Annotated in this window: 49 protein-coding genes and 1 tRNA gene (1 of these 50 running past the window's edge); 16 read left to right on the top strand and 34 right to left on the bottom strand. The window is 58.2% G+C overall.

The annotated features are described in order from the left end of the window. Both prmC and grxD read left to right on the top strand, forming a co-directional pair. A protein-coding gene (prmC, locus tag R6254_RS14990) for a peptide chain release factor N(5)-glutamine methyltransferase (RefSeq protein WP_318407965.1) crosses the window boundary here: on the top strand, positions 1-484 show its 3' portion. 380 nt of this gene lie to the left of the window's left edge; 484 of the gene's 864 nt are visible here — the last part of the coding sequence; the start codon falls outside the window, past its left edge; its stop codon occupies positions 482-484. Between the two features lie 105 nt (positions 485-589). After that, entirely contained in the window at positions 590-910 is a 321-nt protein-coding gene (gene grxD, locus R6254_RS14985) for a Grx4 family monothiol glutaredoxin (protein ID WP_318407963.1), read from the top strand. A gap of 54 nt (positions 911-964) precedes the next feature. Here grxD and R6254_RS14980 read toward each other — a convergent pair whose 3' ends face one another. The 15 genes from R6254_RS14980 to R6254_RS14910 form a co-directional block, all read right to left on the bottom strand. Then, on the bottom strand, positions 965-1,243 hold the full coding sequence (locus R6254_RS14980) for a hypothetical protein (RefSeq protein ID WP_318407962.1): 279 nt from the start codon (positions 1,241-1,243) through the stop codon (positions 965-967). Between the two features lie 53 nt (positions 1,244-1,296). Beyond that, positions 1,297-1,503, bottom strand: coding sequence for a DNA gyrase inhibitor YacG (locus tag R6254_RS14975; RefSeq protein ID WP_318407960.1), 207 nt, complete (start codon positions 1,501-1,503; stop codon positions 1,297-1,299). A gap of 39 nt (positions 1,504-1,542) precedes the next feature. Then, a complete protein-coding gene (gene zapD, locus R6254_RS14970) occupies positions 1,543-2,298 on the bottom strand; it encodes a cell division protein ZapD (RefSeq protein ID WP_318407958.1) in 756 nt (251 codons plus the stop codon). A 38-nt stretch (positions 2,299-2,336) separates the two neighbouring features. Next, positions 2,337-2,936 (bottom strand): dephospho-CoA kinase, encoded by a 600-nt coding sequence (gene coaE / locus R6254_RS14965; protein WP_318407957.1) that lies wholly within the window; start codon positions 2,934-2,936, stop codon positions 2,337-2,339. 4 nt (positions 2,937-2,940) lie between these two features. Beyond that, the gene (locus tag R6254_RS14960; protein WP_318407956.1) at positions 2,941-3,801 is read right to left on the bottom strand and encodes a prepilin peptidase; all 861 of its coding nucleotides are present in this window, start codon (positions 3,799-3,801) and stop codon (positions 2,941-2,943) included. Next, positions 3,801-5,018 (bottom strand): type II secretion system F family protein, encoded by a 1,218-nt coding sequence (locus R6254_RS14955; protein WP_318407954.1) that lies wholly within the window; start codon positions 5,016-5,018, stop codon positions 3,801-3,803. Before R6254_RS14955 ends, R6254_RS14960 begins: the two co-directional genes overlap by 1 nt. A gap of 88 nt (positions 5,019-5,106) precedes the next feature. Further along, positions 5,107-6,843, bottom strand: a complete 1,737-nt coding sequence (gene pilB / locus R6254_RS14950; RefSeq protein ID WP_318407953.1) for a type IV-A pilus assembly ATPase PilB — start codon at positions 6,841-6,843, stop codon at positions 5,107-5,109. Between the two features lie 617 nt (positions 6,844-7,460). Next, positions 7,461-8,309 (bottom strand): DUF7281 domain-containing protein, encoded by an 849-nt coding sequence (locus R6254_RS14945; protein ID WP_318407952.1) that lies wholly within the window; start codon positions 8,307-8,309, stop codon positions 7,461-7,463. Then, positions 8,309-9,541: a hypothetical protein gene (locus tag R6254_RS14940; RefSeq protein ID WP_318407950.1), complete on the bottom strand. Its 1,233-nt coding sequence runs from the start codon at positions 9,539-9,541 to the stop codon at positions 8,309-8,311. The genes R6254_RS14945 and R6254_RS14940 overlap by 1 nt, the downstream gene beginning before the upstream one ends. Beyond that, positions 9,538-10,197 (bottom strand): hypothetical protein, encoded by a 660-nt coding sequence (locus tag R6254_RS14935; protein ID WP_318407949.1) that lies wholly within the window; start codon positions 10,195-10,197, stop codon positions 9,538-9,540. The genes R6254_RS14940 and R6254_RS14935 overlap by 4 nt, the downstream gene beginning before the upstream one ends. Beyond that, the gene (locus R6254_RS14930) at positions 10,194-13,883 is read right to left on the bottom strand and encodes an ATP-binding protein (RefSeq protein WP_318407948.1); all 3,690 of its coding nucleotides are present in this window, start codon (positions 13,881-13,883) and stop codon (positions 10,194-10,196) included. Before R6254_RS14930 ends, R6254_RS14935 begins: the two co-directional genes overlap by 4 nt. Positions 13,884-14,482: 599 nt before the next feature. After that, positions 14,483-15,763, bottom strand: a complete 1,281-nt coding sequence (locus R6254_RS14925; protein WP_318407946.1) for a type II toxin-antitoxin system HipA family toxin — start codon at positions 15,761-15,763, stop codon at positions 14,483-14,485. A 25-nt stretch (positions 15,764-15,788) separates the two neighbouring features. Further along, positions 15,789-16,103, bottom strand: coding sequence for a helix-turn-helix domain-containing protein (locus tag R6254_RS14920; RefSeq protein WP_318407945.1), 315 nt, complete (start codon positions 16,101-16,103; stop codon positions 15,789-15,791). Between the two features lie 398 nt (positions 16,104-16,501). Beyond that, the gene (locus R6254_RS14915; RefSeq protein ID WP_318407944.1) at positions 16,502-18,508 is read right to left on the bottom strand and encodes a hypothetical protein; all 2,007 of its coding nucleotides are present in this window, start codon (positions 18,506-18,508) and stop codon (positions 16,502-16,504) included. 712 nt (positions 18,509-19,220) lie between these two features. Continuing rightward, positions 19,221-20,117: a helix-turn-helix transcriptional regulator gene (locus R6254_RS14910; RefSeq protein WP_318407943.1), complete on the bottom strand. Its 897-nt coding sequence runs from the start codon at positions 20,115-20,117 to the stop codon at positions 19,221-19,223. 91 nt (positions 20,118-20,208) lie between these two features. Here R6254_RS14910 and R6254_RS14905 point away from each other — a divergent pair, with 91 nt between their 5' ends. Next, a complete protein-coding gene (locus R6254_RS14905) occupies positions 20,209-22,842 on the top strand; it encodes a PD-(D/E)XK nuclease family protein (protein ID WP_318407942.1) in 2,634 nt (877 codons plus the stop codon). Next, positions 22,839-26,033 (top strand): UvrD-helicase domain-containing protein, encoded by a 3,195-nt coding sequence (locus R6254_RS14900; protein WP_318407940.1) that lies wholly within the window; start codon positions 22,839-22,841, stop codon positions 26,031-26,033. Before R6254_RS14905 ends, R6254_RS14900 begins: the two co-directional genes overlap by 4 nt. Positions 26,034-26,525: 492 nt before the next feature. Here R6254_RS14900 and R6254_RS14895 read toward each other — a convergent pair whose 3' ends face one another. Genes R6254_RS14895 through R6254_RS14875 form a run of 5 tightly spaced genes read right to left on the bottom strand, consistent with a single transcriptional unit; the run spans position 26,526 to position 28,967 of the window. Further along, on the bottom strand, positions 26,526-26,993 hold the full coding sequence (locus R6254_RS14895) for a ubiquitination-like system serine protease family protein (protein ID WP_318407939.1): 468 nt from the start codon (positions 26,991-26,993) through the stop codon (positions 26,526-26,528). Beyond that, a complete protein-coding gene (locus R6254_RS14890; RefSeq protein ID WP_318407937.1) occupies positions 26,990-28,192 on the bottom strand; it encodes a ThiF family adenylyltransferase in 1,203 nt (400 codons plus the stop codon). The genes R6254_RS14895 and R6254_RS14890 overlap by 4 nt, the downstream gene beginning before the upstream one ends. Then, positions 28,167-28,430 carry a multiubiquitin domain-containing protein gene (locus tag R6254_RS14885; RefSeq protein WP_318407936.1) on the bottom strand — a complete coding sequence of 88 codons (264 nt, stop codon included), beginning with the start codon at positions 28,428-28,430 and terminating at the stop codon, positions 28,167-28,169. The genes R6254_RS14890 and R6254_RS14885 overlap by 26 nt, the downstream gene beginning before the upstream one ends. Before the next feature lie 34 nt (positions 28,431-28,464). Beyond that, positions 28,465-28,782 (bottom strand): hypothetical protein, encoded by a 318-nt coding sequence (locus tag R6254_RS14880; protein WP_318407934.1) that lies wholly within the window; start codon positions 28,780-28,782, stop codon positions 28,465-28,467. A gap of 8 nt (positions 28,783-28,790) precedes the next feature. After that, on the bottom strand, positions 28,791-28,967 hold the full coding sequence (locus tag R6254_RS14875) for a hypothetical protein (RefSeq protein WP_318407932.1): 177 nt from the start codon (positions 28,965-28,967) through the stop codon (positions 28,791-28,793). A gap of 102 nt (positions 28,968-29,069) precedes the next feature. On the opposite strand from R6254_RS14875, the gene R6254_RS14870 reads away from it, so the two are divergent. From R6254_RS14870 to mcrC, 3 genes are all read left to right on the top strand, one after another. Beyond that, positions 29,070-29,993, top strand: coding sequence for a WYL domain-containing transcriptional regulator (locus R6254_RS14870; RefSeq protein ID WP_318407930.1), 924 nt, complete (start codon positions 29,070-29,072; stop codon positions 29,991-29,993). A 292-nt stretch (positions 29,994-30,285) separates the two neighbouring features. Continuing rightward, on the top strand, positions 30,286-32,112 hold the full coding sequence (locus R6254_RS14865) for an AAA family ATPase (protein WP_318407928.1): 1,827 nt from the start codon (positions 30,286-30,288) through the stop codon (positions 32,110-32,112). A gap of 4 nt (positions 32,113-32,116) precedes the next feature. After that, positions 32,117-33,187: a 5-methylcytosine-specific restriction endonuclease system specificity protein McrC gene (gene mcrC / locus R6254_RS14860; protein WP_318407926.1), complete on the top strand. Its 1,071-nt coding sequence runs from the start codon at positions 32,117-32,119 to the stop codon at positions 33,185-33,187. A 534-nt stretch (positions 33,188-33,721) separates the two neighbouring features. Here mcrC and R6254_RS14855 read toward each other — a convergent pair. Genes R6254_RS14855 through R6254_RS14845 form a run of 3 tightly spaced genes read right to left on the bottom strand, consistent with a single transcriptional unit; the run spans position 33,722 to position 35,119 of the window. Then, positions 33,722-34,042 carry a hypothetical protein gene (locus tag R6254_RS14855; RefSeq protein WP_318407924.1) on the bottom strand — a complete coding sequence of 107 codons (321 nt, stop codon included), beginning with the start codon at positions 34,040-34,042 and terminating at the stop codon, positions 33,722-33,724. Beyond that, on the bottom strand, positions 34,035-34,523 hold the full coding sequence (locus R6254_RS14850; protein WP_318407923.1) for an HAD domain-containing protein: 489 nt from the start codon (positions 34,521-34,523) through the stop codon (positions 34,035-34,037). Before R6254_RS14850 ends, R6254_RS14855 begins: the two co-directional genes overlap by 8 nt. 14 nt (positions 34,524-34,537) lie before the next feature. Then, on the bottom strand, positions 34,538-35,119 hold the full coding sequence (locus R6254_RS14845; protein WP_318407922.1) for a hypothetical protein: 582 nt from the start codon (positions 35,117-35,119) through the stop codon (positions 34,538-34,540). 130 nt (positions 35,120-35,249) lie between these two features. Between R6254_RS14845 and R6254_RS14840 the strand changes: the two genes are divergently transcribed. After that, positions 35,250-35,825, top strand: a complete 576-nt coding sequence (locus tag R6254_RS14840; protein WP_318407921.1) for a hypothetical protein — start codon at positions 35,250-35,252, stop codon at positions 35,823-35,825. 191 nt (positions 35,826-36,016) lie between these two features. On the opposite strand, the gene R6254_RS14835 is transcribed toward R6254_RS14840, so the two are convergent. Beyond that, on the bottom strand, positions 36,017-36,376 hold the full coding sequence (locus tag R6254_RS14835) for a helix-turn-helix transcriptional regulator (RefSeq protein WP_318407920.1): 360 nt from the start codon (positions 36,374-36,376) through the stop codon (positions 36,017-36,019). 483 nt (positions 36,377-36,859) lie between these two features. Here R6254_RS14835 and R6254_RS14830 point away from each other — a divergent pair, with 483 nt between their 5' ends. Then, positions 36,860-37,948, top strand: coding sequence for a replication initiation protein (locus R6254_RS14830; protein WP_318407919.1), 1,089 nt, complete (start codon positions 36,860-36,862; stop codon positions 37,946-37,948). A 283-nt stretch (positions 37,949-38,231) separates the two neighbouring features. Here R6254_RS14830 and R6254_RS14825 read toward each other — a convergent pair whose 3' ends face one another. From R6254_RS14825 to R6254_RS14790, 8 genes are all read right to left on the bottom strand, one after another. After that, positions 38,232-39,575, bottom strand: a complete 1,344-nt coding sequence (locus R6254_RS14825; protein ID WP_318407917.1) for a type II toxin-antitoxin system HipA family toxin — start codon at positions 39,573-39,575, stop codon at positions 38,232-38,234. 46 nt (positions 39,576-39,621) lie between these two features. Further along, complete coding sequence (locus R6254_RS14820; RefSeq protein WP_318407916.1) at positions 39,622-39,963, bottom strand: helix-turn-helix domain-containing protein; 342 nt, start codon at positions 39,961-39,963, stop codon at positions 39,622-39,624. A 316-nt stretch (positions 39,964-40,279) separates the two neighbouring features. Next, positions 40,280-43,687 (bottom strand): DEAD/DEAH box helicase family protein, encoded by a 3,408-nt coding sequence (locus R6254_RS14815; RefSeq protein WP_318407914.1) that lies wholly within the window; start codon positions 43,685-43,687, stop codon positions 40,280-40,282. After that, entirely contained in the window at positions 43,688-44,800 is a 1,113-nt protein-coding gene (locus R6254_RS14810) for a restriction endonuclease subunit S (protein ID WP_318407912.1), read from the bottom strand. Beyond that, complete coding sequence (locus R6254_RS14805; protein WP_318407911.1) at positions 44,797-46,347, bottom strand: class I SAM-dependent DNA methyltransferase; 1,551 nt, start codon at positions 46,345-46,347, stop codon at positions 44,797-44,799. The genes R6254_RS14810 and R6254_RS14805 overlap by 4 nt, the downstream gene beginning before the upstream one ends. 416 nt (positions 46,348-46,763) lie before the next feature. Then, positions 46,764-48,305 carry a site-specific integrase gene (locus R6254_RS14800; RefSeq protein WP_318407909.1) on the bottom strand — a complete coding sequence of 514 codons (1,542 nt, stop codon included), beginning with the start codon at positions 48,303-48,305 and terminating at the stop codon, positions 46,764-46,766. A 303-nt stretch (positions 48,306-48,608) separates the two neighbouring features. After that, positions 48,609-48,685: transfer RNA gene (locus tag R6254_RS14795), tRNA-Pro, on the bottom strand. An 18-nt stretch (positions 48,686-48,703) separates the two neighbouring features. Further along, a complete protein-coding gene (locus tag R6254_RS14790; RefSeq protein ID WP_318407908.1) occupies positions 48,704-49,687 on the bottom strand; it encodes a polyprenyl synthetase family protein in 984 nt (327 codons plus the stop codon). Between the two features lie 162 nt (positions 49,688-49,849). Here R6254_RS14790 and rplU point away from each other — a divergent pair, with 162 nt between their 5' ends. The 4 genes from rplU (at position 49,850) to proB (ending at position 52,877) form a co-directional block, all read left to right on the top strand. Beyond that, positions 49,850-50,161 (top strand): 50S ribosomal protein L21, encoded by a 312-nt coding sequence (rplU, locus tag R6254_RS14785; protein WP_011481797.1) that lies wholly within the window; start codon positions 49,850-49,852, stop codon positions 50,159-50,161. Positions 50,162-50,188: 27 nt separating this feature from the next. Next, positions 50,189-50,446 carry a 50S ribosomal protein L27 gene (rpmA, locus tag R6254_RS14780; protein WP_318407905.1) on the top strand — a complete coding sequence of 86 codons (258 nt, stop codon included), beginning with the start codon at positions 50,189-50,191 and terminating at the stop codon, positions 50,444-50,446. A 120-nt stretch (positions 50,447-50,566) separates the two neighbouring features. Further along, the gene (cgtA, locus tag R6254_RS14775) at positions 50,567-51,652 is read left to right on the top strand and encodes an Obg family GTPase CgtA (RefSeq protein ID WP_318407903.1); all 1,086 of its coding nucleotides are present in this window, start codon (positions 50,567-50,569) and stop codon (positions 51,650-51,652) included. Positions 51,653-51,740: 88 nt separating this feature from the next. After that, positions 51,741-52,877 carry a glutamate 5-kinase gene (proB, locus tag R6254_RS14770; protein ID WP_318407901.1) on the top strand — a complete coding sequence of 379 codons (1,137 nt, stop codon included), beginning with the start codon at positions 51,741-51,743 and terminating at the stop codon, positions 52,875-52,877. Here the strand turns inward: proB and R6254_RS14765 are convergent. Next, a complete protein-coding gene (locus R6254_RS14765) occupies positions 52,867-53,361 on the bottom strand; it encodes a CNP1-like family protein (RefSeq protein ID WP_318407899.1) in 495 nt (164 codons plus the stop codon). The genes proB and R6254_RS14765 overlap by 11 nt on opposite strands. Then, on the bottom strand, positions 53,351-54,025 hold the full coding sequence (locus R6254_RS14760) for an RNA pyrophosphohydrolase (protein ID WP_318407897.1): 675 nt from the start codon (positions 54,023-54,025) through the stop codon (positions 53,351-53,353). The genes R6254_RS14765 and R6254_RS14760 overlap by 11 nt, the downstream gene beginning before the upstream one ends. Before the next feature lie 103 nt (positions 54,026-54,128). Here R6254_RS14760 and R6254_RS14755 point away from each other — a divergent pair, with 103 nt between their 5' ends. From R6254_RS14755 to R6254_RS14745, 3 genes are all read left to right on the top strand, one after another. Beyond that, the gene (locus R6254_RS14755; RefSeq protein WP_318407896.1) at positions 54,129-55,871 is read left to right on the top strand and encodes a proline--tRNA ligase; all 1,743 of its coding nucleotides are present in this window, start codon (positions 54,129-54,131) and stop codon (positions 55,869-55,871) included. Then, positions 55,868-56,515 (top strand): lytic transglycosylase domain-containing protein, encoded by a 648-nt coding sequence (locus R6254_RS14750; RefSeq protein WP_318407895.1) that lies wholly within the window; start codon positions 55,868-55,870, stop codon positions 56,513-56,515. Before R6254_RS14755 ends, R6254_RS14750 begins: the two co-directional genes overlap by 4 nt. A 185-nt stretch (positions 56,516-56,700) precedes the next feature. Then, entirely contained in the window at positions 56,701-57,468 is a 768-nt protein-coding gene (locus tag R6254_RS14745; RefSeq protein ID WP_318407893.1) for an MHYT domain-containing protein, read from the top strand. Positions 57,469-57,671: the final 203 nt, after the last annotated feature.

Genomic DNA, 57,671 nt, shown 5'->3' with positions numbered 1-57,671 from the left:
TGCCCTGGCCCTGAAAAAAAGCCTGCCGGACCTGGATGTCACGGCGGTGGATGCTAGCGCGGCGGCCCTGGCCGTGGCCCGCGCCAACGCCAGCCAGCACCAGTTGGCCATCCATTTCATCGAAGGTAGCTGGCTTGACAAGGTGGACGGCCACTTTCACCTGATCGCCAGCAACCCGCCTTATGTCGCGGACGCCGATCCGCATTTGCCGGCCTTGGCCCATGAGCCGTTACAGGCGTTGACGGCCGGACCTGACGGCCTGAGCGACCTCCGTCAAATCATTGCGCAAGCCACCGCCCACCTGCTGCCGCAAGCCTGGCTGCTGCTGGAGCATGGTTACGACCAGGCCGAGGCCGTGTGTGCCCTGTTGACGCAACACGGCTTCACCGAGGTGCAAAACCGGACCGACCTGGCGGGCATTAACCGTTGTTCGGGCGGTCGCTGGACTGGCCACGCCGGCAGCCCGCCACAAACAGCGGGATAATCAAGCACTGATTTCCCGCTTTTGACTTCCATTTATTGATTGACTGTTGGCAGGCGCAGGCCGGTGTGGAACCGGTGGCCGCATGCCCCTTCCAAAGGATTTGAAATGAACGATACCCAGCAACGCATAGACCAGATCGTCAAAGCCAATGACGTGGTGCTTTTCATGAAAGGCACGGCGCAGTTCCCGCAGTGCGGCTTTTCGGGCCGCGCGATCCAGGTGCTCAAGGCTTGTGGCGTGAGCAAACCCGCGACCGTGAACGTGCTGGAAGACGAAGAAATCCGCCACGGCATCAAGGAATACAGCAACTGGCCGACGATTCCCCAGCTGTATGTGAAAGGTGAATTTGTAGGCGGTTCGGACATCATGATGGAGATGTACCAGAACGGCGAGCTGCAACAGGTGTTAGGCAGCAGCGCCGCCTAAGCCTGGTCGGCACCGGCCGCCTGACCGCGGTTGTTCACTCTCCTACGCGCTGATTCAGTCCGTATAACCTTCGCAGGCCCCGGCATTCACGCGGCCCTTGCATTCACGCTTGAGCCGCGTAGACCGTTCCTTCTTGGTTTCCTGCGAGCCGGGAATGAACTTGGCGGTTTTGCCTTGTCCGGCCAACTTGGTTTTGGCCGGTTTTTTGCCCGCTTTGACCTGGACGGGCGGGTTCAACACCTCTAGCGCCTGGGCGCGCGCTTCAGCGCCCCCTGCCAACAACAGGGTTGCCGCGAGCATCGCCATGAGCGGCTGGAGCATCATGCTTTTCATTGTCATCCCCTCCCTTTATCAAGGCGGTTGAACACCGCATGTGGCACGCCAAGCTACTGCAGTCTGGCATCCCCAAACACCTCATCATCCGGCGGTGCATCGGCCGGCATGCGAAAGTCCTCGCTGGCCCAGGCGCCCAAATCAATGTTTTTGCAGCGTTCACAGCAAAAAGGACGGAAACGGTTGCTGGGTGCGTAAACACTGGGACCCTTGCAGGTGGGGCACACCACGATTTTGGATTTTGGCGGTTCTGAAGTCATCATCGAAACTCAAGCTTACAACAAGCCTGCGGGCCTGGCTCAGGAGCAGAGCGTCAGCTCGAAGGCCGCGTCATCCGTGGAAGAATGCAGCCGGTCGTCACTCTCATGGCGCATCAGGCGGACGGAAACCATCAGGCGGTTGCCGCTGATTTCGGGAATCAGCCCCAAGGCCGGGTTGATGCGCAAACGCAGCAACTGGAAAGTACGCCCTTGCGGCAGGGTTTGCTGGTACTGCCCGCCAGTGGCCACCACTTTTTGCGGCGAGCCGGAATCGCGCAGCAATTTAAGCAACATACGAATCGACTCGGCCAGCGGCACCAGGGTGGCGATCCAGCGCTGCAAATCCTTTTGGCGCGTGGACACGTCCAGGTGTTGCCAGGCGAAATACGCGGGCAAATCGAATTCGCAGGTTCCGCCGGGAATACCGATGCGGCTGCGAATACTCATCAGCCAGTCGTTTTCCGTCAGTGACTGGCCGGCTTTTCCGGGCAGGGTGTTCAGGGCCGAAAAACAGCCGTCCAGCTGGGCGGTGACCTCGTCGAGCACCGCTTCGGAAATCGCCGGGTTGCCGCGGTAACCGTTGAGCACATGTTTTTGCTTGTCGAGGTCCTTGAGCACATCGGTCTTCAGATCCGCGCGGGCCGCCACATCCATCACCTCAAAAATGGTCGTGATGGCGTAGTGGTGGTCGGTGGGGTGCTCCCGCGCAGCCAGTTCACCCAGGCGGTGAAACAAATGCTCGAGGCGCAAATAGGTACGAATGCGTTCGTTGAAGGGATACTCGTAAAGAATCACTGCGATATATCTTTTTCAGCGGGTTATTTGTTCGTCCATCATAGCCCGAAGCGCTGCGCCAATTGCCGCACCAGCAGCGCCAAGGCCGGCAAGGACATGGACACATCGTTGTAAATACAGACATCGGCGGCCGCCAAGCGCTGCTGGCGGCTGGCCTGGCCGGCCATGACCTGCGCCACCACCTCGCGCGTCCAGCCGTTGCGCGCCATCACGCGGCTGATTTGTGTTTCCTCGCTGCAGTCCACCACCAATACCTGGTCCAGTTGCGGCCGCCAGCGGCCGGACTCGACCAGCAAAGGCACATCAAAAACAATGCAGACACTGTCCGCCTGTGCCGCCTGGCGAGCGGTTTCGGCGCCGACCAGCGGATGGACAATGGCCTCCAAACTGGCCTTGGCCCCGGCATCGCTGAAAACCAACTGGCGCATTTTGTGGCGGTCCATGGCGCCCTCAGTCGTGATAAAACCGGCACCAAACTGTTTTGCGATCAGGGCTATGGCGACCCCGCCCGGCGCCGTGCTCTGGCGCGCAATGGCATCGGAATCGATCACGACAGCACCGCCCTCTGCCAGCATCTTGGCAACCGTGCTTTTGCCGCTGCCAATCCCACCTGTCAAACCCACATGCAGCGCCGCCATAGTCTTACAAGCCGATAAAACGCAGGATGGACTGGGGACCAAACACCATGGCCGTCAGCCCGGCGCCAGCCAAAAAGGGTCCAAAAGGCACATAACCCCCTTCACGCAAACCGCTGGAAAACTTCATGGCGATGCCCACTATCGCACCTATCACCGACGCCATCAGAATCATGGGCACCAGGGCCGACCAGCCGAACCAGGCGCCCAAAGCGGCAAACAGTTTGAAATCGCCATAACCCATGCCCTCCTTGCCGGTCACCAGCTTGAAGGCCCAATACACCAGCCACAGCGACAGATAACCGGCCACAGCACCCCACAAAGCCTGGCTCAGGCTCACTTCAGGATTCCAGCCCAGGGCCGCAACAATCAGCCCCGCCCATAACAGCGGCAAGGTGATGTCGTCCGGCAGCAAGGTTGTATCCCAGTCAATCAGCGCGAGGGTCACCAAAGCCGCCGCAAAACCGCTCCAGGCCAGCCCCGTGAACGTCAGGCCCCAGCGCCAGGCACAAAAGAAAAACAAGGCGCCGGTCACGGCTTCCACCATTGGGTAACGCATGCCGAATTGGGCGCCGCAAACAGAACATTTCCCCTTGAGGAAAAGATAACTCAGGATGGGGATGTTTTCATACCAGCGGATCACGTGCCCGCAACTCGAACAGCGCGACCGGGGCAGCAGCAAATTGAATTTTTCAGTGCTCTCCGGAATTTTGCCGGCCATCTCGGCATATTCCAGCGCCCACTGCCGCTCCATCATTTTCGGCAAGCGATAAATAACGACGTTTAAAAAACTGCCGATCAGCAGTCCCAAAATGCCGGCCAAAGCGGCATCCAGGCCCGAAGGCCATCCAGCAACCAGGCCCGACATCAGACCACTTGGCCCAGCTTGAAAATCGGCAGGTACATGGACACCACGATACCGCCAATCAGTGTGCCCAGAAACACGATGATGATGGGCTCCATCAGGCTGGACAAGCCGGCAACCATTTCATCCACCTCGGCTTCATAAAAATCCGCGGCCTTGCCCAGCATATGGTCCACCGAGCCCGACTCTTCTCCAATCGCGCACATCTGCAACACCATGGTCGGAAACAGGTTGGCATTGCCCATGGCCGCCGTCAGGCTGGTGCCGGTCGAGACCTCCTGCTGGATTTTGAGGGTGGCGTCGGCGTACAGCGAATTACCGGAGGCGCCACCTACAGAATCCAGCGCTTCCACCAAGGGCACCCCCGCCGCAAACATGGTGGACAACGTACGCGTCCAGCGGGCAATACAGGACTTTTCAATCAAGGCGCCAAACACCGGCACTTTCAGCAAAAGCCGATCCATGAAACGCTGCATTTTTTCATTGCGCCGCCAAGCCTGCAGGAAAAAATAAAGGCCTCCGCCAATGCCCCCAAAAATCAGCCACCAATACGCGACAAAAAATTCGCTGATAGCCATCACAAACAACGTAGGCGCCGGCAGATCGGCGCCGAAAGAAGTAAACACCTCTTTGAACGCCGGAATCACAAAAATCATGATCACGGCCACCACGACAAACGCCACCACCACCACCGAGGTCGGGTACATCAAAGCCGACTTGATCTTCGACTTGATAGCCTCGGTTTTTTCCATGTACACCGCGAGCCGATCCAGCAGTTGCTCCAGAATACCGGCGGCCTCGCCCGCTTCCACCAGATTGCAATACAGCGCATTGAAGTACAAGGGGTATTTACGGAAGGCCGCACTCAGGGATGTGCCGGTTTCCACATCGGTGCGCACGTCGTTGAGCAGCTTGGTCACGCTCGCATTGGCATTGCCACGTCCGACAATGTCAAAAGACTGCAAAAGCGGCACGCCGGCTTTCATCATGGTGGCCAGCTGACGGGTAAAGATGGCAATGTCCCTGGGTTTGATGGACTTGCCAGAACGCATGCGGCGTTTCTTGATTTTGGTCAGGAGCACGCCCTGCCGACGCAAGGACGCCTTGACCTGGTTCTCACCCACTGCGCGGGTTTCGCCCCGCACCTGCTTGCCGTTGCGATCCTTGCCTTCCCATTCGAAGACAAACTCCTTGATGTCTCGGGATGTTGCAGTTGCCATGTTGCCTTCTTCTTGCTAATACGAACGGAATGCTGGGGCCTTGAAACGGTCTGCGGCGCGAGGGAGCAGACTTGCGAACGGCAACGGCTCAAGCATTGGTGCAGCCCAACACTTCTTCCAGCGAAGTCATGCCGATCTTAACTTTTTGCAAACCCGCGCCGCGCAGGCTTTTGACACCTTCGTGTTCTGCCTGCTCGGCGATTTCCAGGGCGCTGCCGTCGCGCAGGATGATTCTCTGAATTTCATCCGTGATGGGCATCACCTGATAAATACCGACCCGGCCTTTGTAGCCGTTGTTGCACATGGAGCAGCCCACCGGACGGTAAGGCGTCCAGGAACCATCGACGTCTTCTTCCTTGAAGCCGGCGTCCAGCAAGGTCTCGCGCGGAATGTCCGCAGGCGCTTTGCAGTTGGGGCACAGGCGCCGCGCCAGGCGCTGGGCCGTGATCAGGATCACGCTGGACGCGATGTTGAAGGGTGCAATCCCCATGTTGCGCAGCCGTGTGAGGGTCGCTGGCGCATCATTGGTATGCAGGGTGGACAGGACCAGGTGGCCGGTTTGCGCGGCCTTGATGGAAATTTCCGCCGTCTCCAGGTCGCGGATCTCGCCGACCATGATGATGTCGGGATCCTGGCGCAAAAACGCTTTCAAAGCCACTGAAAAAGTCAGCCCGGCCTTCTCGTTCATGCTGACCTGGTTCACGCCGGGCAAGTTGATTTCCGCCGGGTCTTCAGCGGTCGAGATGTTGACCCCCGGCTTGTTCAGAATGTTCAGGCAGGTGTACAGCGACACGGTTTTTCCGGAGCCCGTGGGCCCGGTCACCAACACCATGCCGTAGGGACGCTGAACCGCGGTAAGCAGGCGCTCCTTTTCAATCGGCTCGTAACCCAACGCGTCAATACCAAGCTTGGCACTGCTGGGATCCAGGATACGAATCACGATTTTTTCACCGAACATCGTGGGCAAGGTGCTGACCCGGAAATCGATCACGCGGTCAGGCCCGATCTTCAGCTTCATCTTGCCGTCTTGCGGGACCCTTTTCTCCGAGATGTCCATCTTGGAAATGACTTTGATGCGTGATGCCAGCTTTTCCTTGATAGCCACGGGCGGCGATGCAATTTCACGCAATTCGCCATCGATGCGAAAGCGGACCCGGTAGGTCTGCTCATAGGGCTCGAAATGTAAATCCGAAGCCCGCATGCTGAAGGCATCGAGCAGCATCTTGTGCAGGAACTTGACGACAGGCGCATCTTCGACTTCCGACACACCGGTGTCGTTGGTATCGACACTGGCCGCATCCGCACTGGCCTCGTCGAATTCGAAATCATCACCGATGATGCTGTCCATGGCCTCGGCCGCCGTGGCGGCAGACGCCTCCACCATCTTGGACAACTTGTCGTATTCGGCAATGATCCAGTCCACGCCCATTTGCGTGGAAAACTTGATCTTTTCCGCAGCCTCCTGATCGGATGGGTCCGCGGTGGCAACAATCAGGCGGTTGTTGCGTTTGCTCAAGACCACGATGCGGTAGGCCTGACAGATCTTGGCATCCAGCAAACCCTTGGGCAGCCGCTGGATGTCTATCGCGTCCAGATCGAGGAGGGGCGCCGCAAACGCGGTGGACATGGTGTGTGCCAGATCCGACGGCGACACGGCACCGGACCCCGTGAGTTCAGCGATAAAACTGGTGCGGCCACTTTGGGCCTTGCGAAAAATATCTTCTGCAGCTTTCTGGCCTAGCTTGCCGGCCACCACCAAAGCCCTGCCCAAGCCGGGCAAAGCCAGCGAGGCGGGCGCGTTAACTACGGTATCAACAGCTGCCATGTCCTGCGAATCTCCCTCAAATGAGCATCATCGCCGATAGCGCAAGTGGTGTAAATCGAAAAGCACTTTGCGCCCCGTCCGGTGTTGGAACGAAGACAAAAGACAGTAGAAACGGGAGGGGGAAAGGAGCTAGAGATGGTCGGGGTGAGAGGATTCGAACCTCCGGCCTCTACGTCCCGAATGCCCCTAGAGTGGCAAAACGAGTCTTTTTGGTCGGTTAAAACCTATAAGAATCAACATCTTAGCAGAGACTCAGAGAATTCCAAAGAGGTTCAAAGAAGCTCGTCGAAGTGCTCATTGGAGCAGTTTTGGAGCAGAAATACGCCCCCGTCCAATTGCCGCGGGAGGACATGGGCGCGTGGCTCCAGCCGTCGCGCCAAAAACCTGACCTCCAGTCACTGGGAACAATAGGCCGCACCAAAGGCACCAAATGCCTGCTTCACTTCAGGAACTGCGGCAATCCGCAGGCTGACCCTGACGCGTGGCTGCATCCGTATCAGGCTAGTTTGACGGAGCTTTCCGCCATCTTGGAAGATGGATGGTTTGGTCAGTGTCTCGTCACAGGGGAACGCCCCCTGTTCTTGGTCAGCTGCCTAAGGCCCATATCCACCAGCAGTTCACACCACAAAATTCCCACCACCGTCAGCGCGAAACATTCGCTCTTGAGTCACCGCACTCCGCAGACGCTTCATCAACTGCCAGAGAACTATGATGTCTGCGTGCACCGCCTCGTCAAGCACCTTTCCAAAGGAGGCGACTTGACTGTCAAACAATTGACGACCACGGGGGGTGTTGGCAGCCTGCTGCAGCCACGCCTGCGAAGGCAGGACGACGCGCTCAAGCCGGCCTACCGGTAGCGAGTTCGCCATCACCAACCCTGCTGGGTCAAAGTCAAAGAACCCCCAAATCAGCTCCTGGCGACACTTGATGACTTCTGCAGCGTCCTTGTTCGGCAGCTCTACATCACCCCGGTAGATGGCGAGTACATCCAGTCCGTGACGGTCAATCCAGGCGTAGGATTCCAGTGCGCGAAAGGTCTCGAGGTTCTCGACCACCAGGAGGCGCTGACATACAACCCGCTGGGCATGCTCCGGTGTCAGGACGATGTATGAACCCTCCGGTGAATACAGAACGTGTCCGTCAAGCACACAGCGGCCAAGACACTTGACGGCCACCGATTTCGAGTGTGGCGCGACGCTGAGGCTCTTCTCAGACATCCCACCATATACGGCGGAGTCCGCCCGCGTGGCATAAGGTCCCATGGCTACGACAGGCAGGTTGTGAGCGCGCAACAAGCGCTCCGCCGTCTCGTAATGGCCACCTCGATACTCGACCAGGCTCCCAATTGAGACGCCCAAGCTGTAGTGGTCGCAGAAGAACCGCGCGGCGTCTCCGGCACGTCTGGATGGAGGGCGCTCGCTCACAAGACGCTGCAAGAAGGTCACCTGAACCGTCGAGAAAGACATCAGACCACCAGCGTTAATGCGCAGCGCACTTCGATGTCATGGAACTGCTCGTTGATGGGAAACGGGTCCAGGTCAACGTTTTGCAAGAACTCGACCTGGAAGCCGCTTCCCTTGAGCTGCAGGCATGCAAACATCAGCCACGCCTCGTCGGTCACGTCGGTCAGCTCCGTGCGGTGATGTTTCCAGGAAAGGAGTGAGAGCGGCCCGGTAGCCGATGCCGCGTGAATTGCGAGCTCTCGCAGCGCGACCTGCTGCGGGTCGACCACTTCTTGCACCTCGGTGTCGTCTTCCAGAAGGAGTTGCGGGCCGGGGTTTGTTTCTGCCGTACTCACCGTCGGCTTGTTCGGCATCTTGGCTACGGCAGCGAGCAGCCCCTCCCTGGTTGCCGGCTCCATGTCGGTGGCGTCCGGTTGCGGCCGTAGCTCGAGGCCGTCTGGCCTGAATAGCGCAACGTCCGTCTTCTCGTCAACCGCTAGCTCCCATCCGTCGGAAGTTTTGTTCCTTGCCAGCCACAAGGCGAAGCGTGACAGGCGCTTCAGGCGCACCTCCATCAGCTTCGCCTCGAACAGGCGTTTGCTAATGACGGCCTGTGCATCCTTGATTTGCGACGTCCACTGCAGACGCCGCGCCGCCAGCCGGCGAATGACGAGTTGCCGTACCTGGGGCAATCCGGCAGCGATGGCTTCATCGGCGACTAAGTCGACGAAAACGTCGATGGCCTCGACGTCCTGCAGAAACAGCTTCACCTGTTGAGCGTAATACCTGTTTTGCCGAAGCTTGGAACTCAGGTCATCGACATTGCCGTATTGGGTCGAAATGAGAGAATGCAGCAGGGTCAGGTTGTGCTCAATGGAGTAGGCCATTTCGACAATTGATTCGTCCAGCGCTGCGTGCAGACGACCAACATCCCTGGTCGCTCCGACCAGCTTCAGTCGGCGCAGCTCTCTCCACTGTTCCCGGGCTTGTTGCATGGTTCCAGAAACGCGCCGCAGGGCCTGGAACGCCTGATAACTTGAGAAGTAGTCGGCCATGAACTCCCGCAGACGCGGGTTCAGCCGGTAGCTGTCCTCGTCGTAGGGCTTCAGAACGCTCAGGCCAAAAAGTGCCTCAATGCCGGCATTGCGCTGTTTTTCACCGCCGGAGACTGACCCCTCGAACGCTTCTGCGACCAAGTCGGCGTGCTTCGAAAGTGCTCCCAGGAGACGCTGGACTTGGTCGCCACGCTCACTCACTTGCCAGGCTCCTCGCCAGCATTGGCTTCGTCGACCAGGTCGTCTTGAACCTCTTCGCGGTCGTCGACCTCCGTGTCCGGTACCACCTTGTTCTCATCGAGGAACTGCAGCACGGCATAGAGCTGCTCAATCTTCCCGGTCACCTGGTACGCGCCCGTGTCCTTGTTGGCCAGCACCACGTATCCGTCGCGGGCGAGATGGTCCAGCAGCCGTCTGAGATTCTCGTGGTTGGTGTTGCGCATCGCCGCGTTGGTGATGACGCTCAGCAGCCCCTTCAGCTGTGTCTCCAGCATACTGGATTGAGACACCGCGGCCTCCAGTTGGTACAGCACGATGTACTCCCCCGGGCTCAGTTGCACCCGCCCGGCATCCGCCTGTCGAATAAAGTCCAATAGCAGCACGGCCGGACCGTACTCATCCCGAAATTTGAGCAGCTCGTTCTTGACTTGCGTGATTTCCTTCGGTCCTATGTAATCGTGCGCGAGAAAGAAGGCGCCCTCATCGCCCAGGCGCGCCAGTCGCATGCCGAGGCTCAACAGCCATGCGTCAACGTCTTCGCGCTCAGAGGCGTCGTCGAGCAGTTGGAACTCAGTCCGATACCTGACCGGACAGATGTATTCCCCCGCCAGAAGCAGCTTTAGTACCTTTGCGTTCATGGCAGTACCTCCTGGGTGGCAGATTGCGGCGCCATGGAGCTCACTTGCGCGCCCAGCGGGCTGTACTCACGAACACGCCCCCGGTCCTCGAACAGGTAGCGCTGCGAGAACATGGCTTGCTGGGCGGGGCCAAGTTCCGGCGATGCCGTTACTACGTCGATTCGGTTGTCTTGCAGCATACGCATCAGCGCCAGGAAGTTCTTCGGGTCGAATTTTCCGACCTCGTCGGTGACCCACGGCACATGGACAGGTTCTGCGCCACGAATAGTGTTCAAAAGTGCCGTCATCAGGGTGATAAGGATGAGTGACGTGAGGCCCTCAGAGGAGATGTTCTCCAGTTCGCTCGCGCGCTTGAACTCCTTACGTTGGCCATTGTCGGTGACACTCCCATTTAGCGTGATGTGGGACGACAAGTTGACCTCGACGCTGCCGTCTATGCTGAGGACGCTGACGAAGTCGCCCAAAGCCCGCGCAGTTTCGTCGGGTGGAAGCTCCCGCGTGAAGTCCTTTCCAAACTCGTTCGCGTGTTGGCGCACGATGTCGTCCATGCGTGCCAGCTTCTTGTAGAAGCCGAGATTCTCGAAGTTGGTGATGATGTCAAGGCGTAGGTCCTTGATGCGCTCGAAGCACCGAACTTCGGTTAGCCCATCCTGCAGCCTGCGGTTGAAGGCGGCAACCTCCTTCTCGAAGGATTGAATCGCCTTCTGGAAGGCCCCAATGTTAGCCAAAAGCGTCTTCAGCGTGATGTTGACGTCATTGGCAATCTGCGGACCAATGAGCTTGTAGCAGGTGCACAGTTCAGCGGCGCGAGCGATGCCGCTGCCCTCCGAGAGACGCAGCAGGCTGGCCTCGACCAGCTCTCTCACGGCGTTGTCCTTGGCCGTCAGGGCCTGGCGCAGGGTCGAGAACTGCTGCTTGATGTTCGCTTCTACTTTGTCAAGCATGGCCTGGTCGGCTCGAACCAGGCCCCGCAATTCCTTCGCGGCCGTTTTGGTGTCAATGACCGATTGCCCGGTAGCCTGGTAGTCACCAAACTCGTCATCCAGGCCCATGAGGACCTCGAGCTCGTCGTCGACTTCGGCCAAGCGTTTGTTCTTGGCGCTCAGCGCCGCCTCGTATTCCGTGGTCGCCTTCTGCGCTCTCGCATCGAACTCGGTGAGCTCCGCCGCACACAGGCGCGAGGCCTCCTGGGTTTGCTGAGCGGTCTTCTTCAGGGCACCCACGCGCGAAGAACCGCCGGCGGCAACCCAATCACGCCAGCGATTCACCATCGGCGCCCTCTCCTCGCGGTCCACGACCTCCTGGGTAACCCTGGCGGCCTCCGACTTGAGGGCATCCAGGCGCTTGACGTCCACGCCAGCAGAGGTGAGGTGTTCAGCGAGTTGTGCGGCGAAGCCTTCCAGCGTTGCCTTCAGCTCGGTGCCGAGCCGGGCGATGCTCGCATTGATGGCTGCGATGGCCTCATCTTGCAGCCGCTTGGCCTCAGCGCGCTGGATGTCGTTGGCCTTCTTGATGCCGCCCAGTTCGTCTGCAAGTTGCACCTGCAGGTTGCGTTGCTGCAGCTTTATTGCGTCGATATCAACCTTCAAGCGGGCGAGCTCTGAAGCCGCCTGTGTGACAGCGTCACGCTTCTCGGTCTGGACCCTGAGCTTGGCTGTGGCCAAGGTCGTCTTGAGTGTTTCGGTCTGTCCGCCTAGTACGCCGAGCCCAGCCTGCGCGATGCCCATGGCCTGTTCGGCCTCCTTGAGGGCTTGCCCCTTGCCCGTCAACGAGTCCTGCACGCTGAGCAAATGTGCCTGCGCGCCCCCCTCACGCGCCACGGCCGCCTCTACGGCCTTCTTTGCGAGCGCGTCATCAACCCAATCCGGCGACGCGATAACGCCCGTGCTGAGCTGCCAGCCGTAAATCGTCTGAGCCGCATCCTCTACCGCGGCAGGGTTGAGGTCGTCTCGCTCGAGCAGCGCCGGATTGATGACCTTGGCCAGCGTACGCTTCCAGGCGTCGTCTCCATGCCCGCGCAGCGCCGCAAGGAGCGTTCCTGGGTTGGGGGTCAGCAGCAGGCGAACGCCCTCGAGCGAGGCTGTTGCCGACGCGCACTCCGCCTTTGCGTCTCTGATGGCCTGTTCCTGGTCGGAGAAGGCCTGCCTTGCGGCCAGCACGGCCGCCTCCGCTCGCGAATGCTCCTGGTCGGCCTTGCCCTTGGCCTCGAGATGCGCGCTTAGCCAGTCGTTCGCCTGCTCCGCGTCCTTCAGTGCCGCCTCCGACGCAGCCGGGGAACCCTTGCGCAGTTCCCACATGCCCCGCTGCTCAACGAGAGGTTCTAGCGTTTCTTCGAGTTGCTGCCGCCTCTCTGCTTGCAGGACGCCCGCTTCTTTTTTTGACGCATCTTCAGCCACAAAAATCTGCGCAAGGGTGTACTCGAGTCGGTCCCGGTGAGGTTGCTTTTCTTGCTCGAGCGCGAGGCTTCGTTCGGTCGTTTTGGTGCGAACCTCATGCGCCATGGCGGCGTACTTGGCAGTCGCTTCCGCATGCGCCGATTCAGCCGCGGCCACTTGCTTGTCGATTGTCTGCCTGTTCAATCGCAGACTGGGCAAGTCCTGGACCTGAGTTTCCCAGTGCGCCGCGCGCTGGTCCTCAAAGTAACTCGCTTGAGTTGCCTGTTCATCGTAGTCACTCTTCGCAGTGCTTGCCGCCGTCCCTGCCCGCGAAGCTGCGTGCGCCAATGTGGCGCGCTCCAGCGCTAGAGCTTCCACGGTCTGCACCCTGGCTGCGACCATGACCTCGATTGCCTTGGAAAGCTCGGTCCGCTCCGCCACGCGAGCAGTGCGGACCGCTGCCACGTCTGCGCGACGAGCCCGGAACCGCGCCTCTGCCGCGCGATGGTCCTTCAAATCGTCTTCCAGTTCCGCAATGCGCGGAGCCAGCTTAAATGCATCAGCGCAGGCGTCACGGTTCTTCAGCCAGCGCTCAATGGGGCCCTTGCCCTGCTTGAATGTCAACTTGGCGCGCTCGGAACCGTGCCCCAGGTCTTGCTGGACCAAGCCAATAGCGACCTGGACGATATCTGCGAAGTTGATGTGTTTCTTGACCATCGCCGCCACGAGGCGGTCCAGGTTGTCCAGCTGTTTAGGTCCGAACGACCACTCGAGGCTGTAGCGTCGCAGCCGTTCCTTCTCCTTGGACGTGGCGGGCGTTCTGAGAATGACCGCCCGGTACTCGGAGGTCGACAGTTTGCTGGTGGTCTGGATGCCGAACGCGGTTGCTTTTAACTGGGTTTCGTCGTCATCCAAGAAGCGTCCGTCGTCGACGAACAATTCCTTGCGGAACCCACAGCGATAAAGCCGATAAACGGGGACGTCTGGGTCATCGTTCCGTCGGCGAATCACCACCAACCGGATATCGTCTTCGCTGTCCGAGCCGCGCTGGTACTCGAAGGCAACGGCGCTGGCGTCCGTGGGGAGAACGAAGCGCACCATGGGCTCTTGACCTTGGCCCGTCGACACGATTTGGCTCGGCAAGTGCCCGAAGAACAGCGGCAGGATGCGTAGCGTCGTTGTCTTGCCAACGCCGTTGTCCCCTAGAACGGCAGCGCCTCCCCGCGGGTCGATAGCGGTGATGCGGCCACTAGGCACGTGCATATTTGTGCCGGCGTTGACAAGCACCATGCGGCGCAGTTGGTATTTCATCGTCCGTCCCTACGTGTCACTTCTGCTATTTTGTGTTCGTCAAGCACGCTCGCATGTTTATTCAAGAGTGAAGGTTCATTTGAAGGTCGCCGAGCACTGATTTAGCTTATGCGGCATCGCCTTGACTGCTTGAAAAAATTGCCATCTTAGAGCTAATTGCACTGGCTGCCAGCGCCCGGGTGGACGTCCTACCTGAGTTGAGAACGGCTACTCCGAACTATGGGCAACACCAGTGCTATTTGGACTGTAGGGCCCGAAGCGGACGTTTAACCTTCGCCATAGCGGATGCTACATCCCTCAAAAGAAAGGGCTATGGTGAACTACCCTCCCTACCTGGTGGGCCCTCAGATGGTTATCCGGCGCTCTGTCGGCGGAACCCCATCAAAGCGGACAGTCGAGTTGGACTTCATGGAAAGACTGCTGGCGTCGGGCAACCGCTGCAATTCGGTGACGAAGGGGATGGTGGCGACTGGCAGCAAGAGACCTGAAAGCGGAAGTTCCTCAAACTCACCTCGACGGCAGAAACGGGCCCGAAGCCGACCTACGGCCCGAGCAGACGCGGAAATTGGAAAACGTATGGCTTGGCCATTCCTGGGTCATCAGACCGCAAAAACGGAGCTCATCATCTTGACCTCAACACTGGAGAGTTCAAGCTTTGCGGCCCGGTCTTTCCATGTGGCCACGACTTTAGTGACCTCATCAACGATAGCCTGTGCGGCGGCCGCGCTGAGGCGGTAGTAGCCTGCCGTGGCCACCAAGGTCTGGAGGGTGGGCGCCGCGGACTTACCGTCCCACGTCAGCGAGTGGTCGCTCTTGGCGGGGTTGGGGTTTATGTCGAAAGCGGGGGAAAGCCGCCAGCCCGTGGGCGTCAGAAAAAAACCATGGTTGCGCAGATGGTCGTCCCGGTTTCCCACCAAGAGATTGAAGACAGCGCGCCTGAACAATTGGTGCATGTCCTCGGTCAATCCTGCACCGCCGTAGGTCTCAATCGCCTCGAGAATGTGAAGGTAGCTTCCCCCCTCCTGGCCATCGCGGCGCTCGAGCAAGGTCATCGCCGATGCATACATCCGGCGCCCTTGGTCGCCGCCCGGCATGGTGGCCTGGCGGTCGAATCGGCTGACGCAGTAGGTGTAGTACCGGTCGCTCAAGAGCACTCGAGTGGCCTTGGGCATCACGATGCCAGCATCGTGAGCCAGGAGGTAGGCCAGGTATTCCCAGCTTCCCCAATCGTACTGGTCGTTGTGCCCAGGAAACTTGGCCAGCCAGAGCGTGCCGTCCTGCAGGGTAAAGGTGGCCTTGGGTCGCGCGCCCCCCAGCGACGAGCCGGGGGCGATGAGCATGGCCAACCACTTTTCGTACTCGGGCATTGCCTCAGGGCGGGGGCCGTCGAGCTTCCTGGCGACCTCGGCCAGCTCACGCAGGTCGGTCGCGGGGGGCGCTGGCATTTGGCTGTTATCGAGGAACGGCTCTTTAGGGCCACGCCGGAATCGAAGGGCACCGGCTCGGGTGAAGTCATTCACGCCGAGCATGTAGAACAGGTCGTTCGTTTTCACCATGAGCCGCTTTTCTTTTTCGGCGGCATTTGCCTCGCGTCGTTCCATCAGCACCCGGCCCCAGCGGTCCGGTGCGCAGTCAGAAAAAACGCCAAACCCCTTGCCGTCCGCAGAGTGCTGCTCGCCTGCGTACAGCGGCAGCCGTGGGTCTATCGGCACGGCCGCTGGGGCCTCAAGCCATGCCTGCGTGTACTCAAAGGAGGGAGCGAGGTCGACCCGTTCGGCAGCGGGAAACAAGTTCCCGATGTGCATGGCTGGGCTGAGCTCCGGGGCGTCCAGGTGAACCTCCAGCCCGGGGCGGTTCGCGCGTGCGTTTTTCGTAGCCATCGGGTTCCTTCAGGGTTCTTTAGGGTCACGGGCCGTTCACGCGTCCCCGGGTGCGCAGGGAAGCTGAATCCTGCAACTTCCTGCCCAGGATGTCATCGCTCGCCACATTGTTGACGTCGCCCTCCAGGCCCAACACGCGCAGCGCCTTCAGGTACGTTCCGAGCGCGACCGCAGGGTCGCCAGCCTCTAGCCGCGCCAAGGTGTTGCGAGAGATGCCCACGCGTTCGGCGAAGAGCGTCGCCGGGAGGTCGCGCCGGCAACGGGCGAGCTCGATACGTTGGCCGAGGCCTGTGGCGAGCTTCGTCAAGGACAGCGAGAGGGGGTGTTGAGTGCGTGGCATAAGTGCTCCATACTTACAACAAAAGTGGTGTTTTCTGTTCATTGTATAGAGAGTCGTGTTTTTCTGCTCAACCCACGAGATTCATATCTTGAGCGATTATCGGGTGATTGCTCAAGATATGAGACGTACATTGACTGCATCGAGGCAGATGTCCTGTCGTAGCCGTCTGTAGCCCTGCGAAACGCGTCACTGGCCGCCGCTTGCATTTCAAGGTTGACCACCACCCAGAAACTTCTTTGACCAACGGTGCTCTGCTATACCAAGATGACCACGGTCGGTACTCGACGACAAAAAAGTAGACACCCAGAAATCTGGATGTCTTCTTGATGGGATTTCGAAATTAACTTAGTCGATTTTTTGCGGGCTAAGAATTATTTCTCATGAAAGCCACCAACCCATTACAAACCTTTGGCATTTCTCACCCCATTGAGGTAGTCGGCATATTTCGTGAATGCCATGTCTTTTTTCAGATGGGCATAGTTTTTCATAATGACGTCAATCGTGTCATTCAGAAGCAAAGAAACCGTGGCGAAATCATTCGGATGTGTATTGAGCCAATCCGTCGCTACCAAGTGGCGGAATGCGTGTGGGGAAATCCCTCCGCATTCCGGAATAAGGCGGCGTGTAAGCATCAAAACATGTCTATTCATTGACTCAAAGCGCTTTCCGTTACGGCATAGAAAGAAGAATCCAGGGTCCGTTTTTTCCTTCAAAAGGCGTGGACGAAAATCACGGACATAGTCGTCGAACATCGACTGAAGCCAAGTTGGGACTGCGACATCGTACGTATCCCGACCAACACGACTCTTATTCTTGAACATGTCTCCAGGAATTCTGATTCGCCAGGCGCCAGTTGGGTCCATGTACACATTTCCAGAATTATCTGTTTTGTACGTGAGGGAAATAATATTCTTCGCACGCAGTGGATTCGAGGTCAGAAACCCAAGCAAAAGTTCATTACGGCGATGGAGCGCTTCTTGCACTCCATGGTTGCTCCGGTTTGCTTCCAAGCGGAGCCTATTCATCGCATTCATCACCGGCTCCAGCGCACATTGGTGCCCGAAGAAATACTGAAGCGGTGCCGCTGTATCCCGAGACTGCCCTGTAGAGTCTGATTTCCACGCCGACGCTAATTTTGCTGTCTCCGCACACATTTCATCCCAGGTCCATCCGTCAAGCACGTGTTTTGGTAAGGTCAGTGCAAATTCTGGCTGTTGAGTCAAATATCCATGGACGCAATGGACCATCGCACTGACGCAACTGGAAAATATCCGTTGTGTACCATGTTTCAAACCGTCCGAACGGACCGTGATGAATTCTAGGAAACGCTCAACCGCATCTGGCACGGCCAGCCATGCCAGATTCTGAGCATCGTCATCGTTCAGGCCGTATCCGTTGCGTGCTGGGTCTAGGCGCAGGAAACCGATGAAGCGTGACAATATATTCCACCAAAAATCAGCGGTTGCAGAAACCATATTGCCTTGAGCGTTCAGAATCGATGGCGAGGATGTTGCCTTATCGCTTGGGGCCAACGTCCAGCGCCCTTTGGCGTGTCGATTCAATCCCCTAGGTGCGCCCGCAGCCGTTTTATAGCGAAATAATTTTGACCACTGAGCCAATAACAAGGGAGTTACTTCGGAAGGTTGGAGGCAGTACTTTTCCTTCGTAATCTTGCTGAGACGGACGCGAAAACTGTCAGATGGCACGTAGGTTCGACCTTTGATGTCGGTCAACGCCAAGTTAACTAGTTCTCCATTCGGAATCGACAAAAACGTTTCGAGTTTTTTGAGATTTCCCAATGACCGTACGCTCGGATGCGCGCCGCGCATCCACCGCAGCATGGCCGAGGTAGAGGTACTTGATGCTTTTGCTGCTGCCTTGGGCTTCAGGCCGCGGGCTTGCAGGGCCTCACGCAGTCTTTGATGAAAAGGGGTTGCGACGGCCGCCGGCGTTTTGGAAGACCGAAGTTCTCGGCCGCGTACTGGTATATCCGCGGACATACCGAACTGTTCGAAGGAAGTCCTCCAAGTGTTGAGTAGTCCCCGCCGGTCGCTTATCGTACGCGCGGAAATATCGACCAGAGATTTCAGGTAACGTGCCGTGGCAGAAGTGAAATCCGTAGTCAGCTCCGAGCCGACGGTAGATGTCTCGTGTTTGCCCAGGAAGCTCAGGAAACTTTTGAGCGTCGAACGGTGATTTCGAACGATTTGTTCGATATTTTTAGAGGTTGAATCAGTAATGAGTGATGTGCAATGGTATTGAATCAGCTGTGCATATGTGGTGGACATGGAAGAGTTTTGACGTCCCCATTCGACTTTTTGATTGAGCCAATTTCCGTTAGGTGATTCCGTTATCGAATAACGGATGTTCTGTAGGCGATTGATTTCAAAGGAATAATTTGACATTCACAGACTTACGGTTTTGAAGACCGTGGGCCTGATGTCAGTTATTTTCAAATCGAACGTTGAGGTCTAGAGAGTTAGTGGTCTCTCATATAGGTATGCGAATCAAATGGCCCGACTCGTCGTTCACCTATGCAATCAGGCTGGGCGAGATGTCGGTGCTGTACAGCTCCTCCAAGCGATTCGACCTTGGGTGGCCTAAAGCGAGGGTTGACTTGGTTGTCGTTCACTGCAGGAGTTGACGGGTCAAGGTCTGGAGTTGCTCAACCTCGCCAGTGGTCAGCTTTCCGAAGGAGATGAGCAACCGCGGTCTCGATGGCTAGAGACCTTGAACCTCGTTGTGGCGCTAGCAGCCATCACGCTCATGCGCAGGAGCCGGTCGTCCAAGGCGTCTGAGAGGGCGAGCCAATGCGGAATGACTTTTCTGATAAATCAACCAGCATTGACCTTGCCGGTATAGTCATTCCGCCGGGTTCACAGGGAAGGGCAACCTCTCCCGCCCCTGCCCCTGCCCCTGCCCCTGCCCCTGCCCCTGCCCGTCACCCTACTCCTTGGCAGAGACATTTCTATAAAGCGGTCACAGGCGGCCCAATGCCTTGGGGCTGTGCTGCTTTAGCCGACGCTTGCAGCGCGCACAACGATTTGGTTTGAGGTCGAGGACACCTGCCAGCAATGTCGACGGCCCAAGGTTTAGCCGTCGCCCTGCCTCTAGCCGTCAGGCACTGGACTTGGGGAGAAACTTCATCACGGCCGCCCTGTTGCGCAAGACAATCTGCTGTAACTGTGGGTTGTTGCCGGCGACTTCGAGCAGCCCCAGCCTCTTGAGCGCGTAGAACAGAACGGCCTGCCGACACTCAAGAACTAGTTCTCCGTCGGTCATGCCGTAGTCGAGCTCAATGACGCGACGCGTCGCCTTTGGAAGACGCGAGTTTGGCGCCAGCACAAGACTCACCACTTGATGCCAGGCCGCATCGTCCGCGCCGTCGGTACCGGGCTCCTCCGCAACCTCGACCTCCAGCATTCGTGCCATCACAAAGTCGCGGAACTCGTGACGCATGTGGCAGAACGCGCGAACGTGCCAGCGGAAGCCATCGAACGCGACCCCATGCGGTGAGAGGATGCGTTCCGCGGGCTCAGCCTTGGCCATCGACTGGTAGACGACCTTCAGGCAAACGCCGTGGCGAATCGCAGTGAGCACCGCGACCACAACCGTCGGGTCGAGGTGTCGAGCTGGGGAAGGCACGGTGACCGTGGGAGGCGCCCACCCCAGGAAGCTGAGCTCTGCCGGCAATATGCCCGCAGTGCGAGCCAAGAGCTCGTTGAGATACCGGTGAGGCTCGTTGATGGGATAGAGTGGCTTGAAATCAGACCCAACCAGGTAGCCGCGCGTCTTGAGGTCGTAGGCGGCGTTTTCGGGTGCGCGCTCTAGGTACTTCTTGATATCAAGGGTCGCCTGCGGCACCGAGATTCCGAAGAACGAGGTGAGGTCGCGCCTATTGATTCGGCCCTCCCAGCGCAATCGGAAGTCCAGGAATTCCAGGCGGCGGTCTTGGCTCCAGCGCGGAGCGGGCTTGCCCAAGCCGCCGTCGGCAGGGGGCGTTTCTGCGCTCATGACCTCACTGTAGCAAAAGACTAGTTTTTATTCGAATAGTTTTTACGCTAACATGATTTTTATTCGGTCAGGCAAGACTTGGAGGCATCGAATGAGGATGAACGTCAATTTTGGATTGCGGCTGGATGAGCGGCAGGGCCCCTCAAGCCACGACTACTTCATGGCGCCGGTCGTCGGCCGCCAGGGCTTTCTTGGATTGTTGGAGACCTACCTTGGCCTCTCCGGCCCGGAGACGCCCCATGCCGAGCGCGTCGCCGCGTACCTTGGCTTCCTGAGCCAGGCTGAGGTGGACGGCAAGAGGCGCTTCTATTCGAAGTCGTTGGAGGCCGACAGTGTAGGCTCGGCAGCCCGGCTCCTCGAGTGGCGCGATGAGTGGTACCTCGGAGGCTGGGACGGAACCGCGCTTCCAAATTCGCCGCGCAAGTTGCAGGACCTGGCCGCAGTGGAAACACTCGCCGCAGGCGAACTGGCGCCAGGTGAGGGCGAGCGCCTCGTCGCGGTAGCCAACGCCCTGCGCGCCGGCAACCGCATTCCTGTGGCTAGCGTGCAGCTCGTAGACGACCTGAACCTCTTCCCCGCTGCCTGGCAGGCCGTCCTTGCACTCATGGAGGTCCGACCCGCGCCGGAACTTACCCCCGCTGCTCCTGGGGACCTCGGGCGTCTTCAGAAGCACGTCTTGGCAGCAGTCGACGCCGGCCGCGCTGGTGACAAGTTGGTGCTCGAGGGCGACGGCTCCGTCGAGGTCGTGCAGGCGCGCTCGTGCGAAATGGCCGAGCACTGGCTGAGCGCAATCTGCCGCGCCAAGCCAGCGGACCGCCTCATCCTGTGCGAAGACGGCGGCGACGCTCTGGACGCAACGCTCATGGCCACAGGCGTGCCAGCGTGTGGGTTCGGCGCTTCCAGCGACCTGCGGCCGGCACTGCAGGCAATGGGCCTCGCACTCGAGACCTGCTGGACGCCCATCGGCGTGCCGCGCCTCGTCGAATTCCTGGTGCATCCCATTGGCCCCTTCACGGCGAAGGCTCGGCGACCTCTTGCCAGGGCTCTCGCCGCTCAACCTGGCATCGGAAGCGAAAGCTGGGTCGCGACGAAGGAGTCGCTGAAGGAATTGGAGAACGCGAAGGAGGTCCTTGGGGATGTGGCCTTCTGGTTTGAGGGTGAGCGTTGGGACCGTGGAGCCGGCGCGCCAATTGCCACGCTGGGCGCTCGAGCTGACCGGGTCTACCAGGAACTCAAGCGTCTCGCCGGCGCCGCGGATGCTGACAAGCTGGGTGTGGGGCCAGCGATTCACCAGTGCAAAGCGGTGCTCGCCAGCCTGGAGGAATTCCAGCGGCAGGGTGTGGCCACGTTGACTCCGCGCGAAATCGAGCAGCTACTAAGCCAGGCGACGCCGAGCGGCGCCATTAACCCCTATGCGGATTCGCAAGCCGGCTGCTTGAAGTCCGCCGTGGTTGCCGCGGTGTGTTCGCCCGAAGAGGCGGACGAGGTCTTCTGGTGGATGCCGTCGACGCCCGTGCTGCCCGCACCTCATCCGTGGTCTGCGCAGGAACTGGCAGGGCTCGCTGCGGCAGGAGTGCGGCTGCGCGACCCGGCCGCTGAACTGGTTGCGCTCTCGCGCCAGTGGCTGCGCCCACTCTTCGCCGCAAGGTATCGGTTCGTGCTCGTGTTGCCTCCACCCGGTCAGGAGGAGCATCCGGCTTGGCAGCTCATCAAGCAAATCGTCCCTGTGGTCAAAGTCGTCAGCATCGACGAAGCACTTCCTGATGCCCACACGAAAGACGAGCTGGCTGGCGCCGTCAAGGCGGTGGAATTGTTTACAGCGGAGCGCTACATCGAGTTGGGAATCCCTCTCGAGAGCCGGCGCGAGAAACACGCCTTCACGAATCTGAACGACTTTTTCCACAACCCCGCGTTGGCCGTGCTGAAGGATGTGGCGACCCTACGTACCGGAACCGTGCTCGAAGCATCCGACGGCAGCAGGCTCCGCGGAACGCTTGCGCACCGAGTGGTCGAGAAGCTCTTCCAGCAGGACGGTGCCCTGACTTGGACGTCCGAGCAAGCACTAGCCTGGTTCGACGCAATGATTGACCCGCTGCTTGAGGCGGAAGCTGCACCTCTTCTGGTGCTGGGCGCATCTGTCGAGCTCCACCGGTTCAAACGGATGTGCCGCCGTGCAGCATGCGTCCTGCTCGCCCACCTGCAGAAGGCCGGTGTGACCAAGGTGCAGACCGAGCTCGAACTCGAGGGAACCTTCGCCGGCGAGCCTTTCACTGCGAAGATGGACATGCTGGCGCATCTGCCGAATGGGCAGACCGCGCTGCTCGACCTCAAGCTCAGTTGGGCGAGCGGCTACCGCAAGATTTTGGCCGAGGGGCGCCACCTGCAGCTCGCGCTCTACGCCGGCGTCGTTCGCGAAAACCTCGGAGCACTGCCGGCCACCGTTGGCTACTTCATCTTCGAAAGTGCAGACCTGCTGGTCACGCAAGGCAACATCTTCAGCACCGCGGAGGTGAGGGCGCCGGCCGCATCGCTTCTTGAGCTGCTCGAGATGGCCGTGGCCACCTGGAAGTGGCGGCAAGGCCAATGGGCTGAGGGCAAGGTCGAGTGGGTCGACGGGCGCTTCGGGAAGCTCAAGACGCTCGGTGGCCCAGAAGGCACGTTGCCACTCGAGGAAGTGGGTCGCTACGACAGCGACCATCTCGCACTGTTGGGAGGTTGGGAATGAATCCAGTTGAATTCGTCAGCGCTGGCGCTGGAAGCGGAAAGACCTACCGGCTCACGCAAATCGTGTCGGACGCACTGGCCGACTGCAGCGCACGTCCACAGGGCATCCTGGCCACCACCTTCACCATCAAAGCCGCGGCCGAGCTCCGCGAGCGGGCGCGCGCGAAGCTTCTGGAGAGTGGTCGCGTCGACCTCGCCTCAGCCGTGGGCCAGGCCCGCATCGGCACGGTGAACAGCGTTTGCGGAGAACTACTTTCCCGGTTCTGCTTCGAGGTGGGTATGTCGCCCGACCAGGTCGTCCTGAACAAGCCCCAAGCCGACCAGTTGCTGATGGCGACGCTCGCCGGCACCCTGGACGATGCCGACCGCGCCGAGCTGATGGTGCTCAACCGGCACTTCGCCTTCAAGGACCACGAATGGGCGAAGCCCGTTTCCGCCATCGTTGATGCCGCACGAGAGAATGTGATTTCTGGTGATGCGCTGCGCGCGATGGGCCAGGCCAACGCGGACGCCATGCTGGCGAACTGGCCGGCCCCTGTGGAGGGCGTGGACTACGAGAAGGCCGTCGTGGCCGCGCTGGGTGTGGCGGCCGACGCCATTCAGGTGCGCATCAATGAGCTGTTGGCGGCCAACAAGACCCCCTTCAAGTACATGGTGACTGACATCGACGACCTGCGCAGTCGCCAGCGGCAGTTTGAGTCAGGGGATTGGTCCTGGCAGACCTGGGCAAGTACCGCCACGCTCAAGGAGGGCGGCGCGAAGTTGGCGGACCTCTTCCCGCAAGTGCGCGAGGCGGCCACGGTGCACGAGAGGCACCCGCAGTTCCACGCGGACGTGCGACGCTACCTCACGCTGGTCTTCAACCTGGCAGCAGATGCGCTCGAGGCCTACGCACAGGTGAAGCTCGCACGAGGCGCGCTCGACTTCGCAGACCAGGGCGTCCTTCTGCTCAGGATGCTGCGCGAAAGCGATGAGGCGCGCCAGGCACTCACCGACGAGCTCGACCTGGTGGTCGTCGACGAGTTTCAGGACACGAATCCGTTGCAGCTCGCAATCTTCGTGGAGCTGGCGAAGCTCGCGAAGCGCTCCGTGTGGGTGGGGGACCCGAAACAGGCCATCTATGCCTTCCGCGGCACGGACCCGACCCTCATCGAGCGCATCGTCGAATCCATCGAAGGATGGGGCGGCAAGCTTGGAGAGCCGCTTACTACGTCGCGGCGGTCCACGCCGGGCCTCGTCTCGCTCGCCAATGCGGTATTCGAGAACGCGTTTACTCCAGTGCCCCCAGATACGGTGCGTCTGACGCCATCGCGGGAAGACATTGGCGGCAAGCATGTCTCGCTGCACAACTGGTTATTCGAGAGCCGCTACCCGACGACTGACCATGTGGGTCTTGGCATCGCAGTGACGGAGCTATTGGCTGGCGGCCACCAGGTGATGGACAAGAAAACGGAGGTTCTGCGCCCATTGGTCGTCGGCGACATCGCCATCCTTTGCCGCTACAACACCGAGGTCGCAACGACCGTCGCATCGCTGTCGCGGTGTGGCATTCCGTCGGCCAGTGGTCGGCCAGGTCTGCTCTCGACGCCGGAGGCGATGTTCGTCATGGCATGCCTGCGCCGGCTGCAGGACCCAACGGATACCGTCGCAAGTGCGCTTATCGTCTCCCTGAGCAACGGGTCGGACCACGCTGAATGGCTGAACAATAGGCTGAAGTTCCTGGCTGCGGAGGGCAAGGCACATCAGTGGTTAGCGACCGGCGAGACTGCGCACGCTGTGCTCGGCCGGCTCGAGGAACTCCGACCGTGTTTGCGCGCGCTGACGCCTTCCGAGGCGCTGCGCTTGGCCAAGGCCGAGTCGCACATCGCCGAACTGGCAACTCGCTGGTCCAGCAGCGCACAGGAGGCCCGCATGCGCATCGCGAACGTCGAGGCACTGGTGGCGCTGGCCAGCACCTACGAGAACGAGTGCGTGTCAGCACGTCAGCCGGCGACCGTGGGCGGCCTGCTCCAGTGGATGCGTAAGTTGGCAGTCGATGAGCTGGACTTTCGCGCCGTGGCGGCGGAAGGTGCGGTCAGCGTTCTGACGCACCATTCCGCCAAGGGGCTGGAGTGGCCGGTCGTGGTGCTTACGGGCTTGGGAACCGGCGCGCGAACGTCGCTCTGGAACGTGCGCGCCCGCACGAACGGCGCCTTTGACGCAGAGCAGCCGCTGCACAATCGGTTCGTGCACTACTGGCCATTCCCTTATGGCTCCTGCAACTCGCCACCGGCCGCGGCCGCTGGCGAAGAATCAGAGTTCGGCAAGGCCATGATGCAAGCCGGTCGTGATGAGAACTTGCGGCTTCTCTACGTGAGTATGACGCGGGCTCGCGACGCCATCGTGCTCGCCTCGACCACTCGAAAGAACGCGTTCTCTTGGCTCGATGAAGTTGGCGCCACGGACCTCCTCGTTGGCAATACAGGCGCCGTGGCGCTCCTCGACGGAACGACCATCGCACGCTCGAGTCGCAGCTGGACCAAGGACGAGTCGGAGGCCTGGCCGGAGCCTGTCGAAATGCAAGACCTCAGCTGGTACAAAAAGGGCCAAGTCGTACCGCCGCGGCCTCTTTGGTCACAGCCCAGTGCGACCAAAGGCGGCGTCTACAGCCAGGCGGAGCTCGATGTGGTGGGGGAGAGGATTGCTATCAATGCTGCTGTCGACATGGAGCAGCTTGGCCAGGCCTTGCATCTGTGCATCGCGAAGGCCGGCGCGCACGGAACCATTGCGGTGGCCGACGTCGACGCAATCCTCGTTCGCTGGGGCGTTGCTGGTGCTGTGACCGCCGAGGCGGTGGCTGCCCAGCTGCAAGCGTTCCGGGGGTGGCTCGACGCGCGCTGGCCAGGCTGTCCGGTGTACGTGGAGGTACCGGTGGAGGTTCGGCTGGACGATGGGGTGCGACTTCGTGGTCGCATCGATTTCCTGGTCGACACGCCGGAGGGGTGGATTCTGCTTGACCACAAGGCGAACCCTCGCGGCGTGGCGCGCGACGAGGCGCTCATCCAGAAGCATGGGCAGCAGCTCGACTCCTATGCGGACGCGTTAGTGCGCGCGACTGGGCGCGAGGTCCTGCAAAAGTGGCTGTTTCTGCCGGTGGCGGCGCAGGCGGTGCGCGTGGAGCAGGTGGTCGCTCAAGTGCTTGCGGTCGCCTGACGCGTCGAGCTTGAAATGCACATTCCAACAAACTACGGGCGCATCGTGTGCTCCCTGTCCGAAGTGGCTGCCCTGCCGACTGAGGCTTTCCAAAGTCCTGCAACGCTTCGGGCCCGGGCGTAAGCAGTTATGAGCGCAACAAGGCACTCAGAGGTTGTACTAAGCTTCGTCGTGCCGTGGATGCGGCGCAAGCTTCCAACTTGGGTTGGGGTTGGCGATGTCGAGCCCCATGAGCTTCTGCCATGGGCGCGCCCTGGAGACCTGACGACAACCGTCCGCGGTGAGCTTCGTACGGAAATCGTCAAGCTCTTGCGCGCCAAGCCGCAGGAACTCTGGAACAAGGTTGCCTACGCAGCAATGTCCGGCGATGAGCGATGGCAATGTTGCTTTCGGGCCCGAATCGCGACGTGCCGCGGCCGGCTACAGTCGGCCAACAGCGGTCATCGAACTCGTGGCTCCAAAAAATTCCAGCGATAAATAACTCTTTCGAGTTTAGCGCCCGGTTAACCACTTAATCACTGCGTCAAAAACCTTTGAAAGCCCAAACTGTTGGCCTTGTTTTGCGGTCGACTGCTCAGTCTTCGCGGGTGGAGTCACTCCTTCTTTGAGTTCGTTTATTTTTTCGATGTATCTTGCTTTGTCAATCCGGTCTTTCTCCTGGACTTGCGCGACTTTTCTAGCGGTCATTGAGCCTGCCCACTGAACAAGATTTCTCCGAATCCAGTAGTGCGAGCGGCAGGCGTAGTTCCAGTTCCCTATGGAGGGATTGAGGCTAATCAGGTCACCATCTCTGCGTATCTGCCACTCCACTGGGGACAAGGGCGTGACCACCTCTTCACCACACCCACAGGCACACTTATGCGAAGCGGTTTTGTACCGTTCGCTGATGTACAGCACACCCTCGTCCAGCTTGTCAGGGATGAACTCGGTGAACTGAGGTCGAAATTTTTGGACTCTCATGGGTTTGAAGGCGGACCCTGAACATCGCGGGCCAAGGACATTGAGTTGACCGAGAAGGTTGTATTGTGCGGATTGAAGTCATCTGCATAAAACCCAAAGAACTGCTTCCACTTCATCACAGCCAGTTGGGCGTTAAGGGCATTCATGTCTGCGACCTGAATGTTCTGGCGATAGAGGACATCTTCCTCCGCTTCATCCATTGGGACATACTCTGCAAAATGTCCAGCTTGCGCCGGGGTGCTCAACGTGACTCGGCAGGTGCCGATGAGTTTATGCGTGTCTTGCACCAACTGGATATTCATCCCCACATCCACGAACGGCATTCCGAGAGACTTAAGATGCCGGCTCAGCATAGCTCGCGCCTTACCGCTATCCACGCACACAAAGACGAAGTCAAATCCTGTCAACTCAACCAGGTTCGACTCTGTCAGGTAGTAGGGGTGGCTCACAATACCCCGATGCATCGCGTCATACATGCTCTGGAAATACTCAGATTTCGGCATACGCTGGGCGAGGTCGTCCAGTTTGGCTGCACCTGGAGACCGAAATGCATTGTGTTGCAGGAATTCGTCACCGTCGAACAAGTGAATTTCTGTCACTGGAGTTTTAGCTACCTGGTCCAAGACATACGACCCCGTGCCGCCTAGGCCGATGATGGCGACCCGCCCAAGCCCGAGGCGCGAGGATGTCATCATGATTTCCGCCCGCGCCGATGCGGTGTCGGCGTATCGAAAAACTGACGAGCCTTCTTCAGTTTCAATTACTTGCCCTGTGCGCGCGTCGGCTGTAGGGTCGATTACCTTTGCCTGGTCTTGCAGGATGGTGATGTAGTGGGCCATCTTGGAATAGTGGTCTGAAAAGTTCGAAAAGCCATCAGGCTTATTGGAGAAGCGGTGTTGGATGGTGCACCCCTTAAACAACTCCTGCCGATTGTCCTCATTTTGAATGTGTCCAATTCGCTCGCCGCTGGCAAAGCAAGGGTACTGACCAGTCCACCACACCTGGTGATTGTCAGGTGGAAGGACAGCGCCAGCATTTTCAATGAAGGTGCAGACCAAGGTCCCGCGTTTCAGTACCTTGTCGTTTGCGACATAGGGTACCGAATGCACCAGCAGGTGCTGCTGTCGAACCTCGACTTCAAAGCCTTCGTCGAGAAGGTTTTGAAGGCTGTGATTAAGACCGGTTGGTTTTGACGACATTGAAGCTCATGCCTTCCTTGACGTGGGTGTCTTGACCCGGGGCCAGTGTTCCGTCTTTGCCGTGCAGGTTGGCATAGGCGACCGTGTACAGGATGTCGAACGGGCCTTCAGGGAAGGCCAATCGGACAACTTGTTCGTAGGAAATGCTGTTTTCGGTCACGGTGCGTTGTTTGCCGTTGACGACGATGTCGTAGCTTTTGTTGTGGCCGGGGGCCTCAGAAGAATTTCCGTTGGACATTTTTAGCTCCAGGGTTGTGAGTGGATACGGTTGCTTAATAGCGGCTGAGAAGTTTTTCAAACTTCCTGCCTTCAAGGGTCAGTGCCATCCCTACAAGTCCCAAGACGATGTAGAGAGCAAAGGCTTCAGATGCCTCAGGCACCCACCAGGTTGGAATACCCGGAAGCAATGCAGTCAGACTGGTCTCATTTGCACTGCCACTGAGTCGCTGCGCCTGGCTGATAACCACGTGCACTGCTTGCGCCATGATTCCAGCGATAAGCGCAAACGAGCACACGTTGAAGATGAGTCTGCCAAGTTGGCCGATACGGCGTGGGTGCGTGAAAAAATATTCGACGATGCGGTCAAACATGGGACCTCCTACTTTTTCTCGCGGCGAACACCCTTGAAGAGTGTCGTGTCCGTCGTCTTTACGTCCATGAAACGGCCCGTCTCCTTGTCGCGCTTGACCCAGTTACCTGCCGGTGTCTGGGTTTGGCTACGCTGTTTGACAGCTCCGATGCGATGCCCGTCGCCGGGCGGGTTGTTTTTAGCCATTATGGCCTCCATTGATAATCTATATGCACAGCTTATGTCATCAAAATGAGTGTGTCAACTAATTTTTTCGAGTCATTGTTGGCATCAAGATATGATTGCCACATGGCCGAAAATAAATATTCCGAGCAACTGAGCAAGCTCTCCCATGCACAGCTTGAGCGTCTTTTGCACATTGACTTCCGCCTGTACTTTCTTGGGGAGTTGCGACGAGCAGACCTAACGGAAAGGTTTGGAACTGGTCCAGCGGGTGCGACCAGGGACATCGCCCTGTACAAAGAGCTGGTTCCCGACAATCTGAACTTCGTAGGGGCCGCCAAGGTATATGTGCCCAGCCAGGCATTTCAGCCGTTGTTCGAACATATGCCTCAACGAGTTTTGTCAGCGCTATCCCAGGGGTTTGGGGAAGGCATCGACGCCGAACTCAAACCGTTGATTCGGTGCGAATTCCCGACGTCACTTAGTCAGCCAAAAATGTCGGTCTTGGCACCAATCACAAGGGCCATTCACCGTGGGAAAGCTGCCCGCCTTGCGTACGTATCGAATAGCAGCGGGGCCACAGAGCGAGAGCTTGTTCCCCTGGCATTGGTGGACACCGGCATCCGCTGGCACGTACGAGCGTTCGACCGAAAGTCGCGTGAATTTCGAGATTTCGTCCTCACCCGCATGAGTGCCACCACAGTGCTCGAGACAAGTGAAGTGCTCCCCGAGGAAAAGGCAGAAAACGATGCTCAGTGGAGTCGAATCATTGATTTGGAGCTGGTGCCGCACCCGTCGCATGAACGGCCAGAAGTGATTGCGCTGGACCATGACATGACTGATGACGTGCTTCACGTCAAAGTCAGGGCCGCGAATGCGGGCTACATGCTGCGGCGCTGGAGTGTTGACTGTTCTCCAGACCATAGCTTGCAGGGCAAGGAGTACATGCTTTGGCTGCGTGACCCTTTGGCCTTGTACGGCGCGGAGAGTGCTTTACTTGCCCCTGGTTATACCGACCCCCGTACAAATCAAAGTTTCAAATCAACCTAAAGCTGGAGCGGTGCCTTGCCTGCTTGCGGCCAGTTTCAGTCGTTCGTGAATGACGGCTTTAGTGTCTTGAGATTGGCCAGCTTGCTCGTTTAAGTACCAGTAACAAAACTGCCTCTTCTGGCTGAAAGCGGTCGCACATATCTTTAAAGTACCGGCGACAAAAAAGCCGGTTGTTCGCAGACAGTCAATTGTTACGATATTTGGTGCCATAAATCGGTCGCTCGGCGGCACTCCATACCCCAGCCCATAACAACAAATTCACAGCCTGGTCAAACGAGGGAGAACATCCACCATGTCCGTATTTCACGCCAAGATTGAGGGCGTTCCGCAGTTTGTCAGTTACTTTGCCCCCGTACATAGGGCCATGCAGCAACTGGGTGGGCAAGCCACCCCCAAACAGGTGTATGCCCACATTGCCCTGCACGAAGGGCTGGCGCCAGAAGATTTAGCGCAAGTCAACCAAAACGGCCGCCCCACTTTTGAAAACCGCGCGGCTTGGGCGCGTTTTTATATGACCAAGGCAGGCTGGATGTACGCACCCAAGCACGGCGTATGGGCGTTAACGGAACAAGGCAAACAAGCCACTGAAATCACCGAAGCCCAAGCGGTGGCCATGTTTAATAACGTGGCGACACAGCTCAAAGGGCATGAGGAAGAAGTGGAAGCCCCTGAAGACCATGTGCAGCCGGACAGCACGCAATACTGGTTTGTAGGCGCCATGTGGGGCGATGGCGAGGGGGACCAAACTCCCCGCTTTTTGCAGGAGGGCATTTGGCAGAACGGCTATGAAGACAAGTTTGCCGAGCAAGTGCGCGCCATGAAGCCCGGTGACCGCATTGCCATCAAGGCTGCGTTTGCGCGCAAGCATGGCACACCTTTTGACAACAAGGGGCAAACGGTCGCCGCCATGAAAATCAAGGCCACCGGCACGGTGACCCATAACCACGGTGACGGTCGCACTGTGGATGTGGCCTGGGAACCGCTGACCAAGACGCGCGAGTGGTACTTTTATACCTACCGTGCCACCATCACCCGAGCACGGGTGGAAGACGAAGTGCTCGCACGCCGCTTGGTGGCCTTCACATTTGACGGCGCGCAGCAAGACTATGCGTTTTTTATGGCCCAGCCGTACTGGCGTGACCGGTTTATGGCAACTGATGACGCGGCACTGGATGGGAATACTTCGAGCGATGGGCCAGAAGCAATCGATGAAATAGAGCAAGTACCACCGATGGCCGTGTATGGCGTGACCGACCTCGTGTCTGAGGGCTGTTTTGTGCCGGAGGCAGAGCTACATCGGATACTCAAGCGCTGGACAGAAAAGAAGAACCTGATTTTGCAAGGCCCACCGGGTACCGGTAAAACTTGGCTGGCCAAGCGCTTGGCCAAGGCGTTGATTGGGCAAAAAAACATACCAGACGAGCAGTTGCGCGTAGTGCAGTTCCACCCAGCCCTTTCGTACGAAGACTTTGTACGTGGTTACCGACCTAGTGGCGACGGACGCTTGACGCTAACGGACGGGCTGTTTTTGCAGGTAGTGCAGGCGGCTATTGCACAGCCAGATGTGGAGCATGTGCTCATCATTGAAGAAATAAATCGGGGCAACCCAGCCCAGGTGCTGGGTGAGATGCTGACTCTGCTGGAGAGCAGCAAGCGTTCACGTGCAGAAGCGATGGAGCTGGCCTATTCGAAGTCACGCGGTGAGAAGGTGTATGTGCCAGAAAACCTGTATGTGATCGGCACCATGAATGTGGCCGACCGTTCGTTGGCGCTAGTGGATTTGGCCCTGCGTCGCCGCTTTGCCTTCGTGAATTTAGCCCCAAGCCTGAATAGTGCTTGGCAGCAATGGTGCAGTGACAAAGGCATGGATACGGCGTCCATTGCGCATATCCAAGCGAGGATGGCAGCGTTGAACCAAGAGATTGCTGCAGACCGCGCTTTGGGTGCTCAGTTTCAAGTTGGCCATTCGTATGTCACACCGCATGAACCTATGGCTAATCCGCAGGCATGGTTTGAAGAAGTAGTGCACTCAGAAATCGGGCCGCTGCTGCATGAATACTGGTTTGACACACCAGAGCGAGCAAATGAAGCGATTGCGCTCCTGTTGAAGCAGGACTGAGTGCATGGCAGCGACGATTCCACTGCGCAATATCTGGCTGCTGTTTTTGTACGCAGCGGACCTCGTTCGCTTCAAAGATGTTGTCAGCGTGGAAAAAGAGGCTGCACGAGACTTGCCCGAACTGTTGGCTCGGCTGCTAGTGCGGGTGGTGCAACAACGGTTGCACCGTAATCTGAGCCGGGGCTATCAAACCCAGCATGCAGTGCTTTCGCGCGTGCGAGGGCGTATCGATGTACTGACCACGGCTTCAAGACAGTTGTTGGAGCAAGGCCGCGTGGCTTGCCGTTTTCAAGAGCACACAATGGATACGCCGCGCAACCGGTTGGTGCGTGCAGCGCTGGATTACTTGGCAGTGGCAGTGGATGCGCCCGATGTGGTGCGTGAGTGCCGTGCACTTTCACAACTGCTGGGGCGCTTGGGCGTTTCGAGCCAGAAGCCTTCGCGCGCAGCCCTGGCGACGGACCAAATCAGCCGCAATGAAACAGCAGATTTGCTGATGGTGAGTTTAGCCAATATGGTATTTGAAGCCGTCATCCCTAGCGAGCTGACAGGACGAACCCATGCTGTGGAAGTCGACGCTGATGTGCATTTGGTGCGCCGCTTGTTTGAAAAGGCCGTGGCCAATGCCTTGCGAATCCAATTGCAACCGCAGGGATGGCGAGTGCAGCGCGGTCGCAAGTTGAGCTGGCCTGTCGTGCAAGCGTCCGATGGCATCATGGAGCATTTGCCCGGTATGCAAACTGACATTGAACTGGTGCACTCAGTCCAAAAGCGCAAGCTGGTGATTGACACCAAGTTTACGCACATATTTACGGAAACCCAGTACAAGTCAGAGGTGCTGCGCAGCGGTTATCTGTACCAGCTTTATGCCTACTTGCACACCCAATCGGCGCAATTGCAGGCCCAAGGCATAGAGCACAGCGAAGGCATGCTGCTGCACCCGCTTTGTGGCCAGGCGCTGGATGCCTACGTTGATATCCAAGGGCATCGCATGCGGTTTAAGACGATTGATTTGATGAGTTCGGCCGGAGAGTTTGAGAGGCAGCTCCTGAGCATTGCAAGCGGAGCAGTTTGAGCTGTCGAGCTTTGCAGTGCGGGATTGAGTCAGACCCTCGTCACCAGACCAGCGCGTTGTTGAGTTTGGTTGGCTTCGAATTCAGCATACAGAAACCAACCTGCTTGGCTAATCGCGGTTAGTCATTGGCAAATGTTATTGGTCAGTGTGCTTCTTCAAACGCTCAGCCGCAGATTTGAGAGAAAAATGCTCTTGATTCTCCGTAACTACTCTATGGAATGCCTCGCTCGCCTTGCTGAGCAAGGGGACCTGCCGCGTGCGCACGCCTTCGGCAGTGAAGAGATTTGCATTTCTGGGGTCAGAAGTTTTAGTGGGCGGGCATTGAATTTCCTCAAGTCGCTCAGCGTCAGACGGAGAGGAATTGGGTAGATGGGTTTCTTTCATGGAGCCTTCTTTCAATAAAAATACTCAGCGTACGAAATTCCGGGAATGCCCATCCCGTAAAAATTTCAAGTGCCGCATCAAGCAACTGGCCCTGCAACGCAGCAGGGCGCAGTCATGACGCACTCGTAAGCCTGCGACATGACCATGGCCTCAGAGGCGCTCTCGTAGACGCCCTATTAACCAAGTAATTTCAATGGGAGAGATATCCCAGCCTTGGGTTCGTGCGCTTTTTTCTACTTTCTGAAGCAGCGCTTCGCGCGACCATTCTGGGTGCTCTGTCTGCTTGCGCTTGCAATAGACCAAAAGCTGCTGTATCAGGTCTTCACACATTTCATAGCGCTCAAGCAGCTCCTCGTCGGTCATCCCTACGATGTAACATCCATCAATCAGGCGCGCAGCCAGCTTAGGCTGAGCTCCAGGAATCGCTGCTGGCCAAGGGTCACGTGGAAATGATGCTGGAATCTCAGCCATGGCACATTCTTCTAAGTTTTTCCTGAAACTCAGCTAGCACAGTCGGCTCGCTGATGCCCTCGAGCGCGTGGGTTCTGACCAATTTTTCCAGGCACCACGCCGGCCAACCCAGCCCGTCATCGTCAAGGGCCAGCCAATCGCGGGGACTACGCTTCACGACGTCAGTCCATACTTGCATCCCCCGTGGTTCATCCACGAAATTCTGCTCGCTCATCCGCGAATGGATGGTCGCTCCAACAACCCTTTCTCGCAAAGAGGGACGCAGTTGCTTGGCTGCGTACGTGCGGCCGAAACGTCTTGCCCACGTTGTCGAAAGCACAAGTTTTACCTTGGGATATGGCGCCAGTACTTGCTCGAGCAACTCTGCGTGCTGAAACAGCACGTAGCCGTCTGGAGCACAAGAGATGTAAGGCCCCACCTGCGGATGCCACTGGACATTTTCGTGGTGCAGCACGCCATCAAAATCTAAATAGAGCAGCAATTCTCCTGTCCCTCTCATTGGGGCCTCGCGACAGGAAGAGAACACACTGGGGTGCAGAGAAACCGCGGCAAGCGACTGTACAAAAAACGGGCAGCCATTCCCACCAGAACGCTAGCAACATCACGCCCACCGGATGATTTAGGAACCAATAGCCGTACTTCAGTGCGCTCTGCATCGGCCCCGGTTATTGTCATAACCGCTTGCCAAGTCGATGAATCAACCTGAACCGTCACACGACCAGGTTGACCCTCTGGGTCTTGAAGCGTCAATTGAGCCGAGCGCCAGCGACCGATTCCGAGAATTGGTACAGCGTCTACTGAGTTTTCTCCGACAGCGGCCCATACCAGTAGCAGTTCCCGAAACTCCGGCGATTCGGGGATATCGGCACGCACGATGCTTGAGAACACGGTCGGCCCATACCAGTCGACCGAGCCCACTACATAGGCCGGGTCTAGAGCTATGGGATATATCGTTGCACTGATGCACTCGCCATTGTGGCCTTCGACTTGAACGAGCAGTTCCGACGCCCCATCGAGACTGTCTACTAGGTCTTGCATTTCTGCGGCGCTGAGCGAAAGAGGTTGTTTCGTGTTCATGTGCCTCACTGTGACTCGGCACGGCATGAAGTGGCAAGGGCCGAAACATGAAGCGGCACTTCATGCCAGGGGGATTTCCAGCGCTCGCTACACGTCAGGACAGCAATTGGCTGTCGTAGACCATTTCTATATGAGCAACAACACTCGAAACCATTTAAAGACATCACTGACCGAAGGCCTTGACGACGAACCATTGCTACGCATGCTGGTTGCCGAAGCCGCCCGCCGAGGCGATACGCTGAACTCCTTAGCCAAGCATCTTGGTGTGACGTACTCACGCCTGGCGCAATGGCGGCGCAAGCAGGCAACCATTGCGAATGCACAGCGGAGCGTTCACATTCAGGCTGCGGCATACCTCGGACTACCTCCCGTTCTCGCATTTGTGCTTGCGGGCGTGGTCACTCTTCCCGACTTCATTTGGCCGGCCCCGGAATCTCTGGACAGTCGCCTTCGGCAGGAAATTGAGGCAATGCGACAGGACCCCCTTTTGGGAGGCTTTGTGCCCCAAGAACTTGCATCAGCATCACGAACAGTTCTCATGTTCGTCGCCTTCTTGTATTCCGAGTTGCATCGACGTCCAGGGGCTCACTACCGTGGTCAGCAATGGTTGTCGATGCTTCACGAGGCAATGAATTCGCATGACGGAATATTGCGCGCTGCTGAAGCACCAAAATCCAGTCCTTCAACTTCGAGAGGCATCTTCTAACCAAGCCCCCTTTTTTCGCACCCCTTTACCGGGGTGCCTTTTTTATCCATAGCCAGCTGGGAGTCCAGATGGCAGAAAAAAAGGAATAACGAAGCGGCCGCTTCTGATTTCCTCATCCCGTTTCTCACTCCCAAAAAAAGTGCTTTTAGGAAAGTGCTGAGTAAAAAATACTGGCGCCTTGGAAATTCAAATTACGCATTGGATAGTGCGAGGAATTTTTTAGTGTTGCGAGCATTCATTCGTTCCACGGCAGGGACGGGCGTTGTTTTTTTACTAGGTTTTGTGATGCAAGAGCCGAAGTTCGTTCCCATGGAATTTTTATTTTCCTCTGTCGACTCATCAGTCAGAAAAAAACTCTCTAGCCAGGTGTGGATAGTTTTTGGGTGCCAAATTGGCTCCCGTCCGAGGTATTTCGGCGCGGGGAATTTTCCTTCCTTTACACGGTTCTCGATGGTTTTCGTACAAACATTCATCAAATTGGCCACATCCGACTTGAACATTAGTTTGGGAAGTTCTGGATGGCAGGAGCATGTGTTGGGAGAGACTGGCATAAGACGGTATCCAATGAGTTTGTATCAACTGTCTAGCAACTGACCGGACATTTTTTTATCCCATAAAACGCCGTTGCTTCCTAAAGTGTTTCGGATAGTCACCGGCGCTGCAATATCTCAAGGCCGCAGGTACAAGGCACGTCTGTCGCATTACGGCTGGTAACCGTGAAAGCGCGTGGGCGGTTGGGTCCAGAGTTCATGTCTTCACTCACCCGCGAAGCGAGTTTCCCTAGAAGCGCAGTTGAGCTTCGGGGGGCGGTGACCGCACATTTCCGAATCGCCTAATCGAGTACAGCTCTTGCGCGAACAGCGAGAAACGTTTTAATTCCCCAAGATTCTGACGAACATCGCTACACGACGTCTACAGGCAGCACAGGGCAGCCTGAACCGACGCCCCACTCCCAACCCGACCAAGCAGGGGGATAGGGCGCACAGGACATCGAATGAATCGAATCGCGACACGGTCTCCGCATTGGAGATACCGTGGGAACATCCATATTGCAGCACTTGAATAGTGCTGAAATCAACAGAGCACACGCCATCGCCCTTTTTGCAGACCCAGACCGCCTTGCACGCAAACCACGTTGCAGTAGAACAAAGGAATTCAGTCAGATTCGAAGTGCACCACACGCTTTGACTCACGCATATATCCAGCCGAATAGCCCCATTGCATTCAGTCGGTTAGTGTTTGACTTGGATTGGCATCAACGAAAGCATAAATTCCATAACCTTCCGCTGCGATTTTTGGCGGAATGTGACGCGTGGGAAAACGAGCTTTCGCTCCCATCACCAAATTGGATTGCGTTGTCTCGGGATAAAAACAGCGCCCATATTGGATACGAATTGAGCACTCCAGTCGGCCGTCACGCCCATGCGCGGGCCCACCCCCTGAACTATCTTGCGGCGATAGAGACCTCCATGGGAGAAAAGCTGGGAGCTGATGTTGGGTATTCAGGCGCGCTCTGCAAAAATCCGCTGAACGAAGCGTGGGATTTCTACGGCGGTTACAAACACGGCCGGGAATTAGGTGAACTGGCAGAGTGGGTAACCCTGCCGGAACGAAGATTCGAGCGTCTCAACCGCACGCCCTGTGGTGAGGTGGGCCGCAACGTCTTCCTTTTCGACAAAATCAGATTCTGGGCTTATGACCACCGGAAAAACTTTCGGGCGTCAACGTACGAAATTTGGGAGCAAGCGGTGATTGCGTCGGCCATCGCCATCAACGCCGAAAACTACGACCATCTGCCGTTTCTAGCCGGCCGAGGCCTTCTCCCCATGGCAGACTGCACGCATGTGGGCAAAAGCGTTGCCCGATGGACGTGGCTCCACCATGGGACGCGCACGCTCACTGCTGCGTTTAGCAAGTTGCAGTCGCAGCGAGGTGCCAAAGGCGCGGCGGCATCCGCAGCGATGAAGCGGGAACGACGCGAGGAGCAAATCATCGCTGCAATCGCGCAACTAACCGCGAGTGGAGAGCTTGCAACCAGAGGCAAGGTCGCCAAGCTTATCGGTTGCTCAAAGTCGACCCTATCGGAAAACTACAAGCGTTTCTTCCAGGGCACTTTGCAATGAGGGGGTGTTCGGTTAGGCCTGTATCAGAGGTAAACCCCGAAGACCACCAAAAAGATGGGGCCCGGTCTTTGAGGACAGCCGCCAAGCAAAAGGCAGCAATCCATCAAACGCTCCTACGTACATCCAGTTGTAGGGGGTGCGAATTTTTGGGTGGACGGGGTAGTCAGTCGACACAAAAGTGGCTATTCAGAATACCGTGTGGAAACGGCCTGCCGCCACCGGTGAAACTCCCCACCAAAAAACATTTTCTTTGTGCGACCACAAAGGGCCCGGGCGCGGCGAGTCAGGGCAGCAACTTGCGAGTGCCCGCAGTGCTAATGTCGTCCATGTGCCTGAACGCGGGTGCAATCTTGGCGATGTCGTCGGCCGAGACGCCCGAGCGCTCGAACGACACCTTCCACTCCCGGACGACCCGGCAGACCTCTGCCATCAGCTCGCAAGCGCGAGCCCGGCTCAACGAGAACATCGGATGCCCCTCCAGCGCGTTGTCGAGCGTTGCGAGGCGACCCTGCGGACCAATACCCAGGTGAAGAAAGCGCTCGGTCGCTAGGCTAGGCCGCGGCAGCACGTCGTAGAGCGGGCTGAGCCGCCAACCGGACAGCCGAGGGTCCCAGAGGAAGCCGTGGTTGCGCAGGTGGTCGTCGTCGTTGCTCGCGAAGATGTTGAACACCATCCGCTTGAAGAGCTCTTCATTGTCCGCGCGAATCACGCTTGGATGGCAATACCGGCGCACGGCGATGGCCAGGTCGGCATAGGATTTTGTCCGCGACTCGGTTTCGTCACATCCCACCATGGTCAGGCCACTCACGAAGCCCATGCGGCGCTCGGTCAAGCCGTCGGCGGGTACGAGCATCAAGTCCGTTGCCGTGGTGTGCAGCGTCCCCTGCGCCAGCCAGTAGCGGTCAAAGCGCCGAATCATCATGATGCGGCGGTCGCCGAGAATGCGCGTGGTCACAGGGGGCACGTTCAAGCCTGCCTCCCGTGCGAGCACCAGCGAAGCACATTCGACTGCAGGGATGTCGAAGGCGTCATTTTTGCTTTGAAATTTCGCGAGACACAGGGCGCCGCTCTCGTCGCGCACAGACGCTTTGGGTCGGGCGCCGCCGAGTGCTGTCCCAGCCATGAAGATGGTTTCCAGGTTGGCCGGGATGTCTTCTCCCGCCTCAATACGCTCCGCGGCCTCCATCAAGTAAGCGAGCGCGTGAACGCCGCCGGTGGCGCCCGTTGGCTCATCCAAGATGCTGGAACGGATGTCCAGCGCGCCGACCCGCTCGCTGCCTGCATGCAGCAGGTAGTGCGACTCGGCCAGGCTGTTTGCAGGCACCTTGAGCTTGGCCTCGATAACCCGACGTCCCCAGGAGTCGGGCGCGGCGTCACGAATGCCGCCGAAGCTCACCAGGTTGTTGGCCGGCAGCAGCAGCTTGCCCTTGACGGGCTGCGGCCCGTGGATAGTCAGGCTAACCGGGTCGACCTCCAGGGCATCGGCTCGATTCAGGTAGTTCAGGCCGTAGGCGAAGCGCGATGCCAGCAATTCAGGGCCCTGCTCGGTCATCGTGAGCTGCCCGCAAGGCGCCCAGCCTTCGCCCAGGTGCGCGAAGGTCATCAGCTTCAGTTCTTTGGCCGCCATGAAAATCCCGCTTTAGTTGAAAGGCACTACCGGTGCGAGGCTGGATTTAGAAGTTCAAGTCGTCGAGTTCAGCGGCGCTCAGGTCGCGAACGCGCCTTGTCGACTCCCGGGCCTGCAGGGCAGTCAGCGCGGGGTCGGCTTGCGTCAACAGGTCTGCCAGCGTGGTGCCTGGCGCGATGGCCTCCAGGTATCGAAGCACTTGCCCAATCGCCAGGCCGGGGTCTCCCTTCTCCAGGCGGTAGGCCGTATTGCGCGAGAGCCCTGCGCGCAGCGCTGCATCGGCCTGCTTGACCTTACGCGCCTGGCGCAAGCGCGCAAGGAGGTGTCCGAGGTCGACGACCTCCTGGGCGAGGTGCGTGCTGAGCACTGCCGATTGCTGTACTTTCATGTTCGTCAAATCATCCAATATGGCGCTAAAGCTTGATTTAACGAGCATAGTACTCCGACATAGGTGTACCGTCAATCTATGCTTTATTAATCGAGCATAGTGGCGACAATGATTGATTTAACGAGCTTTTTACCGAGATGCCGAGCGCTTACCATCTTGGACGGTTGGCCTTTAGCAGCACACTTCTCTCCGCGAGCCGCCGCTGACTGCTGCACGGTGCGATGGGTCTGGCCAACGACGCCGCAGGCCGTTTCCACACGATATTCCGGATAGCCGATATGGGTGTGGGGGACGAAGCCTTTATCTCAAGTTACGCTCAAGCCACCGCCCGCTCCCAAATCTCATCCAGCACCCGCACCATCTCTGTCACCCTTCCTGGCGGAAACAAAGCCTCCGGCCCCTGCTGGCTGATGTCGGTAAACGGCGACTCATACAGCCGTGTCGCATCCATCACACCGTTCTCCGTCAGGTATTGAACAATGAGGTCTATGAACTCCAACTGGCTGGCCGTAGCAGTCGTTCCCACCACGAACTGACTGAACGCCTGCTTGGCTGTCTCCCGGTCCAGCCCCACCAGGGAGCGTATGAAGATGCCCAAGCCGTGGCTTTGCTCAGTGGCTTGCTGGATGACCTCGACCGTACCCCCGGCCTGCACCAGCATCTTGCCCAGCTCTTCCAGGTCGGATGGTGTCAACGGCTGATTGCGGCGCAAGCGTTGCAGGGACAGGTGGCTTTCATGGGCCTTGAGAAACTGGCGCGCCTTGTCCTTGAACTTAGCCAGATTCATGCCGGTGCTGACGCCGGGCAGGGTAATCGTCGTGCTCTCACCCAGCTCGTCCTCGAAGTCGGTGTAGACGACATTCTTCTTGCTTTTTTCAATCAGCTTGACCAGGGCGCGCAGTTTCTTGCGTGCGGCCTCCAACATGGCCACAGTCACGTCTTCCCACCACTCGTCACCGGCAATGGACTGAATTAAGACCATCTGCGCCTTGATGGCTGGAATGGCGTCTTGCTCCTCTAGCGCGCTGGCAATGGCCTGCATGCGCTCGCGCAGGCTCACAAAGTCAGGCTGGGCTTGCAAAATGGCCAACTGGGTGCGCAGCACCAGCATGTCAAAGCGTTTGGCTTCTTCATCGTTGTCCAGCAAGGCCGTGGGCAGGTCAGCCACCTGCTGGCTTAACTCACCGTGGCTGTCACCGTCCAGGGTGTGCCAAGCTTCCAACTTGGCGAATTTCTCGACCGATTTGCGACGGTGCCGGACCACAAAGTTGTCCAGGTTCATGGCCGCTACCTGCTGATGCAAAAAGCCAGCCAGCTCGCCGCGCAACTGCTCGTCTGTGAGCTGGTCACCATACGCGGCTTGAGCTTCGGCCACATGGGTTCCCGCTGCCACCCGTTTGTCCAGCTCGGCAATCATTTCCAGCCGTGCTCGAAACAGCCGGGTGCTCAGCGGCACCGGGGCCTTGCCGTTGTCCGGAGGCAGTTCCTGGTTGAAGAACTCCAGGTTCTGGCAGTAGTCAAAGACGTTGAAGAACTGTTTGTTATGACCCGGCCCATACAAGTCTGGGCATAAACGCGTGCCCCGGCCAATCATCTGCCAGAACTTGGTCTTGGAACGGATGACCTTGAAGAACACCAGATTGACCACCTCTGGCACGTCAATGCCGGTATCAAGCATGTCCACAGAGATGGCGATGTGCGGCATGCCCTCTTTGATGGAGAACTCATCAATCAGGCTTTGCGCATACTCGGTCTTGTACGTCACCACGCGGGCGAACGCGCCCTTGAAATGTGGGTAATTGATGTCAAAACGTTCGGCAATAAAGTCGGCGTGGGCGTTGTTTTTGGCAAAGATGATGGTCTTGCCCAGGCGGTCGCCACCGGCCACCTTCTCACCCTGGGTCATCAGGTGGCCCAGCACCTTGTCCACGGTGTCGGTGTTGAACAACCACTTATTCAGTGAAGCCGAATCAACCGTATCGGGAATGTTGCCATCCTCATCCCACTCCAGCGCGTCCCACTGTTCCTTCTCTTCTTCAGACAGGTCCTGGTACTTGATACCCTCGCGCTGGTACTTCAGCGGCACCGAAATGGCACGGGGTGGTACCAAATAGCCTTCTGACACGGCCTCATCCAGACCATACACATCGGTCGGAACGCCACTTTCCAGGTCAAACAGGCCGTAGGTGTTGTGGTCGATTTCGTCTTTGGGCGTGGCGGTCAGGCCCACCAGCATCGCGTCAAAGTAATCAAAGATGGCGCGGTACTTCTGGTACACCGAGCGGTGCGCCTCGTCGATGATGATGAGGTCAAAATGCCCGACGCCAAAGCGGCGCTGGCCATCGGCGGCATCATCAATAAGCCCCATCATCGTCGGATAGGTCGAGACAAACACCCGGCCATCGGTGTGCTTCTCGCTCACCAGATTGACCGGTGACGAATCTGGCAGGTGCGTCTTGAAGGCGTTCACCGCCTGCTTGACCAAGGCTACCCTGTCGGCCAGGAACAGGATGCGTTTGGCCCAGTTGCAGCGCATCAGTACGTCGGCCAGGGCGATGACCGTGCGCGTCTTGCCGCTGCCGGTGGCCATCACCAGCAAGGCTTTGCGCTGGTTCTCGACTTCAAAGGTTTCACCAATGCGGCGCACGGCCCGGTTTTGGTAATAACGCTCGATGATGGCGGGGTCGATGACGGCGTCAGCCAGCTTCTTGCGACTGGTGCGGCGTTGAATCAAGAGTTCGAGTTCCTGCTTCTTGAAGAAGCCCTGCACCGGCCGCGGCGGGTAACTGGCATCGTCCCAAATCCAATGCTCGTAGCCATTGGAATAAAAAATGATGGGTCGCTGGCCGTATTGGGCTTGCAGGCAATCGGCGTACAGCTTGGCCTGCTGCTGGCCCACGGTGGCGTCCTTGCGAGTGCGCTTGGCTTCCACCAGCGCCAGCGGCTTGCCGTCATCGCCCCACAGCACATAGTCCACAAAGCCAACACCCTGGTTGTTGGGCATGCCGCTGACTTCGATTTCAAAGTTCTTGGTATCCAGTTGCCAGCCTGCTTCTTTGAGCAGCAGGTCGATGAAATAGTCGCGTGTCTCGGCTTCGGAATAGTCGTGTGTGTCTGGCTGGGCGCTGTTGACCTTCTTGGCGGCGGCTACTTCCTCGCGCAGCTTTTTGAGCTCATCGTCCAGCGCGGCTTTGTCGAAGAGTAGGGCCGAAAGCTTTTCGTCACGGGCCTGCAGGTCAGCTTCCAGCTTCTGGAGCTGGTCAATCGACTGGAGCTGGACCGGCGATGCTGGGACGGCTGTCGGCAGCATCGCCGGCACAAAGCGCAGGCCAGGGTCCGGCCGTGCATTCTGGCCGTAGGTGCGCGCTAGCCAGTAGCAAAAGTGAAACAGCTCGCGGGTAGCCGTGACCGCATCCACCGGAAGTATTTTGCGGGTGCTGTGCACAGCCAGATTGCCCAGGTCCTTGATGAGCTTGGCCTTGGTGAAAATCGCATCGCCTGCGGTTTCACGAAAGCTGGGTTCATGAATTAGTGCACTCAGGTGGTCCTGATAGGGCAGGCGCAGGGACTTGTCATGCTTGTAGAGCCAGTCCACCGCCAGTTCCAGCGTGCGTCGGGCATAAAAGCAGGAAGTTCGGGCATCCGTGTTCGCCATTCCTTCGGCCTTGATGGCCGCGCCGTAGAGGACCGACCATTCAGACTGGAGGAAGGCGAAGTTGCTCATTTATAGTTCGCCTCGGAAGGCTCGGTGCTGAAGGGATGCGAACAGTCTATCTAACTCCTGTAACGCAGTGCGGTGGGTGGATTTGAGGGCTTCGAGAGTTTGAATGCGGGTGGCAAATGATTGCTGGAGGGGCAATGAAGGAGTAGGAATGTCCAAGCCCCGCAAAATAGCCAGATTGATGTTCTTTTGCGCAGACTCAGGGGCCGAATCTTCAAGGGCCTTTTGTAGAAAAGACAACCAAACCCGCACGAATTCAACTGTGGCTGGGTCATCAGCACGAAAGCCCACAACGCTATCTGGAAAGCATGCATCAAAAGTCAGAATGCCGGTCTTGGCAATATTGGCCGCAATAGTGATGCAAAGCGTACCCGCTGGCCATATCTTGCTTTGCCTCAGTCCAATGTCAGAATAGGTATGCGTGTAATCGCGGATGTAACCATCACAGTTGGATACCTCACCTGTTTGAACCAACGGATGACTACCACCAAGCAACTCAGGAGCATTGCGCGGACGGTGTTTTGAAACACCACGGTCCAGCGTACCAACGTCACCAAATCTTGCAAGGGGCCAGCCTCGTTCGTTGCGAACAGGGTCCCCAAACATCTCAATGAAAATCGACTGCGTGAGGCTGTCCAGCTGCGCCAAGGCTTCCCGGCGCTTGGCTCTGAGCACATCGGCTTGGTCCAGCATAGCGGCGATACGGCGCTGCTCGGGCACCGTGGGAACCCTGATGGGCTCGCCATGAATCAGGTTGCGATTCAGCGTAGGAACTCCGGCACCTTGAGAGAAACGTTCAAGACCAAACGATTGCAACATGTAGTACACCCATTTAGGGTCGTTCCCATGGAAATCGGTCACATACAAAGATGTGTTCAATGGCCAAAAATCGCTTTCAACAAAGTGCACCTTTCCAATTGTTCCGCTTCGACCGGTAACTACACCCGGTCCCCTGCATTTGGCGCTTACATGAAACCCCACCGTGCCGTTAGCGGCAAATATTGGATGCGGTCCATCTGAACGGTCTTGAACAGGTAAGTCATAGCCACGCTTCAATGTTGCAACTTCAATCAACGGCCTAGTAATCCATTCACACTGGTTGGCTAAGACATTCAATTCAACATCCCCTCAAGCTCTTTCATCCCCGCCTGAATTTCCGCTTCCAGCACCACCAGCTTCGCCAGAATTTCCTTCGGCGGCAGGTGTTCGCTCACTGAATGCACCACTTCCTTGTAGCGGTTGATGGACAAGTCATAGCCGTTACCCACAATGTCGGCCTTGGGCACACAGAAACTCTGGTTAGTGCGGTCACGTTCCAGCTCTCCGGCATCCCGCTCGCTCCAGCGGGTAAGCACGTCCGGCAGGTTGTTCTTGGCATGCTCTGCTTCTGATAGCTGACTGCGCCCGTCCTTCATGCTCTGGAAGCCTAATTTATCCTCAGAAAGCAGCGGCTGGCGCTTGTCGTCCAGGCTCCAGCCATCGGCCTTCATATCGTAGAACCAGACGTTATCCGTGCCACCCGAGTTGGTCTTGGTGAACAGCAAAATCGCCGTGGACACGCCCGCATAAGGCTTGAAAACACCCGAGGGCAGCGAGATGATGGCGTCCAGCTTTTGCTCTTCCACAATCATGCGGCGCAATTCCTTGTGCGCCTTGCTGGAGCCAAACAGCACGCCGTCTGGCACGATGACGGCCGCCCGGCCACCGGGCTTGAGCAGGCGCAAAAACAGCGCCAGAAACAGCAGTTCGGTCTTTTTGGTCTTGACAATGGCCAGCAGGTCTTTGGCCGTGCCCTCGTAATCCAGAGAGCCGGCAAAAGGCGGATTGGCCAGAATCAGCGAATACTTTTCCGCGTCCCCCGCATGGTCCTGCGCCAGTGAGTCCTGGTAGCGGATGCTGGGGTTGTCCACGCCGTGCAGCGCCATGTTCATGCTGCCGATGCGCAGCATGGTGTTGTCAAAGTCGTAGCCGTGGAACATGCCGTGGTGGAAGTGCTCACGGGACACGGCATCACGCAGGATTTCAGGGTGCTTTTCGCGCAGGTACTCGCCGGCAGCCACCAGGAAGCCGCAGGTGCCACTGGCGGGGTCACAAATCACGTCTTTGGCGGTGGGCGCAGTTAACGCCACCATCAGCCGGATGAGATGGCGGGGCGTGCGGAACTGGCCGTTTTGCCCTGCGCTGGCAATCTTGCCCAGCATGTACTCGTAAATGTCGCCCTTGGTGTCGCGGTCTTCCATTGGCACGTGGTCCAGCAGGTCCACCACCTTGGCCAACAGGGCCGGTGTCGGGATGGTGAAGCGGGCATCCTTCATGTGCTGGGCGTAGGTGGAGCCATCGCCGCCCATGGCGCGCAGGAACGGGAACACATGCTCGCCAACGACCGTGTACATCTCCGCCGGTGCGAAGTTCTTGAAGCGCGACCAGCGCAGGTCGTTGTAGTCGCGGCCCTTTTCGTCGTTGCCTTCAGGGAAGGTGCGGCGCTCAATGGGCTTGCCCAGGCGCACGGACTTGTTTTCTTCCAGGGTGTGCAGGTCGTCCAGGCGGCGCAGAAACAGCAGGTAAGTAATTTGCTCCATCACCTCCAGCGGGTTGGAGATGCCGCCGGTCCAGAATGAATTCCAGATGGCGTCGATTTGGCTGCGTAGTTCGCCAGTTAGCATGTATGCGGTTCCTGATTGTTGTTGCGGGCAATGGTATCAAGCCCTAGCCCCTGCGCAGTTAGGATAGAAGCAAACAGGGCCAGACAAAAAAAAGCCCGCTCGATTTTGAATCGAGTGGGCTTAGATGGCTTGTTCTTTAGTCAGTCGGCCGGCAGCTTGGCGCCGCATTGGATTCTGAGCACAAAGTTACACCAAAGCAAAATTTAGCCTGTCGGCAAGTAAAGCATAAGTGGAGAAAAGGGCTACTTATGCTTAACGGCACAGAGTGGCTTTCCCCTCCCCACCTGCAATCAGGCAAAAAGGCGTCACATTGGCCAGTTGCAGGGTGACTATTAAAAGAGGAGCTCATTAGAAATCAATGTAGCTCCCCAGCCACCACTAATAGAGATAGCGCACGCCGTAAGCCCCGGGGCGCACTATGCTGCCGAGCGAAAATTCACTGCGATGACATTCGTCGCGACCGGCTGCAAAGTCGTTGCGGATGTGGTCGGCCCGACCTCCTCGACTCCAAGAAACATCAGGTCAGTGTGTTTGAGCCGACTCCTCCCGTTGTGAGTCATCGCAGCCAGACGCGCTGCTTCGGCGGCATCCAGGCGTTTTGCAATGGCTGTTGGCATCATGTGTGTGTATCGCGAGAGCGACCGCAAGTCGCGATGGCCGCTAAATGCCTGAAGGTCGAGCACTGTCGGGAAAAGACCTGATTCCGCGGCACGGCTGATGGATTCGTGACGCAGGTCGTGCAGGCGCAAGTCCTGAATATGCGCACTTTCACACATGCGCTTCCAAGCGTTTCGCAGTTCTCGGTCGCTGATATCAAACACTAGGTCCGAGCTGCGCGGCAGACGTTCCATCAATTCCATAAGGTCGAGGCGCAGAGACAAGTCTCGCGGACGTCCGTTCTTGGTCTTATGAAGGTGAGCAGTCTGCTTCTCAAAGTTGACCCGGTCCCAACACAGGCCCAGTGTCTCGCCACGTCGTCCGGCTGTGGCCAGCTGAAATTGAACCAAGGTTTCTAGGGTCGGCACGAGGACGTAGCTGCGGAGTGCTTCCGGAGAGACCGCCTCCCGGGCTTCTTTGATAACTTTTTTGGCCCCGTACTTTGACGCTTGTGCGGCTGCGTCTGCCCTAGCGGGCTGGAGCAGTTCTTGCACGCGTAGCTCGATGGAACGAAGCTGGTCTTCGTGTCGGGCTGCATCGAGAAGACGTATTTCTTCATCGCCTTCCAGCCTGCGATTGCGTTCGTCAAAGAATGCCGGCCGACGTACCCCGTCAAGTGGAAAACGGTCCAAGTAGTAGCCCCAAGTCTTTGTCGCTACCGTGTACACAGCGCGCAGCAGGTCCAATTGTCTGCAGACCGTGCTGGGTACAACCTCTTCGAGTCGGTCTGCGATGAAGTCCTCAATTTCGACTGCGGTCACGTCGGTGATGGGCTTGTTGAGCCATTCGAGACCCACCATGGGCGTTCTATTCGCGCCGATTTTGGTCACCATGTAGCCGAGCTCTATTTGTTCTCGCTGTCGGGCCGCAATGCGTTGCGCCAGCTCATGGTTGCTGTCGGCGACCATCGCCCGCAGGATGACGGCATAGTTATCGCCGCCTTTGAGTTTTGGACATTCATCTCTGATGTACCGATGGATGAGTTCTGCGGTTGTGACCGTGCGGGCTGCGGTGTAGTCACGAAAGAGCCCGCGTGACTTCTCAGCCTCGACGGTTTTGATAAAGGCGTCTGCCTCTTCTGTCGAGCCAAAGGTCGTGATTTGGTCGGCATAGCCTTTATTGCGTACGCGGACCTGGATGACGTCCGTGGCCTGGGTGACCGACGGTTTGAGCTTTTTGGCTCTGAGTTCTTCGAGATAGGCTTTGACGTCCTTGAGTCGGAAGTACGGGAAGCGGCGCTCGAGCTCGGGATGGCGGGGAACGGTGACGATGTAGCGGGAACGGTTCTGAACGGTAGCCATAAGAATCTCCAAAAAAGTTGACTTGAAGACTCGTGTAGGCACACGCACCGAAAAACTGTTTTTGACTTGCGTTATAAGCGCCTGAAACGGGCAGTTATAAGCAAAAAACAGCTCGGCTCAGGGGAGGATACTGATGGTTGCCCGGAGAAATCCGGCGCAATTCAGCGAGTCCGGACGAAGGTCACGGAAGGTGTCGGAAATCTCATTTGGAGCAGATTTGGAGCAGATTGTCAGTTTTTGCTGCTTTTTTGGGCAGCGCACTGAACCTGCTTTTGCCAAGTAGTTGATTTACTTAACAATTTCTGGTCGGGGTGAGAGGATTCGAACCTCCGGTCTCTACGTCCCGAACGTAGCGCTCTACCAGGCTAAGCTACACCCCGACAAGTGCTGAATCAGCCTCAAGAACGGCGTTGCAGCAGTTGAGAAGCCAATTGTAGCAAGGCCTCGCTATAAGGGTTGTGCCCCAATACCGCCAGCGCCTGGATGGCCCGTTGCGCCTCCGCCGCCGCCGCATCGCGGGTCGCCTGCAGGGCGCCGGTCTGCCTGACGATGGCCACAATTTGCGGCAACTGCTCGGTTCCGCCGGTTTCTATGGCGTGGCGGATGATGTCCTGCTCAGCGGCCGTGCCGCGCTGCATCGCGATGATCAGCGGCAGCGTGGCCTTGCCTTCACGCAAATCATCGCCCAGGTTTTTACCCATTTCTGAGGCATCACCGTCATAGTCCAACACATCGTCGATCACCTGGAACGCCGTCCCCAGCGCCTGCCCGTAGTCGGCGCAAGCGCGTTCGATGTCGGCCGGGGCCTTGGCCAGCAAGGCTGCCAGGCGCGCACTGGCTTCAAACAGCTTGGCGGTCTTGGAGCGGATCACCCGCAAATAACCCTCTTCCGACAGGCTGGCGTCATGCATGTTCATCAGCTGCAAAACCTCGCCTTCGGCAATGATGTTGGTCGCCTCTGCCAGGGTTTGCATGATGCGCATGTCCCCGGCATCCACCATCATCTGGAAAGCCCGGGAATACAAAAAATCCCCCACCAGAACACTGGCCGGGTTGCCAAAAGCCGCGTTGGCGGTCGCCCGGCCCCGGCGCAAGGTGGACTCATCCACCACATCATCGTGCAGCAAGGTGGCGGTGTGGATGAACTCCACCACGGCCGCCAGATTGAAACGCTGATCGCCCTGGTAACCCAGGGCGCCACACATCAGCAGCAGCAGCGCGGGGCGCAGACGTTTGCCGCCAGCGGCGACGATGTACTGGGACACCTGGCTGACCAGCAACACTTCGGAGCTGAGGCGTTGTTCGATCACCACGTCCATGGCGCGCATGTCGCCGGCAATCAAGGCAAGCGCTGCGGCGGTGCTAGAAGAATTTACAGACAAAACGGTCCAGACATGAAATTTCAGGAATTATAGGAAGCATGCGCCCGCCGTGCTCCCCGAAAATCCGGGCGAATGGTGGCGCATGGGCAAAATATCTGTCCCGTGCTAGAATATAAGGCTCTGTGGAAATCCGTCCGCAGAACTCAATTTACGAGGTCTCACATGTACGCGGTCATAAAAACCGGCGGCAAACAATACAAAGTTGCTGCTGGAGAAAAAATTAAAGTAGAACAGATTGCTGCGGACGTAGGCCAAGAGATCGTTATTGACCAGGTATTGGCTGTCGGCGAAGGCAGTGCAATCAAGGTTGGTACGCCCTTGGTGTCCGGCGCAACTGTCACAGTCACAGTACTGTCCCATGGCAGGCACGACAAAGTGCGCATTTTCAAAATGCGCCGTCGCAAGCACTACCAAAAACGCCAGGGTCACCGGCAAAACTTCACTGAACTGCAAATCGGCGCTATCGTCGGTTAAGCAGGGAAGTACCAGGAGTAACGAAAAATGGCACAGAAAAAAGGCGGCGGCTCTACGCGAAACGGGCGCGATTCCAAGCCCAAGATGTTGGGCGTCAAGAAGTTTGGCGGCGAAGTGATCAGCGCAGGTAGCATCATCGTGCGCCAGCGTGGCACCAAGTTCCATCCGGGCACCAACGTCGGCATCGGCAAGGACCACACCTTGTTTGCGCTGGTCCACGGCGAGGTTTCCTTCTCGACCAAAGGCTCGCTGAACAAGCACACTGTCAACGTGACCCCAGCGTAAGCTGATCACTTCGATGGCATCGAAGCCCCGCTTGGTCGGGGCTTTGTTGTTTTGGCTTTGCTTATTTAAACTATCCTCAGGATGCCGGGCGGCCCTCGCTGCCGGACACCTTTCCAAATCATGAAATTTGTTGACGAAGCCTATATTGACATCGCCGCAGGCGATGGCGGGAGTGGCTGCGTCTCCTTTCGCCACGAAAAATACAAAGAATTCGGTGGTCCGAACGGTGGTGACGGTGGACGCGGCGGGCATATTTACGCGGTCGCGGATGTCAACCTGAACACCCTGGTGGACTTCCGGTTTTCGCGCCGGCACGAAGCCCGCAACGGTGAACACGGTATGGGCTCGGACATGTTTGGCGCCAAGGGCGACGACATCATGCTCAAAATGCCGGTGGGCACCATCCTGACCGACTCCGAAACCGGCGAGGTTCTTTTTGAACTGCTGGTGCCGGGCGAGGAAATCCTGATCGCCAAGGGTGGCGATGGCGGCTTTGGCAACCTGCGTTTCAAGAGTTCGACCAACCGCGCGCCGCGTAGCAAAACACCGGGCTGGCCCGGCGAGCGCAAAAGCCTCAAGCTGGAGCTGAAAGTGCTGGCCGACGTCGGCCTGCTGGGCATGCCCAACGCTGGCAAGTCCACCTTCATCTCGGCCGTCTCCAACGCACGGCCGCGTATTGCCGACTACCCCTTCACCACCTTGCACCCCAACCTGGGTGTGGTGCGTGTCGGCCCCGAACAAAGTTTTGTGGTCGCGGATTTGCCTGGCCTGATCGAGGGCGCTTCCGAAGGCGCCGGTCTGGGCCATCTGTTTTTGCGCCATCTGCAGCGCACCCGCTTGCTGCTGCACATCGTGGACATGGCCCCGTTTGACGAAGGCGTGGACCCGGTCGCCCAGGCCAAAGCCATTGTGGGCGAGCTGAAAAAATACGACGCGGCCTTGTACGACAAGCCGCGCTGGCTGGTGCTCAACAAGCTCGACATGGTGGACGCGGACAAACGTGTCGCACTCATCAAAGATTTCGTCAAACGCTTCAAGTTCAAAGGCCCGGTGTTTGAAATATCGGCCTTGACCCGCGAAGGCTGCGAACACCTGATCAAGACGATTTACCAGCACGTCAAAAGTGTGCAGAAAAGCGAACAAGAGCCGGAAGAAATCGATCCGCGCTTTGCCGACCTGCCTCCCGAATCGCCGGCGGCCGACTGAAAGCGTTCCGGCTTTTCTCAGTTTTGCTATATAAACAATAGCTGCTTACGCCCATTGATAAAGGGCTAGAGCACTAAAATACCTGAACATGCACGAAAAAACAGGTTCCCAGGTTCTTCTCAACGCCAAACGCATTGTGGTCAAGGTCGGCTCCAGCCTGGTGACCGACGAGGGCCGGGGCCTGGATGCCGACGCCATCGGCCAGTGGTGCCAGCAACTGGCACAACTTGTCAAAGGCGGACGTGAAGTCATCATGGTCAGCAGCGGCGCCATCGCCGAGGGCATGAAACGCCTGGGCTGGGCCACCCGCCCCAAAGCCATCCACGAACTGCAGGCCGCCGCCGCCGTCGGACAGATGGGCTTGGTGCAGGTCTACGAAAGCCAGTTGCGCGACAACGGCGTCGGCAGTGCCCAGGTGCTGCTGACCCACGCCGACCTGGCCGACCGCGAACGTTACCTCAATGCCCGCTCCACCTTGCTGACCTTGTTGCAACTGGGTGTGGTGCCGGTGATCAACGAGAACGACACCGTCGTCAACGACGAAATCAAGTTCGGCGACAACGACACTCTGGGCGCGCTGGTCGCCAACCTGGTGGAAGCCGACGCGTTAGTCATCCTGACCGACCAGAAAGGCCTGTACACCGCCGATCCGCGCAAAGACCCCGACGCCCGCTTCGTCCACGAAGCCAGCGCTGGCGACCCCGCGCTGGAAGCCATGGCGGGTGGCGCCGGCTCCAGCATAGGCAAAGGCGGCATGATCACCAAAATCCTGGCGGCCAAACGTGCTGCCGGTTCCGGTGCCACCACCGTGATTGCCTGGGGCCGCGAACCTAACGTCTTGATCCGCCTCTCACAAGGCGAAGCCATCGGCACCCTGCTGGTGGCCCAGACGGCCAAAAACCAGGCCCGCAAACAATGGATGGCCGACCACCTGCAGTTGCGCGGCGCGGTCACGGTCGATGCCGGCGCCGCCGCCAAGGTACGCGACGAAGGCAAAAGCCTGCTGCCTATCGGCATGACCTCGGTGCAGGGTGAGTTTTCCCGGGGCGACGTGATTGCGGTGCAAGCCGCCGACGGCAGCGAAATCGCCCGCGGGCTGGCCAACTACGCCAGCGCCGAAGCCAGGCTGATCTGCCGCAAACCTTCAGCGGAGTTTGAAAGGCTGCTGGGCTACACCGGTGAAGCGGAAATGATCCACCGGACCAACCTGGTTCTTACCGGTTGAAGCGGCCGGCCTTGAGCTGGCGAACAATCTCATTGACCGACGACGCCTGCGCGGCGCTGTCGCAAGCGCCAGCCTTGGCAAACTGCAACGCGTGTTTGGAAGGTATGTTGTCAAATACCGAGCGCCACTCAGGATTGTCCACCTGACGCCACACACCCTCCGGGGTCTGGCGCGCATAGGTCTTGAACTCGCCGGTGGCGCAGCGCAAGCCCTCGTAAAACACATTGCGCGCGCCGCTGGCGCTGCTGGCCACCATCACGTAACGAAGCACACCATCACCCGTGATGCGCAGGGCCGCCGGGTCCACACCGTACACCAGCGATGAATTCGGCGAGACCTCAAACGTCAGTAATTTCTTGATGTCATAGGCGGGCGGCGGCGGGACCTCGCTTTCCTTCCAGTCCATCGCCTCCACATCGCGTTGCGCCCAGGCCGACAGGGACAGGCTCAGCAAACAGGCCAAAGCCAGCGGTTTAATGCTCATGTTTTTCATGGGTGGACGCCGCGGCCATGCTGGTTTGCGGGTCGGGTTCAAAAGTGGCACCGGGTGGCAACTCAAAAGACGCGCCGGGCAACCCCTGATGCTCCATCCCCATGTCACCTGGGTCGCGCTGGCGCATGCCGCCGCGCAGGTAACGGTTGCGGTGATCCGGGCGCGGCTCGAAACGTGTATCCACACGCGGCACAAAACGCGACAACTCGGTCAGCGCCATTTCGTAAACGCCGCGCTTGAACTCCACCACCACATCCAGCGGCACCCAGTAGTCATTCCAACGCCAGGCGTCGAACTCCGGATGGTCTGTGGCGCGCAGGTTCAAGTCCCAGTCGTGACCGACCAGTTGCAGCAGGAACCAGATTTGTTTCTGGCCTTTGTAATGTCCACGCGCATCGCGGCGGATAAACCGGTCAGGCACCTCATAGCGCAACCAGTCCCGGGTACGGGCAAGCACCTGCACATGTTGCGGCATCAGCCCCACTTCCTCATGCAGCTCGCGAAACATGGCCTGCTCGGGATTTTCGCCCCGATCAATGCCACCCTGCGGAAACTGCCACGAGTGGGTACGGATACGTTTGCCCCAAAATACCTGACTTCTCTGGTTGAGCAAGATGATGCCGACGTTGGGCCGAAAGCCGTCCCGGTCAAGCATAATCAAACCTCAATTTTTTAAACTGAGTCCATTATGCACAGCGAAGGCCACCGCGCCAAGCGTGCAGCGGCGACTCCAGTGCTACAACCCAAATAAATCGCCCATGAAAGCCTCCCAGTTCTTCATTTCCACCCTCAAGGAAGCGCCAGCCGATGCCGAGGTGGTCAGCCACCAGCTGATGATGCGTGCCGGCCTGATCAAAAAACTGGGCGCGGGCATCTACAACTACATGCCCATGGGCTTGCGCGTGATCCGCAAGGTCGAGGCCATCGTGCGCGAGGAAATGAACCGCGCCGGCGCCATCGAAATGAGCATGCCGGTGATCCAGCCGGCCGAGCTCTGGCAGGAAACCGGGCGCTTCGACAAGATGGGTCCCGAGCTGCTGCGTATCAAGGACCGCCACGGCCGCGATTTTGTGGTCCAGCCGACCAGCGAAGAAGTCATCACCGACGTGATGCGCCAGGACATCCGCAGCTACAAACAACTGCCGAAAAACCTGTACCAGATCCAGACCAAGTTCCGCGACGAACGCCGGCCGCGTTTTGGCCTGATGCGCGGGCGTGAGTTCATCATGAAAGACGCCTACAGTTTTGACCGCGACCAGGCCTCGGCCAAGGCCAGCTACCAGGTCATGGCCACCGCTTACCGCCGGATTTTTGACCGTTTTGGCCTGACCTACCGCGCCGTGGCCGCCGACAGCGGCGCCATCGGCGGCGACCTGAGCGAAGAGTTCCAGGTGATTGCCGCCACCGGTGAAGACGCCATCGTTTATTGCCCCGGCAGCGACTACGCCGCCAACATGGAAAAAGCCGAAGCACTGGCGCCACAGGGCGAGCGCAAAGCCGCCACGCAAGCCATGAGCAAAACGGCGACCCCGGGCAAAGCCACTTGCGCCGAGGTAGCTGAGCTATTGTCCATTCCGCTGGAGACCACCGTCAAGTCGCTGGTGCTGGCCACCGACACGCTGGATGAAGCCGGCAAGGTCGTCAAGACCCAGGTCTGGCTGCTGTTGCTGCGCGGCGACCACGAGATGAACGAAGTCAAGGTCGGCAAGGTGCCCGGCCTGGCGGATTTCCGCTTCGCCACGCTGCCCGAGATCGAGGAACACTTTGGCTGTAAACCCGGCTACCTGGGCCCGCTAAATTTGCAAAAACCGGTCAAGCTGGTGGTGGACCGCGAAGTGGCGGCACTGGCCGACTGGGTCTGCGGCGCCAACGAAATCGACTTCCACACCACCGGCGTCAACTGGGGCCGCGACTTGCCCGAGCCCGAGCTGGTGGCCGACCTGCGCAAAGTGGTGGCGGGCGACGCCTCGCCCGACGGCAAAGGTCCGTTGGCGATTGAGCGCGGCATTGAAGTTGGCCATGTGTTTTACCTGGGCACCAAATACAGTCAGGCCATGAATGCCACTTTCCTCGGTGAAAATGGCAAGCCGCAGTTCCTGGAAATGGGTTGCTACGGCATAGGCATCACGCGCCTGCCGGCCGCCGCCATCGAGCAAAACCACGACGACAAAGGCATCATCTGGCCGGATTCGATTGCACCTTTCACCGTGGTGCTCTGCCCCATCAGCCCCGACCGTTTCCCTGATGTCCAGGTCGCAGCGGACAAGCTCTACAGCGAATTGCTCGCCGCTGGCGTGGACGTGATCCTCGACGACCGCGGCGAACGTCCCGGCGCCATGTTCGCCGATTGGGAGCTGATCGGCGTGCCGCACCGCGTCACCATCGGCGACCGCGGGCTCAAGGAAGGGCACGTCGAGTACCAGCACCGCCGCGACACCGAAGCCAGCAAGATGGGCGTGGACGAAGTCCTGGCCCTCCTGAAAGCCAAACTCGCGGCATGACCGCACGGCCACCGGACCTTGCCCCCACAACAAGGAGAAAGTGCCTACAGTCCTTGTCGGCAGGCACTTTATTACTCTTTTTTTCAGAGCAAAGCAAGGCCGGTGCACAAATTGAAGAACCGCTGATCGACTCGGTCCGCACCGCGCTGAGCTCAGCCGTTCTGAGGCAGGCACCGCCGGTGCCCGAGTTCAGCGACACCGAAAGCCGCCTGGCCTATCTGCGCTGGCTAGGCGCCATGAGCGAGAGGCTCAAGAAGAAAAAACCCGAGTGGCAAATCCGCAAGGAGTTTTTGCAAACCATCTGGTACGAAAGCAAACGCGCAGGGCTGGATGTCGCGCTGGTGCTGGGCCTGGTCCAGGTCGAAAGCAACTTTCGCAAGTTCGCGGTCAGCCCGGTGGGCGCTCGTGGCTACATGCAGGTCATGCCCTTCTGGACACGCGTGATCGGTGACGGCGACACCGGCAAGCTGTTTCACATGCAGACCAATCTGCGTTTTGGCTGCGTGATCCTGCGCCACTACCTGGACCGCGAAAAAGGGGACCTGTTCCTGGGCCTGGGCCGTTACAACGGTTCACGCGGCAAGGCGGTCTACCCCGACGCGGTGCTGGGCGCACGAAAACTCTGGGAATTGAACGGGCGTTAAACCCGAATTCTGGCCTGCCCCCTCTTTCATTGATACTTTTGGCGTACAAATCAGCCTCCATCAAGGGGCTTGAATGCCCGCCTGGCGGGTCTCATGAGGTCTTTCAGCCCCTCGATAAATTCAGGATAGCCAAAAACGTAAAAAAGAGTAATCTTTTTGATTTGTAACTCAACCGAGGATTGAAAATGAATTCAGTTGTTGTGACAAGTTATCAGCCAACCTATGTTGCGCTGTCGTTTCTGGTGGCCTTTTTCGGCTCCTTCGTGGCGCTCACGGCCGCCACCCGCATCAAACTACCCAACGGAAAAGCCAGTTCTGCCAACACCTTGTCGGCGGGTGTGGCGTTGGGCGGCGTCGGTGTCTGGTCCATGCATTTTGTCGGCATGGTGGCGCTCAAGCTCAATGTGGGTGTCAGCTACGGCTTGACTGAAATAGTGATTTCGCTGCTGGCCGCCATTGCGGCGACTTCGCTGGCGCTGGCTTTTGTCGCCAAAGCCCCTGACCATCTCGCGCGCATCGCGGGGGCCGGCGCGGTGCTGGGCCTGGGCGTGGTGTTCATGCATTACCTGGGCATGTACGGTTTGAAGTTCAACGGTTTTATTCAATGGGACTGGGTCCGTGTGGCGCTGTCGGTGGTCATTGCCATCGTGGCAGCCACGGCAGCTTTGTGGTTGGCCTTTAAAACCCCAAACATTCCGATCCGGGTGGCGGCAGCCATCGTGATGGCGGTGGCCGTTTGCGCCATGCATTACACCGGCATGGGGGCGGCGGAGTTTATCTGCACCACGACCAACCTCACGGCAATCCCTCAAGGCTTGGGCTACATCAGCTCCTTCAAGCTGGGCGGCTGGGTGGCGATTGGCGCCATGAGCATGGCCTTCGTGATTTTCCTGGATCAATTTTTCCAAGCGTCCTCAAGCAAACCGGCCTTGCAAGCCGCGGCATCCAAATAAGCTTGCGACGCGTCTTATGAGCTCAAGGCCTGTGCCTGGAAAATTCAGGGAGTTGTCCTATTTTTAAGAAAAATAGGGCTCTAGTACGTTGACACATAAATAACGAAACATATATAAACTCTCGTTGTCGCCATTTGGCATACCGGAGTTTGATCATGCGCCAGACAGAACTGCACTTGACCGAGGAGGACCGCTCGGTCATT

This window comes from Polaromonas potterensis (assembly GCF_033446725.1).
GTDB lineage: Bacteria > Pseudomonadota > Gammaproteobacteria > Burkholderiales > Burkholderiaceae_C > Polaromonas.
Note: the sequence above shows the minus strand (reverse complement) of the source record. Positions and strands in the feature narration are given on the sequence as shown.

What these genes read in the sequence shown, in the direction of transcription:
- grxD (WP_318407963.1), top strand. Translation starts at nt 590, where the DNA reads ATGAACGATACCCAGCAACGCATAGACCAGATCGTCAAAGCCAATGAC.
- R6254_RS14980 (WP_318407962.1), bottom strand. Translation starts at nt 1,243, where the DNA reads ATGAAAAGCATGATGCTCCAGCCGCTCATGGCGATGCTCGCGGCAACC.
- R6254_RS14975 (WP_318407960.1), bottom strand. Translation starts at nt 1,503, where the DNA reads ATGACTTCAGAACCGCCAAAATCCAAAATCGTGGTGTGCCCCACCTGC.
- coaE (WP_318407957.1), bottom strand. Translation starts at nt 2,936, where the DNA reads ATGGCGGCGCTGCATGTGGGTTTGACAGGTGGGATTGGCAGCGGCAAA.
- R6254_RS14960 (WP_318407956.1), bottom strand. Translation starts at nt 3,801, where the DNA reads ATGTCGGGCCTGGTTGCTGGATGGCCTTCGGGCCTGGATGCCGCTTTG.
- R6254_RS14955 (WP_318407954.1), bottom strand. Translation starts at nt 5,018, where the DNA reads ATGGCAACTGCAACATCCCGAGACATCAAGGAGTTTGTCTTCGAATGG.
- pilB (WP_318407953.1), bottom strand. Translation starts at nt 6,843, where the DNA reads ATGGCAGCTGTTGATACCGTAGTTAACGCGCCCGCCTCGCTGGCTTTG.
- R6254_RS14945 (WP_318407952.1), bottom strand. Translation starts at nt 8,309, where the DNA reads ATGTCTTTCTCGACGGTTCAGGTGACCTTCTTGCAGCGTCTTGTGAGC.
- R6254_RS14935 (WP_318407949.1), bottom strand. Translation starts at nt 10,197, where the DNA reads ATGAACGCAAAGGTACTAAAGCTGCTTCTGGCGGGGGAATACATCTGT.
- R6254_RS14930 (WP_318407948.1), bottom strand. Translation starts at nt 13,883, where the DNA reads ATGAAATACCAACTGCGCCGCATGGTGCTTGTCAACGCCGGCACAAAT.
- R6254_RS14925 (WP_318407946.1), bottom strand. Translation starts at nt 15,763, where the DNA reads ATGGCTACGAAAAACGCACGCGCGAACCGCCCCGGGCTGGAGGTTCAC.
- R6254_RS14920 (WP_318407945.1), bottom strand. Translation starts at nt 16,103, where the DNA reads ATGCCACGCACTCAACACCCCCTCTCGCTGTCCTTGACGAAGCTCGCC.
- R6254_RS14915 (WP_318407944.1), bottom strand. Translation starts at nt 18,508, where the DNA reads ATGTCAAATTATTCCTTTGAAATCAATCGCCTACAGAACATCCGTTAT.
- R6254_RS14910 (WP_318407943.1), bottom strand. Translation starts at nt 20,117, where the DNA reads ATGAGCGCAGAAACGCCCCCTGCCGACGGCGGCTTGGGCAAGCCCGCT.
- R6254_RS14905 (WP_318407942.1), top strand. Translation starts at nt 20,209, where the DNA reads ATGAGGATGAACGTCAATTTTGGATTGCGGCTGGATGAGCGGCAGGGC.
- R6254_RS14900 (WP_318407940.1), top strand. Translation starts at nt 22,839, where the DNA reads ATGAATCCAGTTGAATTCGTCAGCGCTGGCGCTGGAAGCGGAAAGACC.
- R6254_RS14895 (WP_318407939.1), bottom strand. Translation starts at nt 26,993, where the DNA reads ATGAGAGTCCAAAAATTTCGACCTCAGTTCACCGAGTTCATCCCTGAC.
- R6254_RS14890 (WP_318407937.1), bottom strand. Translation starts at nt 28,192, where the DNA reads ATGTCGTCAAAACCAACCGGTCTTAATCACAGCCTTCAAAACCTTCTC.
- R6254_RS14885 (WP_318407936.1), bottom strand. Translation starts at nt 28,430, where the DNA reads ATGTCCAACGGAAATTCTTCTGAGGCCCCCGGCCACAACAAAAGCTAC.
- R6254_RS14880 (WP_318407934.1), bottom strand. Translation starts at nt 28,782, where the DNA reads ATGTTTGACCGCATCGTCGAATATTTTTTCACGCACCCACGCCGTATC.
- R6254_RS14875 (WP_318407932.1), bottom strand. Translation starts at nt 28,967, where the DNA reads ATGGCTAAAAACAACCCGCCCGGCGACGGGCATCGCATCGGAGCTGTC.
- R6254_RS14870 (WP_318407930.1), top strand. Translation starts at nt 29,070, where the DNA reads ATGGCCGAAAATAAATATTCCGAGCAACTGAGCAAGCTCTCCCATGCA.
- R6254_RS14865 (WP_318407928.1), top strand. Translation starts at nt 30,286, where the DNA reads ATGTCCGTATTTCACGCCAAGATTGAGGGCGTTCCGCAGTTTGTCAGT.
- mcrC (WP_318407926.1), top strand. Translation starts at nt 32,117, where the DNA reads ATGGCAGCGACGATTCCACTGCGCAATATCTGGCTGCTGTTTTTGTAC.
- R6254_RS14855 (WP_318407924.1), bottom strand. Translation starts at nt 34,042, where the DNA reads ATGGCTGAGATTCCAGCATCATTTCCACGTGACCCTTGGCCAGCAGCG.
- R6254_RS14845 (WP_318407922.1), bottom strand. Translation starts at nt 35,119, where the DNA reads ATGAACACGAAACAACCTCTTTCGCTCAGCGCCGCAGAAATGCAAGAC.
- R6254_RS14840 (WP_318407921.1), top strand. Translation starts at nt 35,250, where the DNA reads ATGAGCAACAACACTCGAAACCATTTAAAGACATCACTGACCGAAGGC.
- R6254_RS14835 (WP_318407920.1), bottom strand. Translation starts at nt 36,376, where the DNA reads ATGCCAGTCTCTCCCAACACATGCTCCTGCCATCCAGAACTTCCCAAA.
- R6254_RS14825 (WP_318407917.1), bottom strand. Translation starts at nt 39,575, where the DNA reads ATGGCGGCCAAAGAACTGAAGCTGATGACCTTCGCGCACCTGGGCGAA.
- R6254_RS14820 (WP_318407916.1), bottom strand. Translation starts at nt 39,963, where the DNA reads ATGAAAGTACAGCAATCGGCAGTGCTCAGCACGCACCTCGCCCAGGAG.
- R6254_RS14815 (WP_318407914.1), bottom strand. Translation starts at nt 43,687, where the DNA reads ATGAGCAACTTCGCCTTCCTCCAGTCTGAATGGTCGGTCCTCTACGGC.
- R6254_RS14805 (WP_318407911.1), bottom strand. Translation starts at nt 46,347, where the DNA reads ATGCTAACTGGCGAACTACGCAGCCAAATCGACGCCATCTGGAATTCA.
- R6254_RS14800 (WP_318407909.1), bottom strand. Translation starts at nt 48,305, where the DNA reads ATGGCTACCGTTCAGAACCGTTCCCGCTACATCGTCACCGTTCCCCGC.
- rplU (WP_011481797.1), top strand. Translation starts at nt 49,850, where the DNA reads ATGTACGCGGTCATAAAAACCGGCGGCAAACAATACAAAGTTGCTGCT.
- rpmA (WP_318407905.1), top strand. Translation starts at nt 50,189, where the DNA reads ATGGCACAGAAAAAAGGCGGCGGCTCTACGCGAAACGGGCGCGATTCC.
- cgtA (WP_318407903.1), top strand. Translation starts at nt 50,567, where the DNA reads ATGAAATTTGTTGACGAAGCCTATATTGACATCGCCGCAGGCGATGGC.
- proB (WP_318407901.1), top strand. Translation starts at nt 51,741, where the DNA reads ATGCACGAAAAAACAGGTTCCCAGGTTCTTCTCAACGCCAAACGCATT.
- R6254_RS14765 (WP_318407899.1), bottom strand. Translation starts at nt 53,361, where the DNA reads ATGAGCATTAAACCGCTGGCTTTGGCCTGTTTGCTGAGCCTGTCCCTG.
- R6254_RS14760 (WP_318407897.1), bottom strand. Translation starts at nt 54,025, where the DNA reads ATGCTTGACCGGGACGGCTTTCGGCCCAACGTCGGCATCATCTTGCTC.
- R6254_RS14755 (WP_318407896.1), top strand. Translation starts at nt 54,129, where the DNA reads ATGAAAGCCTCCCAGTTCTTCATTTCCACCCTCAAGGAAGCGCCAGCC.
- R6254_RS14750 (WP_318407895.1), top strand. Translation starts at nt 55,868, where the DNA reads ATGACCGCACGGCCACCGGACCTTGCCCCCACAACAAGGAGAAAGTGC.
- R6254_RS14745 (WP_318407893.1), top strand. Translation starts at nt 56,701, where the DNA reads ATGAATTCAGTTGTTGTGACAAGTTATCAGCCAACCTATGTTGCGCTG.